We start from the raw sequence: 55,250 nt of genomic DNA, 5'->3' as shown, positions 1-55,250 counted from the left end.
CAGGGCCGGACGGCGGCCCGGCGCCTGGGGCCGGCCGCCGATGGAGGGGCTGCCGGAGCTGCGGGAGTGGTTCGCGCGCGGCATCGGCGGCGCCATCACGGCGGCCGAGGTGCTGATCACCGCGGGCGGCCAGTCCGCGCTGGCCACCGCCCTGCGCGCGCTCGCCCCGCCCGGCGCCCCCGTGCTCGTCGAGTCCCCGACCTACCCCGGCATGCTGGCCATCGCACGGGCGGCCGGGCTGCGTCCGGTGCCGGTCCCCGTGGACGCCGACGGCGTACGGCCCGCCCTGCTCGCCGACGCCTTCCGCGCGACCGGCGCCCGGGTCTTCGTCTGCCAGCCCCTGTTCCAGAACCCGACCGGCGCCGTGCTCGCCCCCGAGCGGCGCGGCGAGGTGCTGCGCATCGCGCGGGCCGCCGGTGCCTTCGTCGTGGAGGACGACTTCGTGCGCCGGCTCGTGCACGAGGACGCGGGCCCGCTGCCCGCCCCGCTCGCCGCCGGCGACCCGGACGGCGTCGTCGTCCACGTCTGCTCGCTGACCAAGGCGACCTCGCCCAGCTTCCGGGTGAGCGCCCTGGCCGCGCGCGGGCCGGTCCTCGAACGCCTGCGCGCCATTCAGATCGTCGACACCTTCTTCGTGCCCCGGCCGCTCCAGGAGGCGGCGCTGGAACTCGTCGGCTCACCCGCCTGGCCGCGCCATCTGCGCGCCGTTTCCGCCGAGTTGAAGGCCCGCCGGGACGCCATGACGTCCGCCCTGGGGCTGCGGCTCCCCGAGATCTCCCTGGCCCACGTCCCCTCCGGCGGCTACCACCTGTGGCCCCGGCTCCCCGAGGGCACGGACGAGACCGCCCTCACCTCGGCCGCCCTGCGCGCGGGCGTCGCGATCACCCCGGGCCGCCCGTACTTCAGCGCCGAACCCCCGGCCGCCCACTTCCGGCTCAGCTTCGCCGCGGTCGCGAACGTCGGGGAGATCGCGGAAGGGGTACGGCGCCTGCGCACCGCCTGCCAGGAGGTGTGGGGCGGCTGAGGCGGCCCCGGCATCCGGTCGACGCGCCGTCACCGGCCCTGCGAGCAGCCCGGCACGGCCGATGGCGCTCGCCTTCGGTCGGTGAGCCGTGGCACACCCTGGGTGACCCACAGGTAACACCCCTTGACCTGGACACCTTCCGGCTCCACCATCACCGCATGGCGCTTCGGGTCACGTTCGTCGCGGCTGCGCGCAGCTCACCGCTGCTCGCCGAGCGCTTCGACGACGAGCGGCCGCTGGACCAGGCCGGATGGGACGAGGCGCTGCGCGCCGCGGGCGACCTGCTGCCGCTTGCCGCCGCCGAGTTGCGCTACTGCTCGCCCACGCCCCGCAGCCGCGCCACCGGTGACGCCCTCGGCTGCGCGCCGCTGTCCCAACTGGCCCTGCGGGACTGCGACATGGGCCGGTGGCGCGGCCTGACGCTCGGTGAGGCCATGGCCCGTGAACCGGCGGCCGTGGACGCCTGGCTCGCCGATCCCCGGTCGGCCCCGCACGGCGGGGAGTCGCTGCTGGGCTTCATCACCCGGGTGGGCGGCTGGCTCGACACCCGCCCCGGGGAGGACGGTGACCGGATCGTCGCCGTGGCCGAGCCCTCCGTGATCCGGGCCGCGCTGGTCTACGCGCTGAAGGCGCCGCCCGGAACGTACTGGAACCTGGACGTCCGCCCGCTGTCGACGACCACCGTGACGGGCCGCGCGGGCCGCTGGAGCCTCCGCTTCGAGGGCGCGCCGGACCAGGGCGCTACGCATCCGGCGTTTCGCGAAGGTAATCCGTTGTGAGCAGCAGGTCCTTGGCCGGGCCGCCCACCCGCCACACGGTCCGCCAGCGGTCCGGGCCCCGGACGGTGAACTCGCCCCGGTAGAGGTCGGCGGCGCAGGGGTGGTCGGCCACATGGTGTCCCGAGGTCAGGTCCAGGCCGTGGAAGGGGCGGCCGTCCGCGAAACGCACGTCCACCCGGCCCGGCCCGTTCTCCGGCCCGTTTCCCGGCTCGTACAGCAGCGTGCGCTCGGCCGGCCGGGTCACGCCCTGCCAGGTGAAGGCGCCCGACTCCCGGCCGATCAGCCCGCCGCTGTCGACCGCGTCGAAGGACGTGAGCCCCTCGAAGCGGCCCTCCAGGCCACCCGCCAGGTCCCGCACCGACCGCTCGGTGCGCCAGCGCCCCGCGAGGTACGCCAGTACGTCGGGCACCGGCCACAACTCGCCCATTTCCACTCGCTTTCCCGCTCCGGCCCACTCGTTGCCGCGCGACCCATTGACGCGCCGCGACCCCCTCCCTATCTTGCCGTTCGAAGTGCTGACCAATGTCCGATATCCCGAACGACTACCTGGTGAGAGCCGCGGAGTATCCATGTCACGCACCCGCTGGAGACTCGGTCTCAGCGTCACCGCCCTCCTGACGGCATCCGCGCTGCTGCCGTCCCCGGCACATGCGGAGGCCGTCGCCGACTACACGATCACCGTCGACCCGTCCGACCGGGGCCCCGAGATCGAGGACACGATGTACGGCGTCTTCTACGAGGACATCAACCGCGCCGCCGACGGCGGCCTGTACGCCGAACTCGTGCAGAACCGGTCCTTCGAGTACTCCACCGCCGACAACGCCTCGTACACACCGCTCACCGCGTGGGCGGCCGACGGCACGGCCGAGGTGGTGAACGACGGGGGCCGCCTCAACGAGCGCAACCGCAACTACCTCTCCCTGGCCGCCGGCTCCACCGTGACCAACGCGGGCTACAACACCGGCATCCGGGTCGAGAAGGGCGAGAGGTACGACTTCTCGGTCTGGTCCCGGGCCGAGCAGGGCGCCACCCTCACCGTGGCGCTCACGGACGCCGCGGGCACCCTCGCGAAGGCGCGCCAGGTGGCGGCGAAGGGGCAGTGGCGCAAGTACACGGCCACCTTCACCGCCACCCGCACCAGCAACCGCGGCCGCCTCGCCGTCACCACCACCGCCCCCGCCGCCCTCGACATGGTGTCCCTCTTTCCCCGCGACACCTACCGGCACCAGCCGAACGGCCTGCGCAAGGACCTCGCGGAGAAGATCGAGGCCCTGCACCCCGGCTTCCTGCGCTTCCCCGGCGGCTGCCTGGTCAACACCGGGTCCATGGCGGACTACAGCGCGGACTCCGGCTGGCAGCGCAAGCGGTCCTACCAGTGGAAGGACACCATCGGCCCGGTCGAGGAGCGCGCCACCAACGCCAACTTCTGGGGATACAACCAGAGTTACGGCCTCGGCTACTACGAGTACTTCCGCTTCGCCGAGGACATCGGCGCCATGCCGCTGCCCGTGGTGCCCGCCCTGGTCACCGGCTGCGGCCAGAACAAGGCCGTCGACGACGACGCGCTGCTGAAGCGGCACATCCAGGACACCCTGGACCTCATCGAGTTCGCCAACGGCCCCCGCACCAGCGAGTGGGGCGGCAAACGGGCGGAGATGGGCCATCCCGAGCCCTTCCACCTCACCCACCTCGAAGTCGGCAACGAGGAGAACCTCCCGAAGGAGTTCTTCGCCCGCTTCGAGCAGTTCCGCGCCGCCATCGAGGCGAAGTACCCGGACATCACCGTCGTCTCCAACTCCGGCCCCGACGACTCCGGCGCCACCTTCGACACCGCCTGGCAGCTCAACCGCGACGCCGGTGTCGCGATGGTCGACGAGCACTACTACAACAGCCCGCAGTGGTTCCTCCAGAACAACGACCGCTACGACTCCTACGACAGGAAGGGCCCCAAGGTCTTCCTCGGCGAGTACGCCTCCCAGGGCAACGCCTGGAAGAACGCCCTCGCCGAGGCCGCGTTCATGACCGGCCTGGAGCGCAACGCCGACGTCGTCAAGCTGGCCTCCTACGCCCCGCTGCTGTCCAACGAGGACTACGTGCAGTGGAGCCCGGACCTGATCTGGTTCAACAACCACGCGTCCTGGGGCTCGGCGAACTACGAGGTCCAGAAGCTGTTCATGAACAACACCGGAGACCGCGTCGTCCCCTCCACGGCCACCGGCACCCCCGCCGTCAGCGGCCCCGTCACCGGCGGCGTCGGCCTGTCCACCTGGGCGACCAGTGCGGCGTACGACGACGTGAAGGTGACCTCGGCCGCCGGGCAGACCCTCCTGTCCGACGACTTCTCCGGCGACGCCTCGCAGTGGACCCACTCGGGCGCCGGCAGCTGGACGGTCCAGGACGGCCAGTACGTCCAGACGGACGCGGCGGCCGAGAACACCATGGTCACGGCGGGCGACCCGGCCTGGCACGACTACGACCTGCACGTGAGGGCCACGAAGAAGTCCGGAAAGGAGGGCTTCCTGGTCGCCTTCGGCGTCAAGGACACCGGCAACTACTACTGGTGGAACCTGGGCGGCTGGAACAACACCCAGTCCGCGGTCGAGCAGGCCTCCGACGGGGGCAAGTCCACGCTCCTGTCCAAGGCCGGGTCCATCGAGACGGGCCGCGCCTACGACATCGACGTCAAGGTCAGGGGCCGCCAGGTGACCCTCTACCTCGACGGCGAGGAGTGGGGCAGCTTCACCGACGACAAGCCGGCCGAGCCGTTCCGCCAGACCGTCACCCGCGACGACCGCACCGGCGAGCTGATCGTCAAGGTCGTCAACGCCCAGGACACCGCGGCCCGCACCGCCGTCGACCTCGGCGGCGCGAAGGTGGCGCCCAGGGCCGCGGTCACCACGCTGGCCGCCGACCAGGACGCGGTCAACACCGAGACGGACACCCCGGTGACCCCGGTGACCTCGACCTTCTCGGGAGTGGCGAGCGAGTTCACGTACACCTTCCCGGCGAACTCGGTGACGTTCCTGCGGATCAGACAGCGGTAGCCCGGCAGCCCGCGAGCCCGGACCGGCGACGAAACCGCACCACAGCGTCGTCGGTCCGGGCTAGCGTGGGGACGCATGATCGTATGGCTGAACGGCACCCACGGTGCGGGCAAGACGACGACCGCCGCGCTGGTGCAGGAGCTGCTCCCGGACTCCCGGGTGTTCGACGCCGAGAAGGTCGGCGAGACGCTCATGGACATCACGCCGGGGCTGCCCGACACGGACAACTTCCAGCACTGGGCGCCGTGGCGGCCGCTCGTCGTCGAGACCGCCCGGCGGGTACTCGACTACACCGGCGGCACCCTGGTGATGCCGATGACGGTCCTGGTCGAGGAGTACTGGAGGGAGATCGCGGGCGGCCTCGCCGCGCACGGGATCCCGGTACGGCACTTCGTCCTCCACGCCGACCGGGAGACCCTGCGGGGGCGCATCGCGGGGGACACCGTACTGGGGCCGAACTCGCCGTTCCGTCTGCGGTACCTCGAGCCGTACGCCGAGGCCGCCCGCACCTGGCTGCACGCCGAGGCCGAGGTCGTCGACACCACGCACCTCACGCCCGCCGAGGCGGCGCTGCGGATCGCGGAGGCCGTCAAGGCGTAGTGCTGCGGTAGCGCTGCCTCAGCGAACGCATCTCCTGGTTGTACTTCGAGCGCCGCCGGGCGATCCAGACGACGAGCGCCGCGCCGGCCGCAGCCACCGTGTACTGGGCCACCGCGTGGCGGAGCAGGGTCCCGCGGTCGGCGACCGCCCAGTCGCGGCCGCCGAAGAGCGCGATGTCCTCGATGAGCTCCTCCTCGGCGGTGAAGTCCAGGCCGTCGATCCTGCCCCGGCCCGGGCTTCCGTCCGCCAGCCTCCACGCGCCCTGGCACGGCCCGTCCCACTCGCAGTCGACGAACCCTTCCGTCACGGCCGGCTGCCCGTGGCGATACCGGTCGGTGTTCCCCGCGGCGAACCACAGGGGAAGTGCGAGGGCGCACAGGGACACGACGAGCGCCGCGCGCTGCCACGGCCTCAGCCCGACGACCAGCTCGACGATCCGCGAACGCACAGCCACCCCCACGGTGCTCGGAGTCCGGAAGCGGCAGGCTAGCCGATGCCTGCGGCAGGACGCCGAGGCCGTACCGCATCGCGTTGCATAAACGTGCAGCGACACGTATAGTCATGCTCTCCAGGAGGAGGGTATTTCCATGGCGGTACGTGCGGCGGTGGCCGGAGCGAGTGGGTATGCGGGCGGTGAGCTGCTCCGTCTGCTCCTGACCCATCCCGAGGTCGAGATCGGCGCCCTGACCGGCAACTCCAACGCGGGTCAGCGGCTCGGCGCGCTGCAACCGCACCTGCTGCCGCTGGCCGACCGGGTGCTGGCGGCGACGACACCGGAGGTGCTCGCCGGGCACGACGTCGTGTTCCTCGCCCTGCCGCACGGGCAGTCCGCCGCCGTCGCCGAGCAGCTCGGGCCGGACGTCCTCGTCGTCGACATGGGCGCCGACTTCCGGCTCAAGGACCCCGGCGACTGGGAGCGGTTCTACGGCTCGCCGCACGCCGGCACCTGGCCCTACGGCCTCCCCGAACTTCCGGGTGCCCGCGCCGCGCTGGAGGGGTCCAAGCGCATCGCGGTGCCCGGTTGCTACCCCACCGCCGTGTCGCTCGCGCTCTTCCCGGCGTACGCCGCGTCGCTGGCCGAGCCCGAGGCCGTGATCGTCGCCGCCTCCGGCACCTCCGGCGCGGGGAAGGCGGCCAAGCCGCACCTGCTGGGCAGCGAGGTCATGGGCTCCATGTCGCCGTACGGCGTCGGCGGCGGCCACCGGCACACCCCCGAGATGATCCAGAACCTCGGCGCGGTGGCGGGGGAGCCGGTCACCGTCTCCTTCACGCCGACCCTCGCGCCGATGCCCCGCGGCATCCTCGCGACCTGCACCGCGAAGGCGAAGCCCGGGGTCACCGCCGAGACGGTGCGGGCCGCCTACGAGAAGGCCCTGGCCGACGAACCGTTCGTGCACCTGCTGCCCGAGCGGCAGTGGCCCGCGACCGCCTCCGTGTACGGCTCCAACGCCGTCCAGGTGCAGGTCGCGTACGACGCCGCCGCCGGCCGGATCATCGCCATCAGCGCCATCGACAACCTGGCCAAGGGCACCGCGGGCGGTGCCGTCCAGAGCATGAACCTCGCCCTGGGTCTCGACGAGACCACCGGACTGACGACGATCGGAGTTGCGCCGTGAGTGTGACGGCAGCGAAGGGATTCACGGCGGCGGGCATCGCCGCCGGGATCAAGGAGAGCGGCAACCCCGACCTGGCCCTCGTGGTCAACACCGGCCCCCGCCGCTCCGCCGCGGGCGTCTTCACCTCCAACCGCGTCAAGGCCGCGCCGGTCCTGTGGTCCGAGCAGGTGCTGAAGAGCGGTGAGGTGACCGCCGTCGTGCTCAACTCCGGCGGCGCCAACGCCTGCACCGGGCCCAAGGGCTTCCAGGACACCCACGCCACGGCCGAGAAGGCAGCCGAGGTGCTCGGCACGGGGGCGGGCGAGGTCGCCGTGTGCTCCACCGGGCTCATCGGCGTACTGCTGCCCATGGACAAGCTGCTCCCGGGCGTGGAAACGGCGGCCGGTCAGCTCTCCGAGCACGGCGGCGAGAAGGCCGCCATCGCCATCAAGACCACCGACACCGTGCACAAGACCTCGGTCGTCAGCAGGGACGGCTGGACCGTCGGCGGCATGGCCAAGGGCGCGGGCATGCTCGCCCCCGGCCTCGCCACCATGCTCGTCGTGATCACCACCGACGCCGACCTGGAGACCGGGGCTCTGGACCGCGCCCTGCGCGCCGCCACCCGGGTCACCTTCGACCGGGTCGACTCCGACGGCTGCATGTCCACCAACGACACCGTGCTGCTGCTCGCCTCGGGAGCCTCGGGCGTCACCCCGGAGTACGACGCCTTCGCCGAGGCCGTCCGCACCGTCTGCGACGACCTCGGACAGCAGCTCATCCGGGACGCCGAGGGCGCCAGCAAGGACATCAAGGTCGAGGTCGTGAACGCGGCGACCGAGGACGAGGCCGTCCAGGTGGGCCGCACCATCGCCCGCAACAACCTGCTCAAGTGCGCCATCCACGGCGAGGACCCCAACTGGGGCCGCGTGCTCTCCGCCATCGGCACCACCGACGCCGCATTCGAGCCCGACCGGCTGAACGTCGCCATCAACGGCGTCTGGGTCTGCAAGAACGGCGGCGTCGGCGAGGACCGCGAGCTGGTCGACATGCGCTACCGCGAGGTCCACATCGTGGCGGACCTCGCCGCGGGCGACGCCACGGCCACCATCTGGACCAACGACCTCACCGCCGACTACGTCCACGAGAACAGCGCCTACTCCTCATGAGCAACGGAACGAGCAACGCACCCACGCGGAAGCACACCGCGCTCCCCAAGGCCCAGATCCTCATCGAGGCGCTGCCCTGGCTGACCCGGCACCACGGCAAGACCGTCGTCATCAAGTTCGGCGGCAACGCCATGATCGACGAGGACCTCAAGGCCGCCTTCGCCCAGGACGTCGTCTTCCTGCGGCACGCCGGTCTCAAGCCCGTCGTCGTGCACGGCGGCGGCCCGCAGATCAGCGCCGCCCTCGACAAGCACGGCATCGTCAGCGAGTTCAAGGCCGGCCTGCGCGTCACCACCGAGGACGCCATGGACGTCGTACGGATGGTGCTCGCCGGGCAGGTGCAGCGCGAGCTGGTCGGGCTGCTCAACCAGCACGGACCGCTCGCCGTCGGCCTCACCGGCGAGGACGCGCACACCCTCACCGCCACCAAGCACCAGCCCGAGATCGACGGCGAACTCGTCGACATCGGCCGGGTCGGCGAGATCACCGAGATCGACACCGGCGCCATCGAGGCCCTGCTCGCCGACGGCCGCATCCCGGTCGTCTCGTCCATCGCCCGCTCCCAGGACGACCACCATGTCTACAACGTCAATGCTGATACGGCGGCTGCGGCACTCGCTGCTGCGCTCGGCGCCGAGACTCTCATGGTCCTCACCGACGTCGAGGGCCTCTACGAGGACTGGCCGCACTCCGACGAGGTGATCAGCCGCCTCACCGCGTCCGAGCTGGAGAAACTGCTGCCCGACCTCTCCAGCGGCATGGTGCCGAAGATGGAGGGCTGCCTGCACGCCGTACGGGGCGGCGTCACCACCGCCCGCGTCATCGACGGCCGGGTCCAGCACTCGATCCTGCTGGAGATCTTCACCGACGAGGGGATCGGCACGATGGTCGTGCCCGACGAACAGGGGGAGTCGTGAGCAACGAAGAGCTGACCGAGCGGTGGCAGGGCACCCTCATGAACAACTACGGCACCCCGCGCCTGCCCCTGGTACGCGGCGAGGGCGCCCGGCTGTGGGACGCCGACGGCACGGAGTACCTCGACTTCGTCGGCGGCATCGCGGTCAACGCGCTCGGCCACGCCCACCCGGCGGTGGTGGACGCGGTGAGCCGTCAGATCGCCTCCCTCGGCCACGTCTCCAACCTCTTCATCGCCGAACCGCCCGTCGCGCTCGCCGAACGGCTGCTCCAGCACTTCGGCCGCGACGGCAAGGTCTACTTCTGCAACTCCGGGGCCGAGGCCAACGAGGGCGCCTTCAAGATCGGCCGGCTGACCGGCCGCCCGCACATGGTCGCCACCCACGGCGGCTTCCACGGCCGCACCATGGGCGCGCTGGCGCTGACCGGCCAGCCCGGCAAGCAGGAGCCGTTCCTGCCGCTGCCCGGCGACGTCACGCATGTGCCGTACGGCGACCCGCAGGCCCTGGCCGCGGCGGTCACCGAGGAGACGGCGCTGGTGATCATCGAGCCGATCCAGGGCGAGAACGGCGTCGTCGTCCCGCCCCCCGGCTACCTGAAGGCGGCCCGCGCCATCACCGCCGCCACCGGTGCGCTGCTCGTCCTGGACGAGGTGCAGACCGGCGTCGGACGGACCGGGCACTGGTTCGAGTACCAGGCCCACGAGGGCGTCCTGCCGGACGTCGTCACCCTTGCCAAGGGCCTCGGCGGCGGACTGCCGCTGGGCGCGACGGTTGCCTTCGGCCGCGCCGCCGACCTCCTCCAGCCCGGCCACCACGGCACCACCTTCGGCGGCAACCCGGTCGCCTGCGCCGCCGGACTCGCGGTGCTCGACACCATCGCCGACGAGGGCCTGCTGGACAACGTCAAGCGGCAGAGCGAGACGCTGCGCGGCGGGGTCGAGGGCCTGGGCCACCCGCTGGTCGCCCACGTCCGGGGCGCCGGACTCCTCCTGGGTATCGTGCTCACCGAGCCGCTCGCCGCCCAGGTGCAGCAGGCGGCTCAGGACGCCGGAATCCTGGTGAACGCGCCCGCACCCGATGTCGTACGGCTGATGCCCGCGCTGAACCTCGGCGACGACGTGGTGGAGGCGTTCCTCGGGGCGCTGCCCGGCATCCTTGACCAGGCCGCCGAGACGGCCCACGGGGACGGACGATCCGGAGAATGAGACGACGATGAGCCACGCGCAGGAGCACGAGCAGACGGCCGGGCCCGCCCTGCCGCAGACCCGCACCGCACGCCACCGCCGGATCGTGGACATCCTCAACCGGCAGGCGGTGCGCTCGCAGAGCCAGCTGGCGAAGCTGCTCGCCGACGACGGCCTCACCGTCACGCAGGCGACGCTCTCCCGGGACCTGGACGAGCTGAACGCGGTCAAGATCCGCAACACCGACGGCGACCTCATCTACGCGGTGCCCAGCGAGGGCGGCTTCCGCACCCCGCGGGCGCCGCTCGGGGAGTCGGCGAAGGAGGAGCGGATGCGGCGGCTCTCCGCGGAGCTGCTGATCTCGGCGGAGGCGTCGGCGAACCTCGTGGTCCTGCGCACCCCTCCGGGGGCGGCGCAGTTCCTCGCCTCGGCGATCGACCAGGCGGAGCTGCACGACATCCTGGGGACGATCGCGGGTGACGACACGCTGATGCTGATCAGCCGGGACCCGACGGGTGGGCAGGCGTTGGCGGACCACTTGCTGCGGCTGGCCCAGAACGGGGCCTGAAGGGAGCGGTGCGGTGATCTACCGGCTGCGGGCGCGTCGTGGCCGGTCGCGCAGTTCCCCGCGCCCCGTAGGGCGTTGCAGCGAGGCTGGCAAACATGGCCCCCCGCGGCTGCGGGCAGTCGTGCCGCTGGGGCGGCACGGGTGGGCGCAGCCGCACCCCGCCAACGCGGCGAGTGAGAACGCCGGTACCTCAGCCCAAGCGGGCCGCCAGCCCTCCCGTGCACCGCACCTCGTCGCCGGCCGTGATCAGCAGCCCCTCGACGTCGGGCAGCGACTCCAGCCACCCCAACCCCTCCCGCGACCCCATCGCGAACGCCGCCGTCGCCCAGCAGTCCGCCCACGTCAGCCGGGACGCCACCACCGTCACGGACAGCAGGTCGGTCACCGCCGAGCGCCCGGTGCGCGGATCGACGACATGCGCCCCCCGCTCGGCGGAACCGGACGTCGCCACGGCCAGCTCCGCCACCCCCGCCGCCGAGACGACCGCCGCGAGCCCGCCCGGCCGCAGCGGGTCCGACACCCCGATCCGCCACGGCCGCGCGGCACCCGGCGTCCCGAGCAACTGCACGTCCCCGCCCCCGTTGACGCTGACGCCGCTCACACCGGCCACCGCCGCCGCGATCTGCCGTGCGGCCCGCTCCACGGCCCAGCCCTTGACGATCCCGGTCGGATCGAGCCGGCCCCGGTAGCGCGTGCTGAACCAGCCGTCGCTCACCCGCTCCGCCTCGGCCGCCAGCTCCAGCACCTCGGCGACCTCCGGCGCGCACGCGGCGACGGTCAGCTCCCCGCGCGCCAGCCGGGAGATCTGGCTGCCCTCGCGGTACGTACTGAACACCTCGTCGGCCCGGTGCAGTCCGTCGACCGCCTCGTCCAGTGCCGCCCGTACGGCCGCGGGTTCCCCGCCGCGGACGTCGAAGGAGAAGACGGTCCCCATCGCCTCCTCCACATGACGCACCGCGGCGGGAGCCTCGGCGGACCCGGTCACGGTGTCAGCCACCGGCCCGGTCCAGCGCCGACTGGAGGGACTGTTTGTACCCGGCGCTGGTGTAGGTGGCGCCGGACACGGCGTCGATGTCGGCGGTGCCCGCGGTGACGGCGGCCCGGTTGAGCTTCGGTACGGCGTCGGCGGTGACCTGGTCGCTGCGGCCGCCCCTGGGTGCCTGGAGGGCCTCGGCGTCGGTGATCCTCCCGCCGCTGACGGTGACCCGGACCTGCACGGTTCCGTACTGGGTCTGCGCGGCGTCCCCGGTGAGCACCTGCGTGCCCTGCCCGGCGGGTCCGGCGGATTCGGTGGGTCCGGCGGACCCGGCGGATTCGGCGGGTCCAGCGGCCGCGGCTGCCTTGTCGAGTGCCGACTGGAGGGACTTCCGGTACCCGGCGCTGGTGTAGGTGGCGCCGGACACGGCGTCGATGTCGGCGGTGCCCGCGGTGACGGCGGCCCGGTTGAGCTTCGGTACGGCGTCGGCGGTGACCCGGTCGCTCTGCCCGCCCTTGGGCGCCTGCACGGCCTCGGCCTTGGTGATTCTGCCCTCGCTCACCGTGACCCGTACCTGCACGGGTCCGTACTGGGTCTGCGCGGCGTCACCCGTGAGCGTGCCGGCTCCGGCGCCCCGGCCGCCCTGGGGCGACTGCGCGGCCACGGGCGGTGCCGCGCCGCCCGCCGCCGAGGCGGAGCCCGGGTCGGACGCCGGTTTCAGCGACAGCAGCAGCACGATCCCGGACACGGTGGCGGCCCCGGCGAGCACGGCACGCCGAACGGGGTGGCTTTTCCTCATCTGTCCTGGACTCCCGATGTCCGTCGCTCACATCTCGAACGACTCGTGGTGGATACGGCGAGCGGGGACCCCCGCGCCGCGCAGTGCCTCGTACACCGACTGGGCGAAGCCGGGCGGCCCGCACAGGAAGACGTCGTGGCGTTCGACGTCCGGGATCTTCCTGGCCAGGGTCTCGGCCGAGATGTCCGGGCGCTCCCCGTCCGGGCTGTTGACCGCGTACATCAGCCGGGCTCCGCGCTCGTCGGCGATCCCGGCCAGCTCGTCCCACAGCGCCAGGTCCTGGGTGCTGTTGGCCCGGTAGAGCAGTGTGATGTCGCCGGACGCGCCGGGCAGCGTCTCGAACAGGGCCCGCATCGGCGTGATCCCCACCCCGCCCGCCACCAGCAGCACCTTGCCGCGGCTGCGGCGCTGCGCGGTCAGCGCGCCGTACGGGCCCTCCGCCCACACCCGGGTGCCCGGCGTCAGCTCACGGAGCCCGGTGCTGTGGTCGCCGATCGCCTTCACGGTGATCCGCAGCATGTCCGGGCGCGGCGCCGCCGACAGCGAGTACGGGTGCGAGCTGAACCGCATGCCGGGCGCCAGGAACCGCCAGCGGAAGAACTGCCCGGCCTCCGCGCCCATCCGGTGCAGCCGGCGCCCGCCGATGAGCACCGACACGATCCCGGGCGTCTCCTCGATCACCGCCTCCACCCGCATCCGGTGCCGCAGGTTGAGCCGGAGGGGGGTCAGCACCCGGTACCAGAGCACCAGCGCGGTCACCGAGCCGTACAGCACGTACCAGACGGTCTTGGCGACCGGCTCGACGGCGAAGTCGTTGCCGGTGGTCAGCTGGTGCCAGAAGGTCAGGAACACCGCCGCGTAGGTGAGCAGGTGCACGTGGTACCAGGCGTCGTACGGGATCCGGCGGCGGACGGGGCCGGCGGACAGGAGCCCGATGACGACCAGCAGGCCGGTGCCGATGGCGGCCTTGCCCATGTCCGGCAACTGGTTCACGGAGTCGACCGTCTGCGCCACGACGTCGCCGAGGCCCTTGCCGGCCTGCGCCGCGTAGCCCCACATGATCAGGAAGACGTGGGCCAGGACCAGACAGAGGGTGTAGCGGCCGGTCATGGCGTGCCAGCGGGCGACCCGGTCGGACCCGACGCGCCGCTCCAGCGCCGGGACCCGGGCCATCTGGAGCACCACCAGCGCCATCAGGTACCCGGCCAGCAGACCGGTGATCCGGCCCGCGCCGAGGATCTTGCCGGTGTCGTCGGAAATGGCGGGCGTGTTGCGCCACCACAGCCACAACACGCCCGCCGCGCCCGCCCACACGGCGAGCAGCAGGGGGACGGCGGGGGAGCGACGCGGACGGATGCGCCGCATCGTCTGACGGCGGGCGGCACGGCCGCCGGCGAGCGTGGTGGTCACGGTTCCTCCGTGGGGACTTGACCCTTGGCCCACAGATACGCGCCGTGCCGGTCGAGCGTTCAGCCCGGGACGGCAATGCCGTCGTCCGCCCTCAGTAGCGGGTTACCGCCGTCGCCCCGCCCGACGTGCCGATCGCGAGGTGCGGCCGTTCTCCCGGCTCGGCCCACCGCAGGATGCGCCGCATCGCCTCCTTCGGCACCGACACGCATCCGGCCGTCGCCCCGCGCCCGTCGACGTGCAGGAAGATGCCCGCGCCGCGGCCGCGCACCGGACGGTCGTAGTTGAAGCCGACGACCAGGGCGTGGGCGTACTGCGCCGAGTAGGTGATCAGGTGCTCGGCCTCGGTGGCCCGGCAGTCGGCGGGGCGCGGCTCGGTCCAGCGGTTGTAGGAGCGGGAGGCGTTGTCCTGGCACCACCAGGAGTCCTCACGGACCGGTCGGTACCGGTACGCCGTGCCGCGCGGTGCCGCCTCGATGCCGAAGGCGTACGGCAGGTCGTACAGGCCGGTCGGCGTGGTGTTCGTGCCCTGGACGCGCCTCGCCCCGTCGGTGAGTCCGCCGGAGCCGAAGCGGGCGGGCGCGGAACCGGCCGCGACCCAGCGTCCGTCGCCCCCGCCCCTGCGGTCCCACCAGGTGAGGGTGCCCGTGGTCGAGCCGGTGTCCGGCGCGACGGCGGTGATCAGCTGGCCGCCGCCGCCGGTGTCGGCCATCCGCGCCGGGAGCGGCGCGGGAGCGGGCCCGTCGGCGGGGGCGGCGCCGAGCAGCAGGAGGGAGGCGGACACGAGGACGGCGACGGCACCGGGGCGCATGGGTCAGACGGTAGAGGGAGGCAGCGGCAACGGCAGCCCGGGGAGGCCGTCGATGCTGGAGGCGATGTGCTCCTTCTTGGTGAAGTACGCGCTGAGCGAGGCGTCGTCCTCCCGGGCGAACCGCTTGCCGTGCAGGTCCCGGTCGTTCTCGTAGGCCATGAAGGGGACGGCGTACCCACAGGTGTCGCGGACGAGTTCGGCGTGCACGACGATGACCGCGCGCAGTCCGTGCGCGGTGGTGTCGATGTCCGGGAAGTGGGTGAGCAGGTCGGGGAAGCGGGGGTCGTCGCGGAAGACCGGCTCGCCGCGGCCGTGCACCCGCACGATGTTCGGCGGGCCCTGGAAGGCGCACCACATCAGGGTGATCCGCCCGTTCTCCCGCAGGTGGGCGATGGTCTCCGCGTTGGAACCCGCGAAGTCGAGGTAGGCGACGGTCACTTCGTCCAGCACCGCGAAGCTGCCCGTGAGGCCCTTGGGGGACAGGTTGACCGTGCCGTCGCCGGCCAGGGGAGCGGTGGCGGTGAAGAAGAGGGGCTGCGCCTCGATGAAGGTGCGGAGTCTGCCGTCTATGCGCTCATAAGTCTTTCCCATGTCTAACGATTATGGGGGTGCGGGACGCGCCGGGCGGGACCAACCAGCAAGATTGACGAATCATGCAGAGTTCTGCATACTCATGCATGACAGTGATCGTACGGTGAGGAGCGACCCAAGTGAGCAGCAACAGCGGTGACGTCCGGCTCTGGGGCGGCCGTTTCGCCGACGGTCCCGCCGAGGCCCTGGCGAAGCTGTCCGCGTCCGTCCACTTCGACTGGCGGCTCGCGCCCTACGACATCGCCGGTTCGCGTGCCCACGCGCGCGTGCTGCACAAGGCCGGGCTGCTCACCGAGGACGAGCTGACCCGGATGATCGCCGGGCTCGACCGGCTGGAGGCGGACGTCGCCGACGGCTCCTTCACCGGCACCATCGCCGACGAGGACGTCCACACGGCCCTGGAGCGCGGGCTGCTGGAGCGGCTCGGTCCGGACCTCGGCGGCAAGCTGCGCGCCGGCCGGTCCCGCAACGACCAGGTGGCGACCCTCTTCCGGATGTACCTGCGGGACCACGCCCGGACCGTCGGCGGTCTGATCGCCGACCTCCAGGACGCGCTGATCGGCCTCGCCGAGGCCCACCCGGACGTCGCCATGCCGGGCCGCACCCACCTCCAGCACGCCCAGCCGGTGCTCTTCGCCCACCACGTGCTCGCCCACGCCCAGGCGCTGGGCCGGGACGCCGAGCGGCTGCGCCAGTGGGACGAGCGCACGGCCGTCTCCCCCTACGGCTCGGGCGCGCTCGCGGGCAGCAGCCTCGGCCTGGACCCGGAGGCCGTCGCCCGCGATCTCGGCTTCGAGCACGGCAGCGCCGGGAACTCCATCGACGGGACGGCCTCGCGCGACTTCGTCGCCGAGTTCGCCTTCATCACCGCGATGATCGGCGTCAACGTCTCCCGGATCGCCGAGGAGATCATCATCTGGAACACGAAGGAGTTCTCCTTCGTCACCCTCCACGACGCCTTCTCCACCGGCTCCTCGATCATGCCGCAGAAGAAGAACCCCGACATCGCCGAGCTGGCCCGCGGCAAGTCCGGGCGGCTGATCGGCAACCTGACCGGCCTGATGGCGACCCTCAAGGCGCTCCCGCTCGCGTACAACCGCGACCTCCAGGAGGACAAGGAGCCGGTCTTCGACTCCATCGACCAGCTGGAGGTCCTGCTCCCGGCCTTCACCGGCATGATGGCCACCCTCACCGTGCACCGCGAGCGGATGGAGGAGCTGGCCCCGGCCGGGTTCTCGCTCGCCACCGACATCGCCGAGTGGCTGGTCAAGCAGGGCGTGCCGTTCCGCGTCGCGCACGAGGTGGCCGGCGAGTGCGTGAAGGTCGCCGAGGCCGACGGCAAGGAGCTGGACGAGCTGACCGACGAGCAGTTCGCCAAGATCTCCGAGCACCTCACCCCCGAGGTGCGCACCGTCCTCAACGTCCCCGGCGCCCTCGCCTCCCGCGACGGCCGCGGCGGCACGGCGCCCAGCGCGGTCGCCGTACAGCTCGCCGAGGTGAAGGCGGACGTGGCGGCCCAGCACGCCTGGGCGGACGCCAAGAAGTAGCGGCGGGCCGTAGAGGCCGACAGCGGCGGGCAGCAGCAGCCGGTGTGCCCGAGGGGCATCGCGGTTACGTTGGTCAACAGCTCAGCAGCTCAACAGCTTCAGCAGTCGACCGAACGGAGCCCGCGATGCCCTTCGCCCGCCTGGCCGCGGCGACCACCCCCACCTGTCACATCGGGCTGGGTCTCGCCGCCGTCGGCCGCCCCGGCTACATCAACCTCGGCCGCGACCGGGACCTGCCGGCCGACCGCACCGTCGAGGCGTTGCGCGAACGCACCCACGACCTCCTCGACGCCGCCTACGCGCAGGGCGTGCGCTACTTCGACGCGGCCCGCTCCTACGGCCGTTCGGAGGAGTTCCTCGCCGAGTGGCTCCGGGACCGCCCCGACGCCGACGACGTGGTGGTCGGCAGCAAGTGGGGCTACACCTACACGGCCGACTGGTCCACCGAGGCCGAGAAGCACGAAATCAAGGACCACGGCGTCGCCACCTACGACCGCCAGCGCGCCGAGACCGACGCCCTGCTCGGCGACCGGCTCGACCTGTACCAGATCCACTCGCTCACCCCGGACAGCCCCGCCCTCACCGACAAGGAGCTGCACGCCAGGCTGGCCGAGGCCGCCGCGCAGGGCAGCACCGTCGGCTTCTCCACCAGCGGCCCCGCCCAGGCCGACGCCATCCGCGCCGCGCTCGCTGTCACTGTCGACGGCGAGCCCCTCTTCCGCACCGTCCAGTCGACGTACAACGCGCTGGAGACCTCCGCCGGACCCGCGCTGGCCGAGGCGCACGAGGCCGGGCTGACCGTGCTCGTCAAGGAGGGCATGGCCAACGGCCGCCTCGCGGAGCCGCACGCCCCCGACGTCCTGAAGGCGGTCGCCGAGGAGACGGCCCTGGGCTGCGACGCGGTCGCCCTCGCCCTGGTCCTGCGGCAGCCCTGGGCCGGTGTCGTCCTGTCCGGCGCGGCGACGGTCAACCAGCTCGGCTCCAACCTGCACGCCGCGGTGGTCGACCTCGACGACGACCAGGTGGCGCGCCTGGGCGCACTCGCCGAGGACCCGCACGCGTACTGGGAGCGCCGCGGCGGGCTGCCCTGGCACTGACGCACCGACCGGACCGCCACCGGCCCGCAGAATCCGTGGCCGCCCCGTGAGGTGAGTCACGCATGCCCAGTATGAGGCAAGAATGTCTCATGTGGGTTATCGTTGTCTCATGGCCGTCGATCGTGAACAGGTACTGCGCAGCGCCGCGACCCTGCTGACCCGGAAGTCCACCGCCACCATGGACGAGGTCGCCAGGGCCGCCGGCCTCAGCCGGGCCACGCTGCACCGGCACTTCGCCGGACGCGACGCCCTCGTCCGCGCACTGGAGTCGCTCGGCATCGCCGAGTGCGAGGCCGCCCTCGCGGCGGCCCGCACCGACGAGGGCCCGGCGGCCGACGCGGTGCGCCGACTGGTCCGCGAGATGGAACCCTCCGCCGGTCTGCTCGCCTTCCTCTACACCGAGAACCAGCTGTTCGAGGGCGAGGAGCAGAACGAGGGCTGGACCCGCATCGACACCGGGCTGACCGAGCTGTTCCGCAGGGGCCAGGAGGGCGGCGAGTTCCGCATCGACCTCACGCCCGCCTGGCTCACCGAGGCGCTGTACGGCCTGCTGGCCTCCGGCGCCTGGGCGGTGGCCGAGGGCCGCGTGGCCCGCAACGACTTCACCCACATGATCGTCGAGCTGCTGCTCGGCGGCGCACTCCGGAGAGAGGAACCATGACCCGCACCCTGCGGCCGGCCCACCCGACCGAGGCGGTGAAGCGCCCCGGCCGCTGGCTGGCGCTGTCCGTCCTGGTGCTGGCCGTGCTGCTGGTGGCCGTCGACGCGACCGTCCTCGGTCTCGCGACCCCCTACATCAGCGAGGACCTCGCGCCCTCCGGCACGCAGCTGCTCTGGATCGGCGACGTCTACTCCTTCGTCATCGCCGGCCTGCTCGTCTCCATGGGCAGCCTCGGCGACCGCATCGGCCGCAAGCGGATCCTGCTCGTCGGCGCCACCGCGTTCGGCGCGATCTCCGTCCTCAACGCCTACGCGCACACCCCCGAGCTCATGATCCTCGCCCGGGCCCTGCTCGGCGTCGCGGGCGCCACCCTGATGCCCGCCACCCTCGCCCTGATCCGCAACCTCTTCCACGACCCGCGTGAACGCAGCCTCGCCGTCGGCATCTGGGGCGCGGCCGCCTCCGCCGGCGCGGCGGTCGGTCCGGTCGTCGGCGGGTTCCTGCTGGAGCACTTCTGGTGGGGCTCCGTCTTCCTGATCAACCTGCCCGTGATGGCCGTCCTGGTCGTCGTCGGCGTGAAAATGCTGCCCGAGTCCCGCAACCCGAACCCGGGCCCCTGGGACCTGGCCAGCGTCGCCCTGTCCCTGATCGGGATGGTCGGTGTCGTGTACGCCGTCAAGGAGACCGCCGCCCACGGGTTCGCCTGGACCACGCTCGCCGCGGGCCTGCTGGGCGCCGCCGCGCTCTACGGCTTCGTCCGCCGCCAGCTGACCATGCCGGTCCCGCTGCTCGACATGCGGCTGTTCCGCAACCGGGGCTTCAGCGGCGCGGTCCTGGCCGACCTGCTGACCATCCTGGGCCTGTCGGGGCTGGTGTTCTTCCTCTCCCAGTACCTGCAACTCGTCCAGGGCAGGCGGCCCTTCGAGGCGGGCCTGGCCGAACTGCCCGCCGCCGTCGGCGCGGTGGTGGCCGGTCTGATCGCGGGCCGCGCGGCCCGGCGCTTCTCGGTCCGTGCCGTGGTCTCCGGCGGGCTCGCCGCCGTCGGCCTCGCCCTCGCCGCGCTGACCGTCATCGGCCAGCACACCGGCTATCCGCTGCTCGGTGCGGCCCTGCTGGTCGTCGGCCTCGGCGCGGGCTTCGCCTTCACCGTCACCGCCGACGTGATCCTCTCCAGCGTCCCCGGGGAACAGGCGGGCGCCGCCTCGGCGGTCTCCGAGACGGCGTACGAACTCGGCGCCGCGCTCGGCATCGCGGTGCTGGGCTCCATCGTGACCGGCGTCTACCGCGACTTCACCGGACCCGCGGGCACTCCGGACGCCGCCCACGAGTCGCTGGGCGGCGCGGTGGAGGCCGCCGCCCGCCTCCCCGGCCCCGCCGGCCAGGCGCTGCTGGACTCCGCCCGGCAGGCCTTCGTCGACGGCCTGACCCTCGCGGCGGGCGTCGGTGCCGCCGTGCTCCTGGCCGCCGCCGCGGCGTCCTGGTACCTGCTGCGCGGCCAGCGCCTGGAGGACGGGGTGGAACACCCCGGCCTGGAGGACGGGGTGGAACACCCCTAGCCCGGGGCGCGGAAACGCGATACGGCGGACCGCTCACCGAGCGGTCCGCCGTATCGCGTGCGGGGGTCGGCGGTGCTACGCCGCCTTCGCCTTGCTCGCGTACATGTCCACGTACTCCTGGCCCGACAGCCGCATGACCTCCGTCATCACCGAGTCGGTCACCGCCCGCAGCACATAGCGGTCGCGGTCCATGCCCTCGTAGCGGGAGAACTCCATCGCCTCGCCGAAGCGGACCGTGACCCGGCCCGGCCGGGGCAGACCCGCGCCGCCCGGCTGGAGCTTGTCGGTGCCGATGACGGCGAACGGCACCACCGGGGCGCCCGTCATCAGGGTGAGCCGGGCGATACCGGTGCGGCCGCGGTAGAGGCGGCCGTCGGGGGAGCGCGTGCCCTCCGGGTAGATACCGAAGACGTGGCCCTCCTCCAAGATGCGGCGGCCGGTCATCAGCGCCGCCACCCCGCCCCGGCCGCCGTCCCGGTCGACCGGGACCATGCCGACCCCGGTGAAGAACCAGGCCATCAGCCGGCCCTTGAGGCCCTTGCCGGTGACGTACTCGTCCTTGCCGATGAAGAAGACCTGCCGGTCGCAGGTCAGGGGCATGATCACCGAGTCGATGAAGGTGAGGTGGTTGCCGGCCAGGATCACCGGACCGTCGCCCGGGATGTTCTCCACACCCTCCACCCGTGTGCGGAACATCAGGCGCATGATCGGACCGAGCACTGCCTTGATGAACACGAAGCGGGACAACGTGGCCCTCCGGTGTCGGGGATGCGGTATGAGTCTGTGCAGGTGAGGACATTACTCGCGGCCCGGGGGATCACGCACCTCGGGTCACCCGGGCCCGGTGCGTCCAACGGCGCGTATGGACGCGTATTGACGCGTGTTCACCGGGTACGGCCGGGATCGAAGCACACACGACACCCGGTCCGCGTGAGGCGCGCCGCCCGGGGGACGCCACCGGGCCTGTGTCCTTCGCGTACCCCGCCACGCCGCCGCCAAGCCGACGCCACGTCAGCCGTCCAGCCCCACACGACACCTCAGTGCACCCGCGTGTTCCGGCCGCGGTCTCCCGCTCGTCATGTACGCGCCCCTACGATCGGCGCGCACGGGACGGTCAACGGCAGGAGGACCCCATGGGAACGCAGGAGTCGGACGAGCGGGCGGGCGGCGGCACCGGACGGCGGGCGCTCCTCGGGGCGGCGGTGCTCGGCGCGGGCGGAGCGGTACTCGGCCTGCCCGGCACGGCCAGAGCCGCAGGCACCCGGCACGGCGGCGGGGTCGGGAGCCTGCCCGTGCCGACCGTCATCGGTCACCGCGGTGCCAGCGGCTACCGCCCCGAGCACACCTTCGGCTCCTACGAACTGGCCCTCGACATGGGCGCCGACATCGTCGAGGCCGGTGACCTGGTCCCCACGAAGGACGGCCACCTCGTCTGCCGGCACGAGCCGGAGATCGGCGGCACCACGGACGTCGCCGACCACCCGGAGTTCGCCGACCGCAAGCGCACCAAGCTGCTCGACGGGGTCTCCACCACCGGCTGGTTCACCGAGGACTTCACGCTCGCCGAGCTGAAGACGCTCCGCGCCACCGAGCGCATCCCGGCCAACCGCCCGCACAACACCCTCTACGACGGCCGCTGGGAGATCCCCACCTTCGAGGAGGTGCTGCGCTGGCAGAACGAGCAGACCCGCAGGCGCGGCAAGCAGGTCTGGATCTACCCGGAGCTCAAGCACCCCACCTACTTCCGCAAGCTCGGCCTCGGCACGGAGGAGCGCCTGGCACGGCTGCTGCGCAAGTACGGCAAGGACCGCAAGAACTCGCCCGTCATCATCCAGTCCTTCGAGCCCACCAGCATCCAGCGGATGAACAAGCTGGTCGGCAACCCCCTCGCCGTCCTGCTGTCGGGCGCGAACAGCCGTCCCTGGGACTTCGTCGAGACCGGCGACCCGCGCACCACGGCCGACCTCGTCACGCCCAAGGGCCTCAAGGAGATCGCCTCCTACGCGCAGGGCATAGGCCCCACCCTCGACCTGATCATCCCCAAGGACTCCGCCGGGCGGCTCACCGAGCCGACGACGCTCGTCCGCGACGCACACCGGGCGGGCCTGATCCTGCACCCGTACACCATGCGCAACGAGAACCCCTTCCTGCCCGCCGAGTTCCGCAAGGGCAGCGACCCCGACGGCTACGGCGACGTCTTCGGCGCGTTCCGGGCGTACTTCGCCACCGGCATCGACGGCGTCTTCACCGACAACCCGGACACCGGCGTGCTGGCCCGCGAATACTTCGTCAACGGCGTCAACGGCGTCAACGGCGTCAACGGCTGAGCGCACACCCCCGGTTGGGGTGACCTTCGGCCGTCCGGGCAACCCGCCGCCCGGGCGGCCGCGTCGATGTGCATATGACGGACGACCTGGTCACCTCCCTGCGCCCCCTGCTCACCGCCGAGGCCTCGGCCGAGGCATATGCGTCCGGAGCCGAGCCCGGCGACCTGGAACAGGCCGTCTGGCTGCGCCTGCTGGAACGCCTGGAGGCCGACGGCCCGCCCCCCGACCCGCACCGCTGGCTGCGCAGCGCCGTGCGCACCGAGGCCCGCCGCACCCGCCGCAGGGCCCGTCACGAGCGGCCGTACGGGACCGAACCCGCCGGTGTCGCCGCGTACGCGTACGCGTACGAGCCGGAGCGGATCGCGCTCACCGCGGCCCGGCACCGCGCCCTGCGCGAGGCCGTGCGCCGGCTGCCCGGGCGCTGCCCCCGGCTGATGGAGGCCCTGTTGTCACCCAGAGACCTCACATACCGGGAAATCGCGGGGGAGTTGGGTATCTCACAGGGCAGTCTTGGTCCGGAACGCTCCCGATGTCTGGGATGTCTGCGTCGATTGCTGACGCCGGAGGTTGCGGCCGGCTGAGGACGGGGATAGGAGTGGGGGACCACAGGTGATCAGGTGAGCGGGAGGCATGCGCACATGGGCATGAGCGTGACCATCTCGGCGGCGACCGAACAGGATGCCGAGCAGATCTTCCGGCTGCAGTACCTCTGCTTCCAGAGCGAGGCGGCGCTGTACGCCAACTACCGCATCGACCCGCTCGTCCAGACCCTGGACTCCGTGCGCCAGGAGGTCGCCGCCGACTGCGTCTTCGTGGCGCGGCTCGGCGACGAGGTCGTCGGCTCGGTGCGGGGGCGGGTGACCGAGGACGGGGCGGCGTCCATCGGCAAGCTCTGCGTCCACCCCCGCCTCCAGGGACACGGCATCGGTGCCCGGCTGCTGCGGGCCGCCGAGTCCACCCTGGGCGGGGAGCGCGGTGCCAAGCGGTTCCGGCTGCACACCGGGCACCGCAGCGAGAGCAACCTGCGGCTGTACCGCCGGGTCGGCTACGAGACGGTCGGGACCGCCGAGGGTGCCGACGGCGTACCCATGATCGTCCTGGAGAAGCCGGCCGGGACGTACGCGACCACGGCCTGAGGGCACCACGGCCCGAGGGCACCGCGGCCCGAGGGCGACCGCCCGGCGACCGCCGGGCCCCGCGACCGCTACGCGGTGCGGGCCCGGCGCAGCCAGTACAGGGCCGACAGCGGCAGCAGCACCGGAATGAAGAGGTACCCCATCCCGTAGTCCGACCACACGGTCGTGTCGGCGAAGGCGGACGGCTCCACCAGTGTCCAGGTGCCGACGGTCAGCACGCCCGCCAACTCGGCGGCGCAGCACACCTGCGCGGCTTTGCGGGCCGTCTCGCCGCCGCGCACCAGGGTGTACGTGATGAATCCGTAGACGACGCCCGCGAGAGCCGACAGCGAGTAGGCGAGCGGGGCCCGGTCGAAGTCCGTCGCGATCTGGTACGCGGACCGCGACACCGCGCCGACGACCATCACGCCGTACAGCCACACCAGCAGGATGCCGGGCCCGCCGATCAGCCGCTGCCCGGCCCGCTTCTCCTCCGTGGCCACCACGTCAGCCTCCCCAGATGTCGAACAGCCGCACCTCGAGGACGGCGAGGACGACACCGCCGGCCGCGACCGTCACCGAACCCCAGCGGGTGCGCTCGGCCAGCGACATGAACCCCGCCGCCGGCACACAGGCGAAGGCACCCAGCAGATACGCCACGAAGATCGTCGTGCCCTGCTCCGGTTCCTCGCCCCGCGCCAGCTGCACGATGCCGACCACCAGCTGGATCAGCGCCAGCGCCGAGACCGCGGCCATGCCGATGAAGTGCCAGTCCTTCGTCGGCTGGTCGCGATAGGCGGCCCAGCCGCACCAGGCGGCCAGCAGCAGTGCGGCGACGCCGGTCACCAGCGTCAGGACGTCAAGCATGGCAGCGAGCCTATTACGGCTGAAAAGGGCCGCGGTCCCCGGCCCCGTAGGGTCGGGGGCATGAAGCTCCACGCACAGGCCCTCCTGTTCGACAACGACGGCACCCTCGTCTCCTCCCTGGAATCCGTGCGCCGCTGCTGGACGCGCTGGGCCGTCGAGTACGGGATCACCGCCGAGCGGTTCGGGCAGGTGGAACTGCACGGCCGGCCGGCCGCCGAGATAGCCGCCGACCTGCTGCCCACCGCGAGGGTCGCCGAGGCGGTCGCGCGGATCGAACAGCTGGAGGTCGAGGACGTGCCGGGCGGGGGCGTGCGCCTGCTGCCCGGCACCCGCAACTTCCTCGACGCGCTCCCGGCAGACCGCTGGGCCGTCGTCACCTCTGCCACCCGGCGCCTCGCCGAGGCCCGCCTCGACGCCGTCGGCATCCTCCCCAAGACTCTGATCGCCGCCGACGACATCACCCGCGGCAAGCCCGACCCCGAGCCCTACCTGCTCGGCGCCCGCGCCTTGGGCGTCGACCCGGCCGACTGCGTCGTCTTCGAGGACGCCCCCGCCGGGCTCCAGGCCGGCCGCGCCGCCGGCATGCGGACCGTGGCGTTGGCCACAACCCACCGGGCCGACGAACTCGACGCCGACCTCGTCGTCACCGACCTCTCGGCCTTGTCGGCACTGGCCACCGAGGACGGAGTCGAGATCACCGTCCGGGGCTGATCCGCGCCGTCCGCGACCACCCACCGTCCACCGCTGTCCAGTATCCGGACAGCGGTCTCCGGACAGGGCCGTAGGTCTGCTTTACTGATCCGCATGAGCACCACGAGCGACCGCACCCCTGCGACCGAGGCGACCACGACGCCCGGTGCTCGTTGTATGTGCCTTCGAATGTGCGCCTTCTAGAGGGCCCCCGCACCACCTGAGCCTCGCGCCCCGAAGCGAGCGCCCGCGCCTGTCCGCCCGCGCCCGACGCGCACGCGGCCGAGCCACGCCCCCGCGCACACGTTTCTCCCCGGTCCCACCGCCATGGCGCACCGCCACCGCGAGAACCGTGCCGCGTTCCGAAGGGCCCAAGAACCCGAAGAACACCGCCCCGTGCCCGGCGCACACCACCGCGCCGCGCACTCGACAGTGACGGAAACCCACGTGATCACCACATCGGGCCTCACCAAGGTCTATCGTTCACGCGGCCGCGAGGTCACCGCCCTGGACGGCGTCGACCTGCACGTCCGCGAGGGCGAGGTGTACGGCGTCATCGGCCAGTCCGGCGCCGGCAAGTCCTCGCTCATCCGCTGCGTCAACCTCCTGGAGCGCCCCACCGCCGGCACGGTCACCGTCGCCGGGCAGGACCTCACCGCGCTGGCCGGCCGCGGCCCCCGCGCGGGCCGGGAACTGCGGCAGGCGCGCAGCCGCATCGGCATGGTCTTCCAGCACTTCAACCTGCTCTCCTCGCGGACCGTCCAGGACAACGTCGAACTGCCGCTGGAGATCCTCGGCAAGTCCGGGAAGGAACGTTCCCGCAAGGCGCTGGAGCTGCTCGACCTCGTCGGTCTCGCCGACAAGGCGGGTGCCTACCCCGCCCAGCTCTCCGGCGGCCAGAAGCAGCGCGTCGGCATCGCCCGCGCCCTGGCCGGCGACCCCAAGGTCCTCCTCTCCGACGAGGCCACCAGCGCCCTCGACCCGGAGACCACCCGCTCCATCCTCCAGCTGCTGCGCGACCTGAACCGGCAGCTCGGGCTGACCGTCCTCCTCATCACCCACGAGATGGACGTCGTCAAGAGCATCTGCGACTCGGCGGCCCTCATGGACCGGGGCCGCGTCGTCGAGTCCGGCACGGTCGGCGAACTGCTCGCCACCCCGGGCTCCGAACTGGCGGCCGCGCTCTTCCCGGTCGGCGGCGACGCCACCGGCGACGACCGCACCGTCCTCGACGTGACCTTCCACGGCGAGGCCGCCACCCAGCCCGTCATCTCCCAGCTGTCGCGCACCTACAACATCGACATATCGATCCTGGGCGCCGCCATCGACACCGTCGGCGGCCTCCAGATCGGCCGGATGCGCATCGAACTGCCCGGCCGCTACGAGGACAACGTCGTGCCCGTCGGCTTCCTGCGCGAACAGGGTCTGCAGATCGACGTGGTGAACGAGACGCCGGAGACGCCGGCGACACCGGCCCAGTCGGCTTCGCTGGTGAAGGAAGGTGCCAAGTGACCTGGTCGCAGATGCAGCCGCTGCTGGAGCAGGCCTCCTGGGAAACCCTGATCATGGTCGGCTGGTCCACCCTGATCGCCGTCGTCGCCGGTCTGCCGCTCGGCGTGCTCCTCGTCCTCACCGACCGGGGCGGCCTGCTGCAGAACGTCGTGGTCAACAAGGTCATCGGGCAGATCGTGAACATCGGCCGCTCGATGCCGTTCATCATCCTCATGGTCGCGCTGATGAGCTTCACCCGCTGGGTCACCGGCACCACCATCGGCAGCGAGGCCGCGATCGTGCCGCTCGCCATCGGCGGCATCCCGTTCTTCGCACGGCTCGTCGAGACCGCCGTGCGCGAGGTCGACGGAGGGCTCGTCGAGGCCGTCCAGTCCATGGGCGGCAACACCTGGACCATCGTCCGCAAGGTGCTGGTCCCCGAGGCGCTCCCGTCGCTGATCGCCAGCACCACCACCACCGTCATCGCCCTCATCGGCTACTCCGCCATGGCCGGCACCGTCGGCGGCGGCGGCCTCGGCGACCTCGCCGTCCGCTACGGCTACCAGCGCTTCGAACCCGACTTCATGTGGATCACCGTCGCGCTCCTGGCCGTCGCCATCTCGCTCATCCAGTTCGCCGGCGACTACGCGGCCCGCACCCTGCACCGCCGCGGCGGACGCGGCGGAACGGCCCCCAGGCTCCGGCTGCTCAGGGCCAAGGAGCCCGCCGCGGCCGACGTCGGCAAGGTCGCCTGACCGCGCCCCCACAGACTCCCCGCCGTACCGGGCGGGGCCGCACCACCTCAGGAAAGGCACTTTTCGTGCGTAACACCGCCAAGTTCACCACCGCCGTCCTCGCCGCCGGAGCCCTCACCCTGGGCCTGACCGCCTGCGGCTCCGAGGACTCCGCCTCCGACACCTCAGGACCGCTGGTCGTCGCCGCGACGCCCGTCCCGCACGCCGAGATCCTCAACTACGTCAAGGACAACCTGGCGAAGAAGGAGGGCCTCGACCTCGAGGTCAAGGAGTTCACCGACTACGTCACGCCGAACACGGCGACGGAGGACGGCTCGGTGGGCGCCAACTACTTCCAGACCGAGCCCTACCTCACGGACTTCAACAAGAAGAACGGCACCCACCTGAAGTCCGTCGCCTCGGTGCACCTGGAGCCCCTCGGCCTCTACTCCAAGAAGGCCGACAAGGTCGGTGACCTGAAGAACGGCGCGACCATAGCCCTGCCCAACGACACGGTCACGGAGGCCCGCGCCCTGCAGCTGCTGGCCTCGGAGGGGCTGCTCACCCTCAAGGACGGCGCCGGCAACTCGGCGACGACCGCCGACATCACCAAGAACCCGAAGAACCTCGAGTTCAAGGAGCTGGAGGCGGCCCAGACCCCCCGTTCCCTCAACGACGTCGACGCTGCCGTCATCAACGGCAACTACGCCCTGGAGGCGGACCTCAAGCCCGCGAAGGACGCCCTCGTACTGGAGTCCGCCGAGAACAACCCGAACGTCAACCTCCTCGTCGTCAAGGAGGGCCAGGAGGACGACCCGCGGGTGAAGAAGCTCGCCAAGCTCCTCACCTCGCCCGAGGTGAAGAAGTTCATCGAGGACAACTACGCCGGGTCCGTGCTCCCCTCCTTCTGAGCCGAACCCCGCGCCACCCACCGGGTCCGCTCCCTGCACACGGGGGCGGACCCGGTGGTGTGGTTGAGTGCTTTCATGCTGCATGCTGGGCAGTTCGAGCAGGCCCTGACGGTTACACAGGTTACGGAGCGGCGCATGACGAGCACCTTCCCCAACATCTCCATCAGCACGGAGCGGTTGGTGCTGCGCCCCCTCGACGAGGACGACGTCCCCGCGCTGGCCGCGATGATGAACGACGAGCAGGTCGCCGCCTGGACCCACGTCCCCCAGCCCTTCACCGAGGACAACGCCGCCACCTGGATCGGCGAGTACGCCCCCGCCGAGCGCACCGCCGGCCGGGGACTCGACCTCGCCGTCACCGAGTTCCTCACCCAGCGACTGGTCGGCATCGTCCAGCTGACCAAGACCAACTGGCACGTACGCTCCACCGAACTCTCCTACATAGTCGCCCCCTGGGCCCGGGGTGAGGGGTACGCGTCCGAGGCGGCGCTCGCCACCGCCCAGTGGCTCTTCGGCGACCAGAAGTTCGAACGCGTCGAGCTGCGCACCGCGGCCGACAACACCGCCTCCCAGCAGGTCGCCCAGAAGATCGGCTGCATCAGCGAGGGCGTGCTGCGCGGCGCCTGCATAGCCCGCGTACGCACCGACGACGGCGTCTGGACGGACGTACGCACCGACTTCATCGTGTGGAGTCTGCTGCCGGAGGACCTGGAGGGCGCCACCGGACAGCTGACCGACGCCGACGGTTTCACCACCTTCACCGACTGGAACTGATACACGGGGGGCGTCCGGCGCCACCACCCCGGACCCAGGCCGCACCAGGTACCCTCACGGGGCGCGCCCGCGACGGTTCCGCGACCACGACCTGCGAAAACCCTGGAGACTGACGACGATGGCCGACCGGGTCACGGTGATCGGCTGGGACGGTTCGCCGCTGACCGCCGCGGCACGCTCCGCACTGGGCGCCGCCACCCTGGTGGCCGGCGCCGCCCACCACCTGGCACTTCCCGAGGTACCGCCCGCCGCCGAACGCATCCGCCTCGGCAGCGTCGCCCTTGCCGCCCGCCGACTCGCCGCGCACCGCGGCACGACGGTCGTGCTGGCCGACGGCGACCCCGGCTTCTTCGGCGTCGTACGCACCCTGCGGGCCCCCGAGTTCGGCCTGGAGGTGGAGGTCGTCCCCGCCGTCTCCTCCGTGGCCGCCGCCTTCGCCCGCGCCGGGATGCCCTGGGACGACGCCCAGGTGGTCGTCGCCCACCCCCGCACCCTGCGACGCGCGGTGAACGTGTGCCGGGCCCACGCCAAGGTCGCGGTCCTCACCTCACCGGGCGCCGGACCGGCCGAGCTCGGCCTGCTGATGGAGGGCGTCCACCGCACCTTCGTCATCTGCGAGGAACTCGGCACCACCCGCGAACGCGTCACCGTCGTCACCTCCGACAAGGCCGCCGACCACACCTGGCGCGACCCGAACGTCGTCATCGTGGCCGGCGGCAGCACCGGCCCGGCCACCGCGGGCGACGGCACCGGCTGGATCGCCGGCCGCGACCCCGCCACGGGACCGCGCGGCTGGTCCCTGCCCGCCGCGGCGTACGGCGGTGAACTGGGCGAGGGCGAGGCCGACCTGCTCCGCACCGCCCAACTCGCCCGGCTCGGGCCCCGCCTCGGCGACCTCGTGTGGGACATCGGCTGCGGCAGCGGTGCCTTCGCCACCGAGGCCGCCCGTGCCGGCGCCGCCGTCATCGCGGTCGACCGGGACCCCGACGCCTGCGCCCGCACCGAGGCCACCGCACGGCAGTTCGGCGTCCAGCTCCAGACCGTGCACGGCAACGCCCCCCACGTCCTGGAGGACCTCCCCGAACCGGACGTCGTCCGGGTCGGCGGCGGGGGAGCGGCCGTGGTCTCCGCGGTCGCCGACCGCCGCCCGCAGCGCATCGTCGCGCACGCCGCGACCCGCGACGCGGCCGAACTCGTGGGCAGGGACCTGACGGAGCACGGGTACCGCGTCGAGTGCGCCCTGCTGCAGTCCGTCGGACTCGACACCCGGGCCTGGACGGAGACGGAGCGGAGCGTCGCGTTCCTGCTCAGCGGAGAGATCGTGCGGCGCGAAGCACCCCGCTGAGGACCGACGAGGACGGCGCCCCGTGATCGGTTGTTCATACCGCGCGGGGTAGGCTGGCGGATTGTTGTACCGCATGCGGACACCCGGCAGTTCGTCAGCCGATGTCCGTAAAAACCCGCACCTTCGGGGGCGGGTGTGGTACGGCAGAACCGGAGGACGCGCAACGTGGCGCAGTCCACAGCGGGCCGTCGCGGATCAAGCTGTCGTGGCGGGGGGACGACCGCGACAATGGCACTCAATGGCTTTGTCGTCTTTTCCCGCGGGTCGTTCGTGCCGCTGGGCACGCCCGCTCGTTCTTCACTACGGGCGGTCGGTGCGCCGTCCCGGGTGAGCTGGTCGTAGAAGCACTAACCGATGGGCGAGGGGTTACGCATGACCGACACCGGCCAGATCCCGGGCGAGGGGCTGCCGGAGAACGCAGGCATGGTGGAGCAGCCGGGCGTCCCCGCACCCGGCGCGTACACCTACCTCTCCGAGGCCACCGCCGAGGACGAGGACCTGTTGTTGCTGCCGGGAGCCCAGAGTGCCTGGGGCAACGAGGTCGCGCCGCCGGCGCCGGAGCCGGTCGTCGAGACCGTGCACCAGCCCGGACCGCACGAGATGTCCGGCCGTGACAGCGGCTCGGTCGACCTCGGCGGCGTCCGCCTGCCCGACCCGGCGCAGGACCCCGCGTCCGCCCCGGTCCCGGCGCGCAGGCCCCTCCACCTCGGTCCGCCGATCCCGGACACCTCCGCCAGCCCGGTCCGCTCCCTCGCCGACCGCGGCCCCGCCGACGCGCCGGTACGGCATCCCGGCCCGCCGACCGCGGGGCCCGAGTACCTCGACGTGCCGCAGGCCGCCGTACCGACTCCGCAGGCGGCGGCACCCTGGGGAGCACAGACGGCGCCGCAGGCCCAGGAGGTCCCGGTGAACGCCGGGGCGGGGCATGCGGAAACGGTTGTTCCGGTACCGGAGCAGCAGCCGGCCGAGCCGGTGGGCGCGGCCCAGGCACTCGTGACCCGCGTCGCCACGGAGGCCGTGGCGGCGACCGGCGGGACGCCCGCGGGCACCGGGGAGCCCGGCGAACCGCAGGAGGCGCCCGCACCGGAGGCGCCCGCACCGGAGGCGCCCGCACCGGAGGCGGCGCACACCGACGCGGAGCAACCGGTCGGTCCCGCGGCGGAAGCCGTACCGGCGCCCGAGGCGGTCCCCGCGGAGCCCGTGACCCCCGTGACCGAGCCCGTTCGTGCGGCGACTGAGGACAACGCCGGGCCCGAGGAGGCGCTCGCGGTTCCGGAGGCCCAGGAGGCCCCCGCGCAGGCGGCTCCCGACGGAGCACCGGCGGAAGTCCCCGCGGAGGTACCCGCGGAAGCACCGCAGGAACTCGACGAACCCCCCGTGGCCGACGGCGTCCCGGAGGTGCCCGCGCCGCAGGAAGCGCCGTCCCCCGAGGCACCCGGGCCCGAACACGGAGACGCCCAGGCACCCGACGCGCCCGTGGCCGCCGCGGAGCCCGAGGTGTCGGCACCCGAAGCGGCCGTGTCCGAAGCGGCCGTGTCCGAAGCGGCCGTGTCCGGGGCCGCAGAACTCGAACCCGAGCCGTCCCCGGCTCCGGCTCCGGCTCCGGAGCAGCCCGCTCCGGTCCAGGTGGAGGCCGCGCAGCCGACGCCCCCGGAGGCACAGCCCGTCCCCGAGGAAGCGCCGAACCCGCAGCAGGACGTCCAGCCGGCGCCGCAGCCCGCCCAGGGACCCCAGTCCCTCATGGACGCCAACATGCGGCAGGAGCAAGACCAGGACGAGGAACAGGAGCAGGAGCAGGAAGAGGCCGTGGTCGTGGCCGACGGCCCCGCGGAGCCCGTAGGGGCGGAAGCGTCCGCCACCGGCGCGCGGGAGCCCGCGCCCGCACCGGCCCCCGTCGCCCAGGAACCGCATCCCGCCCAGCCCGTGGGCCAGTTCCTGCCCGTCGACGGCGGGCAGGTGCCCACGACCCCGCACCTCGCGCCCACCCCGCCCGAGGCAGTCCTGGTCCCGCCGGAGGCGTCCCCCGTACCGGAGCCCGGCGCTGCGGACCCGGTGGCCGAGGAGGCCGTCGCCGCGGTACCGGCGCCGCGCGAGGCCGACCCCGAACTCGTCCAGAGCGTCGACGACCTGGACACCCGGGGCGCCGGCGAGGACGACCACGTGCTTGAAGCCGCCGAGGCGACGGAAGCGCCCGACGCGGAGCCCGCGTCCCAGGAGGCCCGCGCCCCCCAGGAAGCGCCGCACGACGGGGGTCACGACGGGGGTACGGCAGGAGCCGCGGAAGCACCGCAGCCCGTCGGCCCCGCGGCCCCCGCCTACGACGACGCCGAGCGCGCGGCCGTACTCAAGGTCATGCGCGAGCGCCGCGACATCCGCAACGGCTTCCGCAGCGACCCCATCCCGCACGAGGTACTGCTCCGGGTCCTGGAGGCCGCCCACACCGCGCCCTCCGTCGGTCACTCGCAGCCCTGGGACTTCGTCGTCATCCGCTCCGCCGACACCCGTCGCGCCATGCACGAACTGGCGACGCGTCAGCGGGAGGCCTACGCCAAGTCGCTGCCCAAGGGCCGGGCCAAGCAGTTCAAGGAACTGAAGATCGAGGCCATCCTCGACACTCCGGTCAACATCGTCGTCACCGCCGACCCGACCCGCGGCGGCCGGCACACCCTCGGCCGCCACACGCAGCCGCAGATGGCGCCGTACTCCTCCGCGCTCGCCGTCGAGAACCTCTGGCTCGCCGCCCGCGCCGAGGGCCTCGGCGTCGGCTGGGTCAGCTTCTTCGACGAGCGCGAGATGGTCCGCGCCCTCGGCCTGCCCGAACACCTCGACATCGTCGCGTACCTGTGCGTCGGGTACGTCGACGAGTTCCCGGACGAGCCCGAGCTGATGCAGGCAGGCTGGTCCAAGCGCCGCCCGCTGTCCTGGGTGGTGCACGAGGAGACGTACGGCCGGCGCGCCCTGCCCGGCGAGGCGCCGCACGACCTGCTCGCCGAGACCGTCGCGCAGATCCGCCCGCTGGACGCCAAGGCGCTCGGCGAGGCGTGGGAGCGGCAGAAGCGGATGACCAAGCCGGCCGGCGCGCTCGGCATGCTGGAGATCATCTCCGCCCAGCTGTCCGGACTGTCCCGGCAGTGCCCGCCACCCATCCCGGAGCCCGCGGCCGTCGCCGTCTTCGCCGGTGACCACGGTGTGCACGCCCAGGGTGTCACCCCCTGGCCGCAGGAGGTCACCGCCCAGATGGTGGCCAACTTCCTGGGCGGGGGAGCGGTCTGCAACGCCTTCGCCACCCAGGTCGGCGCCGAGGTGTGCGTCGTGGACGTCGGTGTCGCCACCGACCTGCCCGCCACACCGGGCCTGCTGCCCCGCAAGGTGCGCGCGGGCACCTCCGACATGACCACCGGCGCCGCGATGACCCGCGAGGAGGCCAAGCAGGCCATCGAGGTCGGCATCGAGACCGCCCGCGACCTGGTGGCGGCCGGCAACAAGGCGCTGCTCACCGGCGAGATGGGCATCGCGAACACCACCGCGTCCGCCGCGCTCATCTCCGTCTTCACGGGCGCCGACCCGGCCGAGGTCACCGGCCGCGGCACCGGCATCAACGACGAGACGCTGGCCCGCAAGACCGAGGTCGTCCGCCGCGCCCTCGAACTCCACCAGCCGGACCCGGCCGACCCGATCGGCGTGCTCGCGGCGATCGGCGGCTTCGAGCACGCGGCCATGGTCGGTCTGCTGCTCGGCGGCGCCTCGCTGCGCACCCCGGTGATCCTGGACGGCGTCAGCGCCGGTGCCGCCGCCCTGGTGGCCCGCGCGATCGCCCCCGAGGTCCTCGCGGCCTGCATCGCCGGTCACCGCAGCGCCGAGCCCGGCCACGTCGCCGCGCTCAACAAGCTTGGCCTGCGTCCGCTGGTCGACCTGGACCTCCGCCTCGGCGAGGGAACCGGCGCGCTGCTCGCGCTCCCGATGGTGCAGAGCACCGCGCGGGCCATGCACGAGGTGGCGACGTTCGACTCGGCGGGGGTGACCGAGAAGTAGCGGTCGCACGACGCGGGGCCGGCAACCACGGTGCCGGGCCCCGCGTCGGCTGCCACGTTCCAGCCCGTCCGGCGACGGAGTCCATCACTGGGCCAGTGGTCCAATCACCGGACCACGTGGGCCCCACCGGCCACCCCGCCGTAAAATCCGCACGTCAGCGCCACCGCCGCAAGAGGAGCCGTCCCCTCATGGCCGAACACCCCGCCTACCCCGTAGGCCTCCGCCTCACCGGCCGTCGCGTGGTCGTCCTCGGCGGCGGACAGGTCGCCCAGCGCCGCCTGCCCGCCCTGATCGCGGCCGGCGCCGACATCCGCCTCCTCTCCCCGGAGGCGACCCCGTCCGTCGAGGCCATGGCGGACGCGGGTGAGATCACCTGGGAGAAGCGCCCCTACGCGGAGGGGGACCTCGCGGACGCCTGGTACGCCCTGATCGCCACCAGCGACACCGCGGCCAACAACGCCGCCTCCGCCGAGGCCGAGCGGCACCGCGTGTGGTGCGTCCGCTCCGACGATGCCGACCTGGCCACGGCCTGGACCCCGGCGACCGGACACAGCGAGGGCGTCACCGTCGCCGTGCTCACCACCGACGCGCGCCACCGCGACCCCCGCCACACCGCCGCCATCCGCGACGCCGTGGTGGAGGGCCTGCGCGACGGCACCCTCGTCGCCCCGCACCGGCGCACCCGCACACCCGGCGTCGCCCTGGTCGGCGGCGGCCCCGGCGACCCCGACCTGATCACCGTCCGCGGGCGGCGCCTGCTCGCCGAGGCCGACGTCGTCATCGCCGACCGGCTCGGCCCCCGCGACCTGCTCGCCGAGCTGCCGCCGCACGTCGAGGTCATCGACGCGGCCAAGATCCCGTACGGCCGCTTCATGGCCCAGGAGGCCATCAACAACGCCCTGATCGAGCACGCCAAGCAGGGCAAGTCGGTCGTACGGCTGAAGGGCGGCGACCCGTTCGTCTTCGGCCGGGGCATGGAGGAGGCGCAGGCGCTGGCCGAGGCGGGTATCGCGTGCACCGTCGTCCCCGGCATCTCCAGCACCATCTCGGTCCCCGGCGCGGCCGGCATCCCGGTCACCCACCGGGGCGTCGCCCACGAGTTCACCGTGGTCAGCGGGCACGTCGCCCCCGACGACGCGCGTTCCCTGGTCGACTGGCCGTCCCTGGCCAAGCTGACCGGCACGCTTGTGATCCTCATGGGCGTCGACAAGATCGGCAAGATCGCCGGGACCCTGATCGCGCACGGCAAGTCCCCCGACACCCCGGTCGCCCTCGTCCAGGAGGGCACCACGGCCGCCCAGCGCCGGGTGGACGCGACCCTCGCCACCGTGGGCGAGGTGGCCGTCGCCGAGGAGGTCAGGCCGCCCGCCGTCATCGTCGTCGGCGAGGTCGTCGCCGTCGGTCCGCACGGGACGGTCTGACGTGGGCGAGCTCATCACGATCGACGATCCCGACGACCCGCGCCTGCACGACTACACGGGCCTGACCGACGTCGAGCTGCGCCGCCGTCGAGAACCCGCCGAGGGCCTGTTCATCGCCGAGGGCGAGAAGGTCGTCCGGCGGGCCGGCGAGGCGGGCTACGCGATGCGCTCGATGCTGCTGTCCGCCAAGTGGGTCGACACCATGCGCGACATCATCGACGAGGCGCCCGCCCCGGTGTACGTCGTCGACCCGGCGCTCGCCGAACGGGTCACCGGCTACCACGTGCACCGCGGCGCGCTCGCCTCGATGCAGCGCAAGCCGCTGCACACGGCCGCCGGTCTCCTGACGACCGCTCGCCGTGTCGTCGTCATGGAGTCCGTCAACGACCACACCAACATCGGGGCGATCTTCCGCTCCGCCGCCGCGCTCGGCATGGACGCGGTCCTGCTCTCCCCGGACTGCGCGGACCCCCTGTACCGGCGCAGCGTCAAGGTCTCGATGGGCGCGGTCTTCTCCGTCCCGTACGCCCGCCTCGACACCTGGCCGGCCGGTCTGGCGACGGTCGGTGAGGCGGGCTTCACGCTCCTCGCCCTCACCCCCGACGAGCGGGCCGAGCCCCTCGACGCGGTCGCCCCGCACCGCATGGACCGGGTGGCCCTCATGCTGGGCGCCGAGGGCACCGGCCTGTCCCGGCGGGCCCTGGCGGCGTCCGACACGTGGGTGCGCATCCCGATGTCCCACGGCGTCGACTCCCTCAACGTGGGCGCGGCCGCCGCGGTCGCCTTCTACGCGGTGACGGCGGGACGCCCTTCGGCGTAGGGCCTGCCCGGCCCTCAGCGCCCCGGGGTCCGCGACACCGCGGGGCCGCCCGGCGGGTCCACCCGCTCCTGCTGCGTCGCCCGCACGCCGCCGCCCCGTTCGTCGCCGAGCCCGCGCGCGGGCCCCTGGCAGCCCTGTGCGGCGGCGATACCCAGCGCGACCAGCAGCGTCACGACCACGAACACGAACAGACGCTGCCGCAGCAGCCGAGGATTGGCGGGCCGCCGCCAGCGGGTCCCCGTCGTCCTGGGCGCCGTACGGCCGGGGCCGCTGCGCGGTGCGGACCGGCCACCGTCGTTGCGGGAGGAGTTCCGGCCGGTCGTGTCGCGGGAGGAGGGCGTGGGCCGGGACCCGGACCGCGCCCCCGCACCACCACCGCGGGACGGCGTGCCACCGCGCGAGGGCGTCCCGCCACGCGAGGGCGCGCCGCCCCGCGACGGGGCGGAACCCCGGGTCCCGGACCCCCGCGACCCCGACGTGCCGCGCGGAGCGGGCGTGCCCTGCGGGCCAGGCCGGCCCTGCGGACGCCGCTGGGCACGCTCCGGGTAGGTGTCGGCGAGCCGCCCCGTGGGCACGTCCGCCTCACCACTGCGCGGCGCGGGCGGCCGGACGTCGGCCATGCCCTGGGCCTCACGGGCGGCGATCTCCTTGAGCCGCAGCGACAGTTGCAGGGTGCTGGGGCGTTCCTCGGGGTCCTTGGCCAGGCACGCCCGCACCAGCGGGGCGAGCGCGTCCGGGACCCCGTGCAGCTGGGCCTCCTCGTGCACCACGCGGTACAGCATCACCTCGGAACTGCCGTGCCCGAAGGGCGAGTCGCCCATCGACGCGTACGCCAGCGTGGCACCGAGCGAGAACACGTCCGTGGCCGGGGTGACCGCGGCCCCGCGCACCTGCTCCGGCGCGAGGAAGCCGGGGGAGCCGACCGCCGTCCCGACGTGCGTGAGTGTGGAGGCACCGGTGGCCCAGGCGATGCCGAAGTCGATGATCCGCGGCCCCTTCGGGGACAGCAGGATGTTGGACGGCTTCAGGTCCCGGTGCACCACCCCGGCCTCGTGCACCGCGACCAGCCCCTCGGAGAGCGCGGCGCCCACGGCCGCGACGTCGGCCGCGACGAGCGGACCCCCGTCGACGACCTTGTCGTGCAGGGAGGGGCCGGGCACGTACTGCGTGGCGAACCAGGGGCGGTCCGCCTCCAGGTCCGCGGCGACCAGCCGGGCGGTGCAGCCGCCCCGGATGCGCCGGGCCGCCGAGACCTCACGGGCGAACCGCGACCGGAACTCCTGGTCCTCCGCCAGGTCCGGCCGGATGACCTTCAGCGCGACCCGCTGCCCCTTCTTGTCGGAGCCCAGGTAGACCACGCCCATTCCACCCGCGCCGAGCCGCCTGTGAAGCCTGAACGAGCCGACGACGCGCGGGTCCTCGCGCCTCAGGCGCATCATCGCCATGTTCATCCCCGCTGCCCGGTCCCTGTGACGTGGCACAGCTTACGTTTCCACGGCCGCCCGCGCGCAGAGGCCGCGCCCTCTCGCGACAACGGATTGTCAGTGCCCGGCGCGAGAGTTGAGAGGCGGTCAGCACCTGCGCGGCCCGGCCGGTCCCGCTCCGCCCGTGATCCCAACCCGTCGCAGCGGCCGGGGGATTGGGGTGGGCGAGGAGGGCCGGACGGGGAGGGCCAGGGGTGGCGGGGAGCGGCCGCGCACCTGCGGTGTGACGCCGGACGGGGTGCGGCCCGGGGCGGGGGCGGAGGTGCGCGGGGAGGCGGCCGGAGTGAGGGAAGTCACCGGACAGCCCGGAGATACCGGGACACGGTGGGCACCCCGTCCGGGAAGACCCCGAGACCAGGGAGGCGGTCTCCACCCAGGGGAGTAGTCGGCCGGTGACGGCTCATCCTCCGGGAGGCCCGGCAATCGGTACGAGGGCATGACGTCCGGCGATCGCCCGACGCATAGATTTGAGGTCAAGCGGCGGGTGCAGCACTCGTCCCCCGAGGTCAGACACCCGCCGCTGCAACAAGACAACGCGAAAGACTCAACGAACGGTCAGGAGAGGGACCATGGCCCAGACGGTTCCGCGGACACTGGTCCGCACACGGGAAAACCGCCGTCAGGGCCGTCGCCACCCCGCGGTGGCGACGCTCATGGCCCTGCCCCTGGCGGTCCTGCTCCTCCTCGTCTTCGACGGGTGGGAGACAGTGGCCACACAGGCGTCGTCCGTGGGTGTGGTGCTGGGGCGCTGAGCGGCGACCCCAGGCCCGGAAGAGCGGTCCGGGCGGGGACATCCATCCATGAAACCCCGTGGGGACGGGGGTGCGGCGGACGGCAAAATGCCGGCGCAGCTGGGGAGCTGCGCCGGCATTGCTTTTCCCTCCCCGGGCGGCGCCGCGACGGGGAGCGCGGCGGCACACTCCGCCTGCGTACCCTCACCCTCGTGACCACGGACGCCCACGCCCTCCTCCCCGCCCTCCAGGCCCGCGTCAGGGAAACGGCCCACGCCCGCACCCCGGCCTGCCCCTGCGGCGCGGCCACCCTCGCCGACCGCCCCGACGCCACCGTCGTCCGGCACGCGGGCACCGTCGCCAAGGCCCACGCCGAGGACGCCGACCCCGCCGAGCTGTCCCTGCGTGTCACCGCGGCCGCCAGGCTCCCCGGCGTCCTCCTGCCCCCGCTCGCCCCGGCCCCTGTGGACCTGCACGGTCGGCTCGTCACCTACTGGCCCTACGGCACGCCCGTGGACCCCGAGGATCCGGACGCCGCCCCGTGGGAAGCCGCGGCGACCCTCCTAGCCCGTCTCCATTGCACGCCCACCCCGACCGCCCTGCCTCCCATGCGCGGCCCCGCGAAAGCGGCCCTGGCCGCGGCACGCCTGCGCGACACCGCCCCCGACCACCCCGCCACCGCGCCCGTGCTGGCGGCCTGGACCGCCCTCCCCGCCTGGGCGCGCGGCGAGGCCGCCATGCCGGGACCGGCCGCCCTCTGCCACGGCGACCTCCACCTCGGCCAGCTCATACGCCACCCCGCCCCCGACGGGCCCTGGCTGCTGATCGACGTCGACGACCTCGGCACCGGCGTCCCGGCCTGGGACCTGGCCCGCCCCGCGGCCTGGTACGCCTGCGGGCTGCTCCCGCCCGAGGAGTGGCACCGCTTCCTGACCGCCTACCGCGCCGCCGGCGGCCCGGCCGTCCCCGCCGAGGGCGACCCGTGGCCCGCCCTGGACGTCCCGGCCCGCGCCCTCACCGCGCAGACCGCCGCCCGGGCCGTCTCCAAGGCGGTCCTGGAGGGCCGGGCGCTGGACGAGGTGGAGCGTTCCCTCGTCGACGCGTGCGCGCGCATGGCCTCCGTCCGGCCCGACGACCCGCGGGGTTGAGCCGAAGTCGCGCGAAGTAGGGTGCAACCGACCCGGGGCGGGACGGAGTCTGTCCTGGCGATACGCGAAGCAGGACCGACCGGCGAGGAGTTGAGCCGAGCATGCAGTGCCCCAAGTGCCACGCACCGATGCACACCTACAACCGCAACGGCGTTCAGATCGAGCAGTGCAGCGGCTGCCGCGGCATCTTCCTCGACTACGGCGAGCTGGAGTCGCTGACCCGCCTGGAGGCCCAGTGGTCCCAGCCCGCTCCGCCGGCCCCGCCCGCCGCGCCGCAGGCGTACCCGGCGGCCCAGGCGCCGGCCTGGGGCGCCCCGCACGGCGGCGGTCACGGCCACTACGGCCACCACCGCCAGAAGAGCTTCGGCCGCATGCTCTTCTCGAGCTGACCCGCCCACGACGAAGCCCCCGGCCGCTCGAGGCGGCCGGGGGCTTCGTTTTGTGTGGACGATACTGGGATTGAACCAGTGACCTCTTCCGTGTCAGGGAAGCGCTCTCCCGCTGAGCTAATCGTCCTGGAAGCACCAGGTGCGGTACTGCGTGCGCGATACTGGGATTGAACCAGTGACCTCTTCCGTGTCAGGGAAGCGCTCTCCCGCTGAGCTAATCGCGCGGGGATCCTTGCGGACCGGTGATCCTAGCGGATCAGTGGACGATACTGGGATTGAACCAGTGACCTCTTCCGTGTCAGGGAAGCGCTCTCCCGCTGAGCTAATCGTCCTTGGAGGTGGAGACGGGATTTGAACCCGTGTAGACGGCTTTGCAGGCCGTTGCCTCGCCTCTCGGCCACTCCACCAGGAGTGCAGGAGACCCGGGAGGTCTCCTCTTCCTGCGAGCGGACGACGAGGCTCGAACTCGCGACCTCAACCTTGGCAAGGTTGCGCTCTACCAACTGAGCTACGTCCGCCTGTCGGTTCGGTCCGCTTGCGCGGCCCGGCGACGTGATGAACTCTAGCGGATTCCGGGGCCAGCACAAAAACGCGTTTGTGCAGCGTGCTGCGGTGCGTCCGGTCGCGGACCTGGTCAGGGCACCCGGAAGGACACGTTCGGGTCACCCGGGAGCCACCCGCCTAGACTCGGCAGTGTGCTCGACCTCCCTCCCCTCGCCCGCTTCGGCGACCGTCTCGCCACCGGTCTCCTCGACGTCACGAGTGATCCCGCCGCCCTCGAATCCGAGGGGTTCTGGGCCGTCTGCGCGGACTTCGAAGGCCGCCTGACCTGCGCACGCTTCGCGGAGGTGAGGACCGAGCCGGTGCCCGCGCCCAGGCCGGGAGCGTGGCGGGGCCCCGCCGTCGGCGACTGGACGTCGTCGCTCGACCGCGCCGCGTACACGAGGGGCGTACGGCGCATCCGCGACCGCATAGCCGCGGGCGAGGTCTACCAGGCCAACCTCTGCCGGGTGCTCTCCGCGCCCGTCGGCCCCGGCGCCGACGTGGACGCCCTCACCGCCCTGCTGGCCCGCGGCAACCCGGCGCCGTACGCCGGGACGATCCGGCTGCCGGAGCACGGCGTCGAGATCGCCACCGCCTCGCCCGAGCTGTTCCTGCGCCGGGACGGCCGGACGGTCGAGTCCGGGCCGATCAAGGGGACCGGGCGGACCGAGGCCGACCTGCTGGAGAAGGACTACGCCGAGAACGTCATGATCGTGGACCTCGTCCGCAACGACCTGGGGCGCGTCTGCGCCACCGGCACGGTCACGGTGCCCGACCTGTGCGCCGTCGAGAAGCACCCGGGCCTCGTCCACCTGGTCTCCTCGGTGCGCGGCGAGCTGTCCGCGGACGCCGGCTGGCCGGAGCTGCTCGACGCCGCGTTCCCGCCCGGGTCCGTCACCGGCGCGCCCAAGTCCAGCGCCCTGCGGATCATCGAGGCGCTGGAGACCGCGCCCCGGGGCCCGTACTGCGGGGGCGTCGGCTGGGTCGACGCCGACCGGGGCACGGGCGAGCTGGCCGTCGGCATCCGCACCTTCTGGATCGACCGGGCCGCCAACGGCGACGCGCGGCTGCGTTTCGGCACCGGCGCCGGCATCACCTGGGGTTCCGATCCGGAGGGCGAGTGGCGGGAGACCGAACTGAAGGCCTCGCGGCTGCTCGCGGTAGCGTCGGGTGCGTACGAGGTGAACGCGACGGGAGAGGCGCTGGCGACATGAAGATCTGGCTCGACGGCGGGTTGCAGGACATCGGCGCTGCCCGCGTCTCCGTCCTCGACCACGGGCTGACCGTGGGCGACGGCATCTTCGAGACCGTGAAGGCGGTGGACGGCAGGCCGTTCGCGCTGACCCGGCACCTGGACCGGCTGACCCGCTCGGCCCGCGGCCTCGGCCTGCCCGCCCCCGACCTCGACGAGGTCCGCCGCGCCTGTGCCGCCGTGCTGGAGGCCAACCCGATGCCGCTGGGCCGGCTGCGCATCACCTACACCGGCGGCCACGGCCCGCTCGGCTCCGACCGCGGCGAGCACGGCCCGACCCTCGTCGTCGCCCTCGGCGAGACCGGCCGCCGGCCCGACTCCACCGCCGTGATCACGGTGCCGTGGACCCGCAACGAACGCGGTGCGCTCACCGGCCTGAAGACCACCTCCTACGCCGAGAACGTCGTCGCCCTGTCCCGCGCACGCGAACGGGGCGCCTCCGAGGCACTGTTCGGCAACACGGTGGGCCGGCTGTGCGAAGGCACCGGGTCGAACGTCTTCGTCGTCCTCGACGGCGAGATCCACACCCCGCCGGTCGCCTCCGGCTGCCTCGCCGGGATCACCCGCGCACTGGCCGTCGAGTGGACCGGCGCCCGCGAGACCGACCTCCCGCTGGACGCCTTGGAGCGTGCCGACGAGGTCTTCCTGACCTCGACGCTGCGGGACGTACAGGCCGTACACCGGATCGACGACCGCGAACTGCCGGGCGCCCCGGGACCGGTGACGGCCAAGGCCATGCGGATCTTCGAGGAGCGGTCCGGGGACGACCTGGATCCGTGAGCCGGATCCATGTGCCGGATCCATGTGCCGGATCCATGAGCCGGATCCATGTGCCGGATCCGTGAGGCGGATCCATGTGCCGGATCCGTGACCTGGATCGGCGGCCCGCATCCTCGAAGCCGCCGATATTCGGCTGCCGTTCTCGTCCACGGTGGGTAGAACTGCCCTGATGACCACGACCCTGCGGCCGACCGAGCCGCTCCAGCGCGCCGCCGACGGGACCCGTTCGCGCCACTACCAGGTGTGCGTGAACAGCCGCCCCGTCGGTGTGCTGCACCTCGGCACCTCGCCCTCCCTCGGCGACTCGGTGGCCGTGATCCACAAGCTGCGCGTCGACGAACCGGACCGCCGACGCGGCCGGGGCACGGTGGCCGCGCTCGCCGCGGAGGAGGTGGCGCGCGCCTGGGGCTGCCGGCAGATCGAGGCGGGCGTCGCCGGTGACGCCGAGGCGGGCACGCGGCTCGCGCAGGCGCTCGGCTACGCCGTGCGCAACCGCGCCATGGCCAAGCCGCTCGGCGACACTCCGCCCGCACTGCCCGCGGGCAGCCGGGCGCGACCCATGACACCGGAGGACTTCGCCGCCTGGCACGCGTACGAGTCGGAGCGCTACGCCCGGACCTGGATGGAACGGGGCGTGCCCGAGGCCGACGCGCACGCGAAGGCCCGCCGCGATCACGAAGTGCTGCTGCCTCAGGGGCCGGCCACCGAGAACATGCTGTTCAGCGTGTTGGAGCACGAGGGTGAGCGGGTCGGGACCCTGTGGCTGGCGCTGCGCGAGGACGGGGCCTTCGTCTTCGACGTCGAGGCCGACGCCCCGCACCGGGGCCGGGGACACGGCCGCACCCTGATGCGGCTGGCCGAGGCCCAGGCGGTCACCGCCGGCCGCTCCCTGATCGGCCTCAACGTCTTCGCCGGGAACACCGCCGCCGAGCGGCTGTACGAGTCGCTCGGCTACGAGACCACGCGGTACAGCTACTGCAAGCCGCTGCTGTGACGACGGGCGGCGACCCGGCCCCGGGACCCGGCCCCGCCACGGCCGTCGTCGGTCAGTCCCGTTGCTCGGCGAGCAGCCGGTCGGCGATCTCCTCGATGCGCTCGCGCAGCCCTTCCTGGCTCTTGCCGCCGTCGAGGCGCTCGCCGCCGATCACGTAGGTGGGGGTGCCGGTCACGCCGATCGCCTTGCCCTCGGCCTGGTCGGCGTCGACGATCAGGATGTGCCGGCCGTCGACGAGCGCCGTGTCGAACTCCTCGGCGTCCAGTCCCAGTTCCCGGGCGACCTCGACCAGGAAGGGTTCTCCCTTACGGTCCAGCTCCGCGACCCGGTCCAGGACCGCTTCGGCGTACGGCCAGCCCCGGCCCTGGACGACGGCCTCCTCGGCGGCCTGCGCGGCGGCGAAGGCGTACTTGTGCTTCTCCAGCGGGAAGTGCCGCAGCCGCACCTCCAGGCGGTCGCCGTAGCGGGCCCGCAGGGCACGGACGTCGTCCAGGGCGGTGTGGCAGTCCGGGCACTGGAGCTCGCACCAGACGTCGAGGACGGGCGCGGCGGAACGGGCGGGGGAGGAGTCGCTCATGCCCCCATCCTCCCAGCCCCCGGCTCGCCGCCCAACCGGCGTCGTACCACGCCCACCCGCACCTGCGGAGGAGCCGACCCCGAGATCTCCCTGATCTCGGTCCCCCGGCATGGCCCCGGGGCGGGCGGACGGTGCAGGATGGAAGGGACGAAGTACTCATGCCCGACCGAGCCCAGCCCTGGAGGACCGGATGATTGCCGAGACCGTCTGCTCCGCGGTGTCCGCGGCAGGCCTGGGCATCGCGGCGGTCACCGCGTACCGCAGGCGATTCCTCACCGCTGCCCGTATCGCCGCCTACTCGCTGGTCCCGATCGGCCTGGTGATGACCGGGGTCGTCGAGTGGCTGGCCGACACGGCCTTCAGCCCGGTGGCCTGGGCCGGCTTCGGAGTGCTGGGCGTGGCCTGGGTGCTCTTCATGACCACCCGCGCGGTGGAGCGCCGTCGCGGCGGCACCCGCAAGGAGCGCAAGGAGGCGCGGGCCGCGGCACAGCGCGACGCGGTGGCTCCGGGAGCCTCCGCCCCCTCCCTCGGATCCGGCTCCCCCCGGCCGGCCGGCCGGCCCGCGTCCCGCCCGGCGAAGGCGTCCCGGGGCGGTGAGGACGACTTCAGCGACATCGAGGCCATCCTCAAGAAGCACGGGATATGAGAGAAGCACGGATATGAGGCACAGGACCTGACGGCCGACCTCCGGGGCTGAAACGACACAGCGGTCCGAGCCCGACAGCCCGCGCTCCGGAATGATCACGATCCGACCGGACATTGCGACATTCAACCAACACCCGGTCGTAACGGGCGTGTTGATCGCGTGGACCCCGCCCGCTGCGTCATCATCGCGGCGAGATGCCGGACACCACTCAGCTGGATTCCCAGCTGGACACGAGACAGAGCGAAACCGCGCGGGTGCAGGACGAACCACGCGGCTGCCTCTTCGCCCTTTCCCAGCCACCGCTCATGATCTTCCTAGCGGTGATCGGGTGTCTGCTGCTCATGGCTTCGTTGCACGATCTGCTGTTGCTGTGAGCCGTACCCGCGCTCCCCGGCGCCACCCGCCGGGGGCCGCGTCGCCGTCCCGCCGTCCGCGGCCTCACCGGGCCCCGAAGGGTGGCGTCAGCCCGCCGCCTCCTTGCGCCGGGCCCGGTAGGCGGCCACGTGCAAGCGGTTTCCACAGGTGCGGCTGTCGCAGTACCGCCGCGAGCGGTTCCGGGACAGGTCGACGAAGGCGCGCCGGCAGTCGGGGGCCTCGCACCGCCGCAACCGCTCCTGCTCCCCGGCCACCACGAAGAACGCCAGGGCCATCCCGCAGTCCGCGGTCAGGTGGTCCGCGACGGAGGCGCCGGGCGCGAAATAGTGGATGTGCCAGTCGTAGCCGTCGTGGTCGGTCAGCCGGGGCGTGGTGCCCGCGGCCGCGACGAGGTCGTTGATCAGTCCCGCGGCGGTCCGGGCGTCCGGAGCGGCGAAGACCGCCGCGAACCGCGCGCGGATGCGCCGCACCGCCGAGAGATCGAGTTCCGTGAGCACGCCGACGTCGCTGATCTCGTGCGTTCCCACGAACTCCTGGAGGGCCGCGACGTCCGGCAGTCCGTCCGGAGCCGATTCTTCCTCCGGCACGGTGTTCACCAGATCCACCACGGTGTCGAGCGCGCACCGGGTGTCGTGGGTGATCAGCACGTTTCGCTCCCTGGCCTGGGGGTCGGGCGGACGCCCGCCGATGCTGGCCGATGGTAGTGGCTCGCGCGGCGGGCGAACCGGCCACGAGCCGGTCCCGGTCGTCGGTTGCCCCTACAACGGTGGCCGGCCCGCCTTCGTTCCCCGGCCCCGCGCACGCAGCGGCGCCGCCCCCGCGGGAGATCCGCGGCGACGACGCCGGTGTGTGCCGTATGCGGTTGTCCGGGCCCGTGCCGTCACCCCGAGTCGACGGCGACGGGCGGCTTCACGCGGGGCCCCGCCCTAGCTTTCCGCCAGGATGTGCGAGAGCTCCTGATCGAGATCGAAGTGCCGGTGTTCCGTGCCGGGAGGCACGGCGGCGTCTGTGCGCTTCAGGAAGGACTCCAGGGCCCGCGCCGGGGCCTCGAGCAGTGCCTCGCCCTCCGGGGAGCTGAGAGCGATGCACACGACGCCCTGGCCGTGACTGCGGGACGGCCAGACACGGACGTCGCCGGTGCCGGTGGGACGGTGGAGACCTTCGGCGAGGAGGTCGCGGGCGAACACCCACTCGACGGTCTCCTCGGCTCCGGTGTGGAAGGTGGCGTGCACGGCGTAGGGGTCGGCCGTGTCGTACCGCAGGCCTGCGGGGACAGGCAGGGAGGACTCGCTCGACACAACGAGGCGCAGGTGCAGCTCGCAGCTGACCGTGGTGTTCATAAGCGCCAGGGCCTTTCGCTCAGTGTGCGCTCGGGGATTCGCACGTCGGCGAAATCGACATGCCACCTACGGTGCCGTTGTAAACCCCTCTGAGTATTTTGCGTGTGTTTACGTAACTCTTCCGGCCGACGGATCGTTCGAGTCGTGCGCCCATTCCGGTGACAGGTTTCGCTCCGGTAGTGTTTGGCCGTATGAACACGGGGAGTAACAAGCCCGGCGAGGCAGCCGTGGCGGAAGACCGTACGGGGACGGACGAGGCCACGGCCGAGCGGGCGCTCGGTTCGCGGGCACCGGAATTCGTCAAGGCGCGACGTGCGCTGCACCTGAGCTGGCAGGTCGGCGTCTTCGTCGTCGGCCTCGCGGTCGTGCTGGCCGGCGTCGCCATGCTGGTGCTGCCCGGACCGGGCTGGGTCGTGATCTTCGGCGGCATGGCGATCTGGGCGACCGAGTTCGTCTGGGCCCAGCTGGTGCTGCGCTGGACCAAGCGCAAGGTCACCGAGGCGGCGCAGCGTGCCCTCGATCCGAAGGTGCGGCGCCGCAACATCATCCTGACCTCGATCGGTGTGGTGATCATCGCCGTGCTGGCCGGGATCTACCTGTGGAAGTTCGGCCTCGAGCTGCCCTGGAACATCAAGGACCAGTGATCACCCACGGGGGTGCGCCCGGCCGCCCCCGCGGGTGCGTCGGTGCCGCCCCCGGTGGTCACCGGCGGCTCTGACATGGGGTAATGTTCTCCCTGCGTCCGGGCGATTAGCTCAGTGGGAGAGCGCTTCGTTCACACCGAAGAGGTCACTGGTTCGAACCCAGTATCGCCCACCGGATCATCAGGCGGCCCGGCTCACGATCGTGAGCCGGGCCGCCCTCGTGTGCGCCGCGTCCGGGTGTCCCGGCATTTCGCTTCCGCCCGCCTTCACCCAACCGTGACCTTCGGCGCCGCGGCCCGCCGTAGCCCCGCGGCTGTTCGGCCGGTCGGTCGCGCCGCGCCGACCTGTGGGTTCTTCAGGGCGCCGGACGGCGTTTGCGGAAAGGTGCGCCGGGTCGGTCTCGGCCCCCGTCCATCAATTCCTGTCCGAATCATTGACGCACCCCTGAGCCCTCCGTACCTTGTGCCAGCAAGCGCTTACTTGAAACGATTCATGAGCGGAAGCGACGTCGCGGGGAGGCTCGTATGCAGCAGGGCGGGAATGCGGAGCGGCAGGCCGGAAGGCGCACGATCCTCAAGGCGGCGGGGGCCTCGCTGGCGGTCGCCGGACTCGGGGCCACGGCCACCGCGTGCGGCGGCGGCAGCGGCTCCGGAGACGGAACGGTGACGATCCGTTACTCCTGGTGGGGTGCCGAGGACCGGGCCGAGCGCATCAACAAGACCATCGCGCTCTTCGAGAAGAAGTACCCGAAGATCAAGGTCAAGACCGACTTCCAGCCGTACACCGACTTCTGGAAGAAGTTCAACACCCAGGCCTCCGGAGGTAATCCACCGGACGTCTTCCAGAATGCCATCGGATTCCTCCGCAAATACGATGCCAAGAATGTCCTGCTCGATCTGAGCGGACAGGTCGACGCGGGAAACCTCTCCATGGACGGATTCCGCGCGGGGCTGGAGAAGTTCGGCGAGATCGACGGCAAACTCCTGGGCGTGCCCGTCGGTTCCAACTCGATGGCCCTGGTCATCGACAAGCCCGTCTACACCCGGGCCGGCGTCAAGCCCGAACAGGGCTGGACGTGGGACGACTTCGACGCGGCGATGACCAAGGTCCGTGACAAGACCGGCCGCGCCGGGGACAGCGGCATGTACGGCGTCATGTACCTCTACGACCTGTACCTGCGCCAGAACGGCAAGGCATTCTTCACCGAGGACGGACTCGGCTTCACCGAGGCCGATCTGACCACCTGGTGGACCAAGGCGGAGAAGGGCGTGAAGTCCGGCCTGTTCGCCGATGCCAAGAAGGTCGCCCAGATCAAGCCCAAGTCGGCCCTCTCCGCGGAACTGGCCGGCAGTGAGTTCACCTGGGACAACTTCACCGTCCGCTACACCTCCGAGGGCAAGAGCGAGTACGGACTCGCGCCGATCCCGACCACGGACGGCAAGCGGACCGGCCAGTACCTCGGCTCGCTGATGCTCAGCGGCTACAAGCGCACCGAGCACCCCAAGGAAGTCGCCCAGTTCATCGACTTCATGGTCCACGACCCCGAGGTCGCCAAGATCATGGGCTACGACCGCGGTGTCCCCACCACACAGGCCCAGTACGACGCCTACCAGCCGACCGACCCGGTGAACAAGGCCATCGCCGCCTACGAGGAGTCGCTCGTCGAGGCCGGTGTCCTGGAGCAGATCACCCCGCACCCGAACGGGGCCGACATCTGCGAGGCCGCGTTCCTGCGCATCGCCGAGGAGATGGCGCTCGGCTCGCGGTCCGTCGAGGAGGCCGTCGAGCAGTTCTTCACCGAGTCGAAGACGGCTCTCGCCGGCTGATGGGAAGCGCCGTGACACACGCCCCCGCGCTGAAGGGCCGGGCGGAGCCCGAGCCGCGGCACGGCCCGGTGAAGTCCCCGCGCCCCGCCGAGCTGAAGCGGCGGCGCCGCCGGGAGAACCTGGCCGGATACCTCTTCATGTCCCCCTGGATCGCCGGGTTCCTGCTGCTGACGGCCGGCCCGATGGTCGCCTCGCTCTACTTCGCGTTCACCGACTACAACCTGTTCGACGCCCCCAGGTGGATCGGCCTGGACAACTTCTCCGAGATGTTCGGCGACCCGCGCTGGCGCCACTCGGTCAGGATCACGCTCTGGTACGTCGTCGTCGGCACGCCGATCAAGCTGATCGCGGCGCTCGGTGTCGCGCTGCTGCTGGCCCAGAAGAGGCGCGGACAGGCCTTCTACCGGGCCGCCTTCTACGCCCCGTCACTGATCGGTGCGAGCGTGTCCGTCGCCATCGTGTGGAAGGCGATCTTCTCGGACGACGCGGTCGTCGACCGTACCCAGCAGCTCTTCGGCATCGACGCCGGCGGCTGGACGGGTGACCCGGAACTGATCATCTACAGCCTCGTGGCCCTCACCGTCTGGCAGTTCGGCGCTCCGATGGTCATCTTCCTGGCCGGTCTGAAGCAGGTCCCGCGCGAGCTGTACGAGGCGGCCGACGTGGACGGCGCGGGGAAGCTGCGGCAGTTCTGGAACATCACCCTGCCGATGATCTCCCCGGTCCTCTTCTTCAACGTCCTGCTGGAGACCATCCACTCCTTCCAGATCTTCAGCTCGGCCTACATCGTCGGCGGCGGCGCCGGAGGCAACGCCTGCGGCCCGGCGGACGGCACGATGGTCTACACCTGCTACCTGTACGTCCAGGGCTTCGAGAACAGCCGCATGGGCCTGGCCTCCGCCATGGCGTGGATGCTGCTGGTCGCGGTCGCCCTGGTCACCGCGGTGCTGTTCTGGTCCCAGAAGCGCTGGGTGCACTACGAGGAGGGCGGCCGATGAGCGCGCAGGCCACCGATGTCACTCCGGCCACCGAAGCCCCACCGCCCGCGTCCACCAGGGGCGCCGCCCTCCGGCGCCGGCTGCCCGGGTCGCTCGCCTGGCACCTCGGGTCGCTGGCGATCCTCGCCGTGATCCTCTACCCGGTGCTCTGGGTGATCGGCGGCTCCTTCAAGGAGAGCGGCGACATCGTCGGCAGCCTGGACCTCTTCCCGGGCGACCCGATCACCGACAACTACACGAGCCTGGCCGACGGCATCGCGGACATCTCGATCTCCACGTTCTTCGTCAACTCGCTCCTCCTCGCCGTCGGTTCCGTGATCGGCATCGTGGTGTCCTGCTCGCTGACGGCCTACGCCTTCGCGAAGATCCGGTTCGCCGGCCGCAACCTGCTCTTCACGCTGATGATCGGCACCCTGCTGCTGCCGTACCACGTGCTGCTGATCCCGCAGTACGTGCTCTTCCGCAACCTGGACATGATCAACACGTACACCCCCCTGCTGCTGGGGAAGTACCTGGCCACCGAGGCGTTCTTCGTCTTCCTGATGGTGCAGTTCATGCGCAACCTGCCCAGGGAGCTGGACGAGGCCGCCCGCCTCGACGGCTGCGGGCACTTCCGCATCTACTGGTCGATCGTGCTCCCGCTGTGCCGGCCGGCGCTGATCACGAGCGCGATCTTCACCTTCATCAACTCCTGGAACGACTTCATGGGCCCGCTGATCTACCTCAACGAGCCCGGCAAATACACGATCTCCCTCGGCCTCAAGATGTTCGTGGACCAGGAGGGCCTGGCGAACTACGGCGGCATGATCGCCATGTCGCTCGTCGCGCTGCTGCCGGTCCTCGCGTTCTTCCTGGCCTTCCAGCGCTATCTGATCGACGGCATGGCGACGTCCGGCCTGAAGGGCTGAGGTGGGATTCCGATGACCGAAGCGCGCGCCAAGGCCCGTCCGGAGCCGGGGGAGTCCCGGTTCGCCCAGGGCTTCGCCCTGTTCGCCGAGTGCCTGCTCACCGGCGTGTGGATCGCGGTGGCGGCGCTGGGGCTGGTCACCTACCCCGCCGCGTTCGCGGCCGGCGCGCGGCACCTCGGGCGCCGGATGGCCCACGAGCGCGGCGGCTGGCGGGAGTTCGTCGCCGACTTCCGGGCGGCGGTGCGCCACGGGTGGCTCGTCGGGGTCGCCGGCTGGGTCGCCCTCGCGGTGGTGTGGATCGACGTACGGGCCGTACGGGACGGTCTGCCCGGCGGTCCGCTGGTCGGCGCCGTCGGCGTCCTCGCCCTGATCGGCGCGGCCGTCGCGGGGCTGCGGGCGGCGGCGGACTGGCAGCCCGGCGCCTCCTGGCGGTCGCTGCTCGCCCGGGCGGGCCGGCGCACCGTGCTCGACCCCGCCGGTTCCTTCCTCCTCGTCGGCGGGCTGGCCGTCGTGGCCTGCTCCGGCTGGTTCAGCGCACCGCTGGCCGTCGCCGTCCTGGGCGCCGTCGCCGCGGCGGCCGTGGCGGTGGAGGAGCGCTACCGGCGCCGTTGACCCGGCGCCTTCGCCCCGGGGTGGCCCCGTGCCGCGGTGGCCACCCCTCCGTACCGAGGTCGGTGTCTCCGAGCCGCACCTCTGTCTGTCATGCCCTTGACACCCCTGCCCACCCGCACGGAAAGGAAAGGCCATGTCCCCCATTCCCCGCAGGTCCCTCCTCAAGGCGGCCGCCGTCGCCGGTGCCGCCGCCCAGTTCAGCTGGGCACTGGGCACGAAGAACGCACAGGCCGCGCCCGCCGCCGCCCCGGTCGCCGACGACGGCCCCGTCACCCTGACCTGGCTGGAGGACGGCGGCCTCGGCGCCGCCCCCGGCTCCACCGTCGGCGTCCCCTGGCCCAGGGGCACCTTCCAGGAGGACCAGCCGTTCGCCGTCACGGACGCCGACGGCAAGGCCGTACCCGTACAGTCCTGGCCGCTCGCGCACTGGCCCGACGGCTCCCTCAAGTGGACCGCCCACGCCGTCGGTTCGGGCAACGGCAAGCTCACCCTCGCCGCCGGAACCCCGGCCGCCCCCGCCAAGAAGGTCACCGTCACGCGGCACGGCGGCACCATCGACATATCGACCGGCGTCGTCACCGCGAGAATCGGCACCTCCGGATCGGCACTGATCAAGTCGCTCACCCGGGGCTCCACCGAGATCGCGAAGAACGGCCGCCTCGTCCTGCTGCGCCAGCCCGAGGTCGAGGACGGCGACCAGGGCACCGTGAAGTACGAACGCTTCGACGGCGCGATCGACGACGTGAAGGTCGAGCAGGACGGCCCGGTCCGCGCCGTCGTCCGCGTCGACGGCAAGCACCGCAAGGGCCGCCGCGGCTGGCTCCCCTTCTCCATCCGCCTCTACTTCTACGCGGGCGCCGACTCCTTCCGCATGGTGCACACCATCACGTTCGACGGGAAGCAGGAGCCCGGCAGGGCCGGCGGCGACTTCGTCCGCGGCCTCGGCGTCCGCTTCACCGTCCCGATGCGCGACGAGGCCCACGACCGCCACATCCGCATCGGCGGCGAGGGCACCGGCCTGCTCCGCGAGGCCGTCAAGGGCATCACCGGCCTGCGCCGCGACCCGGGGACGGCCGTCCAAGCGGCGCAGTTCGCCGGGGAGAAGCTGCCCGACCCCGCCACCTGGGACCAGCGCGTCACCACGCGGCTCCAGTACATCCCCGAGTGGGGCGACTACACCCTCTCCCAACTGTCCGCCGACGGCTTCACCCTGCGCAAGCGCACCAAGAAGGGCCACGGCTGGATCGGCGCGGGCGGCGGCCGGCGCGCCTCCGGCTTCGGCTACGTCGGCGGCGCGAGCGGCGGCCTCTCCTTCGGCCTGCGCGACTTCTGGGAGAAGCACCCCGCCCAGCTCGACATCCGCGACGCCCAGACCGACGAGGCCGAGGTCACCCTCTGGCTCTGGTCACCCGAGGCCCAGCCCATGGACCTGCGCTTCTACCACGACGGCATGGGACAGGACACGTTCCCCGAGCAGCTCGAAGGCCTCAACATCACCTACGAGGACTACGAACCGGAGTTCGGCACCCCCTACGGCATCGCCCGCACCTCGGAACTCCTCTTCTGGGCCAACGACGCCACCCCGAGCGCCGAGCGGCTCGCCGAACAGGTCGAGGCGGTGCGCGTACTCCCGCAACTGGCCGCCCCGCCCAAGCAGCTCATCAAGGCCGGGGTCTTCGGCCCGGGCCTCTACTCCGAGCCCGACCGCTCCACTCCCGCCAAGGCGAAGATCGAGGACCACCTCGACTTCCTCTTCACCTACTACAAGGACCAGGTGGAGCAACGCCGCTGGTACGGCTTCTGGGACTACGGCGACATCATGCACACCTACGACGCCGCCCGGCACACCTGGCGGTACGACATCGGCGGCTACGCCTGGGACAACTCCGAACTCTCCCCGGACCTCTGGCTCTGGTACGCCTACCTGCGCTCCGGCCGCGCCGACATCTTCCGCTTCGCCGAGGCCATGACCCGGCACACCGGCGAGGTCGACGTCTACCACCTGGGCGAATGGGCCGGCCTCGGCACCCGGCACGGCGTCCAGCACTATGCCGACAGCGCCAAGCAGCAGCGCATCGCCAACACCACCTACCGGCGTTTCTACTACTTCCTCACCGCCGACGAACGCGTCGGCGACCTCATGCACGCCAACGTCGACTCCGACGAGACCTTCCTCGCCCTCGACCCGCTCCGCAAGATCCGCACCGAGCCCTACACCCCCGACCGCAACGCCCTGTCGGTCGGCTTCGGCACCGACTGGAGCGGCCTGGTCTCGGCCTGGCTCACCGAGTGGGAACGCAAGGGCCCCCAGTGGGAGAAGGCCAGGGACCGCGTCCTGTCCACCATGGAGACCATCGCCGCCCAGCCCAACGGCTTCGTCCAGGGCAGCGGCCTGTACGACCTGGACACCGGGAAGTTCGCCGTCGCCGACACCCCGAAGGTCGAGGTCTCCCACCTCTCCGCCGTCTTCGGCCTGAACGAACTGTGCGCCGAACTGATCGACCTCGTCGACATGCCGGAGTTCGAGGCGGCGTACTACGACTACTGCCGCTACTTCAACGCGAGCAAGACCGAACAGGCCGAGCGCTACGGCGCCGACTTCGGCAGCCTCATCCTCTTCCAGGGCCACTCACGCCTCGACGCGTACGCCGCCGTACACACCGGCGACGGCAAGCTCGCCACGCGCGCGTGGCAGAAGTTCTACGACTCCGACGGCTACAAGGAGTCGGCACCCTGGACGACGGAGAAGCTGAGCGGCCCCATCGCCCTGGTCCCCGGCAGCGAGGCGAGCTGGGTGTCCACCAACGACACCGCGCTCTACGGCCTGGCCGCCATCGAGAACCTCGCACTCCTGGGGGACAGGATGCCGTAGCGGGCCCGTACGGGGCGCGGGCGCGGGCACACTGCACGGGTGGACTGGAACCGTTACCGCTTCCGCAGCCTGTGGCCGCTGCCCGCGCCCGCCCCGGACGTCTACCGGGCCCTGGAACGCATCGAGGACTACCCCCGCTGGTGGCCGCAGGTCCGCGAGGTCACGCGGCTCGACGACACCAGCGGCCTCATCCGGTTCCGCTCCCTGCTTCCGTACGACCTCACCGCGACCGTGCGGGAGGAGCGCCGGGACCCGGCCGAAGGGGTGCTGGAGGTCGCG

At 72.4% G+C, this 55,250-nt stretch carries 54 protein-coding genes and 6 tRNA genes (2 of these 60 running past the window's edge); 41 read left to right on the top strand and 19 right to left on the bottom strand.

Translation table 11 applies throughout. The features are described from left to right. Together ACFYZ3_RS05680 and ACFYZ3_RS05675 are read left to right on the top strand one after the other, a co-directional pair. Positions 1-1,024, top strand: partial view of a PLP-dependent aminotransferase family protein gene (locus ACFYZ3_RS05680; RefSeq protein WP_388514217.1) — the 3' portion only. 500 nt of this gene lie to the left of the window's left edge; only the last 1,024 of its 1,524 coding nucleotides appear in the window; its start codon lies beyond the left edge, outside the window; it ends in the stop codon at positions 1,022-1,024. A 158-nt stretch (positions 1,025-1,182) separates the two neighbouring features. Then, entirely contained in the window at positions 1,183-1,803 is a 621-nt protein-coding gene (locus ACFYZ3_RS05675; RefSeq protein WP_361010652.1) for a histidine phosphatase family protein, read from the top strand. Here the strand turns inward: ACFYZ3_RS05675 and ACFYZ3_RS05670 are convergent. Next, on the bottom strand, positions 1,766-2,230 hold the full coding sequence (locus ACFYZ3_RS05670; protein WP_388514215.1) for a DUF6314 family protein: 465 nt from the start codon (positions 2,228-2,230) through the stop codon (positions 1,766-1,768). The genes ACFYZ3_RS05675 and ACFYZ3_RS05670 overlap by 38 nt on opposite strands. A gap of 142 nt (positions 2,231-2,372) precedes the next feature. On the opposite strand from ACFYZ3_RS05670, the gene ACFYZ3_RS05665 reads away from it, so the two are divergent. Next, complete coding sequence (locus ACFYZ3_RS05665) at positions 2,373-4,847, top strand: alpha-L-arabinofuranosidase C-terminal domain-containing protein (RefSeq protein WP_388514213.1); 2,475 nt, start codon at positions 2,373-2,375, stop codon at positions 4,845-4,847. Between the two features lie 75 nt (positions 4,848-4,922). Next, positions 4,923-5,447 carry an AAA family ATPase gene (locus tag ACFYZ3_RS05660; protein ID WP_388514212.1) on the top strand — a complete coding sequence of 175 codons (525 nt, stop codon included), beginning with the start codon at positions 4,923-4,925 and terminating at the stop codon, positions 5,445-5,447. Here the strand turns inward: ACFYZ3_RS05660 and ACFYZ3_RS05655 are convergent. Continuing rightward, positions 5,437-5,901 carry a hypothetical protein gene (locus ACFYZ3_RS05655; protein WP_388514211.1) on the bottom strand — a complete coding sequence of 155 codons (465 nt, stop codon included), beginning with the start codon at positions 5,899-5,901 and terminating at the stop codon, positions 5,437-5,439. The genes ACFYZ3_RS05660 and ACFYZ3_RS05655 overlap by 11 nt on opposite strands. 133 nt (positions 5,902-6,034) lie before the next feature. Here ACFYZ3_RS05655 and argC point away from each other — a divergent pair, with 133 nt between their 5' ends. From argC to ACFYZ3_RS05630, 5 genes are read left to right on the top strand one after another with little or no spacing between them, the layout of a single operon-like run. Further along, positions 6,035-7,063, top strand: coding sequence for an N-acetyl-gamma-glutamyl-phosphate reductase (gene argC, locus ACFYZ3_RS05650; protein WP_388514210.1), 1,029 nt, complete (start codon positions 6,035-6,037; stop codon positions 7,061-7,063). Then, positions 7,060-8,211, top strand: a complete 1,152-nt coding sequence (gene argJ, locus ACFYZ3_RS05645) for a bifunctional glutamate N-acetyltransferase/amino-acid acetyltransferase ArgJ (protein WP_388514209.1) — start codon at positions 7,060-7,062, stop codon at positions 8,209-8,211. The genes argC and argJ overlap by 4 nt, the downstream gene beginning before the upstream one ends. Further along, complete coding sequence (gene argB, locus ACFYZ3_RS05640) at positions 8,208-9,128, top strand: acetylglutamate kinase (protein ID WP_388514207.1); 921 nt, start codon at positions 8,208-8,210, stop codon at positions 9,126-9,128. Before argJ ends, argB begins: the two co-directional genes overlap by 4 nt. Beyond that, entirely contained in the window at positions 9,125-10,333 is a 1,209-nt protein-coding gene (locus tag ACFYZ3_RS05635) for an acetylornithine transaminase (RefSeq protein ID WP_388514205.1), read from the top strand. Before argB ends, ACFYZ3_RS05635 begins: the two co-directional genes overlap by 4 nt. A 7-nt stretch (positions 10,334-10,340) precedes the next feature. Further along, positions 10,341-10,880, top strand: a complete 540-nt coding sequence (locus ACFYZ3_RS05630) for an arginine repressor (RefSeq protein WP_388514203.1) — start codon at positions 10,341-10,343, stop codon at positions 10,878-10,880. A gap of 190 nt (positions 10,881-11,070) precedes the next feature. Here the strand turns inward: ACFYZ3_RS05630 and ACFYZ3_RS05625 are convergent, their stop codons facing one another. The 5 genes from ACFYZ3_RS05625 to ACFYZ3_RS05605 all read right to left on the bottom strand — a co-directional run bounded on the left by ACFYZ3_RS05625 (position 11,071) and on the right by ACFYZ3_RS05605 (position 15,464). Then, a complete protein-coding gene (locus ACFYZ3_RS05625; protein ID WP_388514845.1) occupies positions 11,071-11,814 on the bottom strand; it encodes an FAD:protein FMN transferase in 744 nt (247 codons plus the stop codon). Between the two features lie 55 nt (positions 11,815-11,869). Next, the gene (locus tag ACFYZ3_RS05620; protein WP_388514202.1) at positions 11,870-12,655 is read right to left on the bottom strand and encodes an FMN-binding protein; all 786 of its coding nucleotides are present in this window, start codon (positions 12,653-12,655) and stop codon (positions 11,870-11,872) included. A 27-nt stretch (positions 12,656-12,682) separates the two neighbouring features. Then, complete coding sequence (locus ACFYZ3_RS05615) at positions 12,683-14,065, bottom strand: ferric reductase-like transmembrane domain-containing protein (RefSeq protein WP_388514201.1); 1,383 nt, start codon at positions 14,063-14,065, stop codon at positions 12,683-12,685. A 91-nt stretch (positions 14,066-14,156) separates the two neighbouring features. After that, a complete protein-coding gene (locus ACFYZ3_RS05610) occupies positions 14,157-14,873 on the bottom strand; it encodes a L,D-transpeptidase (protein ID WP_388514199.1) in 717 nt (238 codons plus the stop codon). Between the two features lie 3 nt (positions 14,874-14,876). Then, positions 14,877-15,464, bottom strand: a complete 588-nt coding sequence (locus ACFYZ3_RS05605; protein ID WP_388514198.1) for a pyridoxamine 5'-phosphate oxidase family protein — start codon at positions 15,462-15,464, stop codon at positions 14,877-14,879. 119 nt (positions 15,465-15,583) lie between these two features. Between ACFYZ3_RS05605 and argH the strand changes: the two genes are divergently transcribed. From argH to ACFYZ3_RS05585, 4 genes are all read left to right on the top strand, one after another. Then, positions 15,584-17,011 carry an argininosuccinate lyase gene (gene argH, locus ACFYZ3_RS05600; RefSeq protein ID WP_388514197.1) on the top strand — a complete coding sequence of 476 codons (1,428 nt, stop codon included), beginning with the start codon at positions 15,584-15,586 and terminating at the stop codon, positions 17,009-17,011. Positions 17,012-17,136: 125 nt separating this feature from the next. After that, entirely contained in the window at positions 17,137-18,108 is a 972-nt protein-coding gene (locus ACFYZ3_RS05595) for an aldo/keto reductase (protein ID WP_388514195.1), read from the top strand. A gap of 109 nt (positions 18,109-18,217) precedes the next feature. Then, on the top strand, positions 18,218-18,769 hold the full coding sequence (locus tag ACFYZ3_RS05590; RefSeq protein ID WP_388514194.1) for a TetR/AcrR family transcriptional regulator: 552 nt from the start codon (positions 18,218-18,220) through the stop codon (positions 18,767-18,769). Further along, complete coding sequence (locus ACFYZ3_RS05585) at positions 18,766-20,325, top strand: MFS transporter (protein ID WP_388514193.1); 1,560 nt, start codon at positions 18,766-18,768, stop codon at positions 20,323-20,325. Before ACFYZ3_RS05590 ends, ACFYZ3_RS05585 begins: the two co-directional genes overlap by 4 nt. 75 nt (positions 20,326-20,400) lie before the next feature. Here the strand turns inward: ACFYZ3_RS05585 and ACFYZ3_RS05580 are convergent, their stop codons facing one another. Beyond that, positions 20,401-21,072 (bottom strand): 1-acyl-sn-glycerol-3-phosphate acyltransferase, encoded by a 672-nt coding sequence (locus tag ACFYZ3_RS05580; RefSeq protein ID WP_007447704.1) that lies wholly within the window; start codon positions 21,070-21,072, stop codon positions 20,401-20,403. Positions 21,073-21,458: 386 nt separating this feature from the next. On the opposite strand from ACFYZ3_RS05580, the gene ACFYZ3_RS05575 reads away from it, so the two are divergent. From ACFYZ3_RS05575 to ACFYZ3_RS05565, 3 genes are all read left to right on the top strand, one after another. Next, positions 21,459-22,652 (top strand): glycerophosphodiester phosphodiesterase, encoded by a 1,194-nt coding sequence (locus ACFYZ3_RS05575; RefSeq protein WP_388514192.1) that lies wholly within the window; start codon positions 21,459-21,461, stop codon positions 22,650-22,652. 74 nt (positions 22,653-22,726) lie between these two features. After that, positions 22,727-23,233 carry a sigma-70 family RNA polymerase sigma factor gene (locus ACFYZ3_RS05570; RefSeq protein WP_388514191.1) on the top strand — a complete coding sequence of 169 codons (507 nt, stop codon included), beginning with the start codon at positions 22,727-22,729 and terminating at the stop codon, positions 23,231-23,233. 57 nt (positions 23,234-23,290) lie between these two features. Further along, positions 23,291-23,788 carry a GNAT family N-acetyltransferase gene (locus ACFYZ3_RS05565; protein WP_356866167.1) on the top strand — a complete coding sequence of 166 codons (498 nt, stop codon included), beginning with the start codon at positions 23,291-23,293 and terminating at the stop codon, positions 23,786-23,788. A 68-nt stretch (positions 23,789-23,856) separates the two neighbouring features. Here ACFYZ3_RS05565 and ACFYZ3_RS05560 read toward each other — a convergent pair whose 3' ends face one another. Beyond that, positions 23,857-24,273, bottom strand: a complete 417-nt coding sequence (locus ACFYZ3_RS05560) for a hypothetical protein (RefSeq protein WP_388514189.1) — start codon at positions 24,271-24,273, stop codon at positions 23,857-23,859. Between the two features lies 1 nt (position 24,274). Next, complete coding sequence (locus ACFYZ3_RS05555; RefSeq protein ID WP_361010706.1) at positions 24,275-24,634, bottom strand: hypothetical protein; 360 nt, start codon at positions 24,632-24,634, stop codon at positions 24,275-24,277. A gap of 60 nt (positions 24,635-24,694) precedes the next feature. Here ACFYZ3_RS05555 and ACFYZ3_RS05550 point away from each other — a divergent pair, with 60 nt between their 5' ends. The 9 genes from ACFYZ3_RS05550 (at position 24,695) to ACFYZ3_RS05510 (ending at position 36,852) form a co-directional block, all read left to right on the top strand. Further along, complete coding sequence (locus ACFYZ3_RS05550) at positions 24,695-25,345, top strand: HAD family hydrolase (protein WP_388514188.1); 651 nt, start codon at positions 24,695-24,697, stop codon at positions 25,343-25,345. A gap of 426 nt (positions 25,346-25,771) precedes the next feature. Next, complete coding sequence (locus ACFYZ3_RS05545) at positions 25,772-26,836, top strand: methionine ABC transporter ATP-binding protein (protein WP_388514186.1); 1,065 nt, start codon at positions 25,772-25,774, stop codon at positions 26,834-26,836. Beyond that, positions 26,833-27,570 (top strand): methionine ABC transporter permease, encoded by a 738-nt coding sequence (locus ACFYZ3_RS05540; protein WP_388514184.1) that lies wholly within the window; start codon positions 26,833-26,835, stop codon positions 27,568-27,570. The genes ACFYZ3_RS05545 and ACFYZ3_RS05540 overlap by 4 nt, the downstream gene beginning before the upstream one ends. Before the next feature lie 65 nt (positions 27,571-27,635). Beyond that, positions 27,636-28,460, top strand: coding sequence for a MetQ/NlpA family ABC transporter substrate-binding protein (locus ACFYZ3_RS05535; protein WP_388514183.1), 825 nt, complete (start codon positions 27,636-27,638; stop codon positions 28,458-28,460). A 135-nt stretch (positions 28,461-28,595) separates the two neighbouring features. Continuing rightward, positions 28,596-29,234, top strand: coding sequence for a GNAT family N-acetyltransferase (locus tag ACFYZ3_RS05530; protein ID WP_388514182.1), 639 nt, complete (start codon positions 28,596-28,598; stop codon positions 29,232-29,234). Positions 29,235-29,352: 118 nt separating this feature from the next. After that, the gene (gene cbiE, locus ACFYZ3_RS05525) at positions 29,353-30,579 is read left to right on the top strand and encodes a precorrin-6y C5,15-methyltransferase (decarboxylating) subunit CbiE (RefSeq protein WP_388514180.1); all 1,227 of its coding nucleotides are present in this window, start codon (positions 29,353-29,355) and stop codon (positions 30,577-30,579) included. A 372-nt stretch (positions 30,580-30,951) separates the two neighbouring features. Further along, a complete protein-coding gene (gene cobT / locus ACFYZ3_RS05520; protein WP_388514178.1) occupies positions 30,952-34,611 on the top strand; it encodes a nicotinate-nucleotide--dimethylbenzimidazole phosphoribosyltransferase in 3,660 nt (1,219 codons plus the stop codon). 188 nt (positions 34,612-34,799) lie between these two features. Beyond that, positions 34,800-36,032: a uroporphyrinogen-III C-methyltransferase gene (gene cobA, locus ACFYZ3_RS05515; RefSeq protein WP_388514176.1), complete on the top strand. Its 1,233-nt coding sequence runs from the start codon at positions 34,800-34,802 to the stop codon at positions 36,030-36,032. A 1-nt stretch (position 36,033) separates the two neighbouring features. Beyond that, positions 36,034-36,852 carry a TrmH family RNA methyltransferase gene (locus tag ACFYZ3_RS05510; RefSeq protein WP_388514174.1) on the top strand — a complete coding sequence of 273 codons (819 nt, stop codon included), beginning with the start codon at positions 36,034-36,036 and terminating at the stop codon, positions 36,850-36,852. 14 nt (positions 36,853-36,866) lie between these two features. Here the strand turns inward: ACFYZ3_RS05510 and ACFYZ3_RS05505 are convergent, their stop codons facing one another. After that, complete coding sequence (locus ACFYZ3_RS05505; protein ID WP_388514172.1) at positions 36,867-38,303, bottom strand: protein kinase; 1,437 nt, start codon at positions 38,301-38,303, stop codon at positions 36,867-36,869. A gap of 602 nt (positions 38,304-38,905) precedes the next feature. Here ACFYZ3_RS05505 and ACFYZ3_RS05500 point away from each other — a divergent pair. The 3 genes from ACFYZ3_RS05500 (at position 38,906) to ACFYZ3_RS05490 (ending at position 40,604) form a co-directional block, all read left to right on the top strand. Further along, positions 38,906-39,088 (top strand): membrane protein, encoded by a 183-nt coding sequence (locus ACFYZ3_RS05500; RefSeq protein WP_003977275.1) that lies wholly within the window; start codon positions 38,906-38,908, stop codon positions 39,086-39,088. A gap of 191 nt (positions 39,089-39,279) precedes the next feature. Then, positions 39,280-40,215 (top strand): phosphotransferase, encoded by a 936-nt coding sequence (locus ACFYZ3_RS05495; RefSeq protein ID WP_388514170.1) that lies wholly within the window; start codon positions 39,280-39,282, stop codon positions 40,213-40,215. 101 nt (positions 40,216-40,316) lie between these two features. After that, the gene (locus ACFYZ3_RS05490) at positions 40,317-40,604 is read left to right on the top strand and encodes a zf-TFIIB domain-containing protein (protein WP_109033875.1); all 288 of its coding nucleotides are present in this window, start codon (positions 40,317-40,319) and stop codon (positions 40,602-40,604) included. Positions 40,605-40,659: 55 nt separating this feature from the next. Here the strand turns inward: ACFYZ3_RS05490 and ACFYZ3_RS05485 are convergent. The 5 genes from ACFYZ3_RS05485 to ACFYZ3_RS05465 all read right to left on the bottom strand — a co-directional run bounded on the left by ACFYZ3_RS05485 (position 40,660) and on the right by ACFYZ3_RS05465 (position 41,122). Then, positions 40,660-40,731 (bottom strand) — tRNA-Val (locus ACFYZ3_RS05485). A gap of 25 nt (positions 40,732-40,756) precedes the next feature. Next, positions 40,757-40,828, bottom strand: a tRNA-Val gene (locus ACFYZ3_RS05480). A 36-nt stretch (positions 40,829-40,864) separates the two neighbouring features. Beyond that, positions 40,865-40,936, bottom strand: a tRNA-Val gene (locus tag ACFYZ3_RS05475). Position 40,937: 1 nt separating this feature from the next. After that, positions 40,938-41,011: transfer RNA gene (locus ACFYZ3_RS05470), tRNA-Cys, on the bottom strand. Positions 41,012-41,049: 38 nt separating this feature from the next. Further along, positions 41,050-41,122: transfer RNA gene (locus ACFYZ3_RS05465), tRNA-Gly, on the bottom strand. 177 nt (positions 41,123-41,299) lie between these two features. Here ACFYZ3_RS05465 and ACFYZ3_RS05460 point away from each other — a divergent pair. From ACFYZ3_RS05460 to ACFYZ3_RS05450, 3 genes are all read left to right on the top strand, one after another. Continuing rightward, positions 41,300-42,361: a chorismate-binding protein gene (locus ACFYZ3_RS05460; RefSeq protein ID WP_388514168.1), complete on the top strand. Its 1,062-nt coding sequence runs from the start codon at positions 41,300-41,302 to the stop codon at positions 42,359-42,361. Beyond that, positions 42,358-43,179: an aminotransferase class IV gene (locus ACFYZ3_RS05455; RefSeq protein ID WP_388514166.1), complete on the top strand. Its 822-nt coding sequence runs from the start codon at positions 42,358-42,360 to the stop codon at positions 43,177-43,179. The genes ACFYZ3_RS05460 and ACFYZ3_RS05455 overlap by 4 nt, the downstream gene beginning before the upstream one ends. 169 nt (positions 43,180-43,348) lie before the next feature. Continuing rightward, positions 43,349-44,173, top strand: a complete 825-nt coding sequence (locus ACFYZ3_RS05450; protein WP_388514164.1) for a GNAT family N-acetyltransferase — start codon at positions 43,349-43,351, stop codon at positions 44,171-44,173. Positions 44,174-44,225: 52 nt separating this feature from the next. Here ACFYZ3_RS05450 and ACFYZ3_RS05445 read toward each other — a convergent pair whose 3' ends face one another. Beyond that, a complete protein-coding gene (locus ACFYZ3_RS05445; RefSeq protein ID WP_388514162.1) occupies positions 44,226-44,750 on the bottom strand; it encodes a DsbA family protein in 525 nt (174 codons plus the stop codon). 190 nt (positions 44,751-44,940) lie between these two features. Between ACFYZ3_RS05445 and ACFYZ3_RS05440 the strand changes: the two genes are divergently transcribed. Then, on the top strand, positions 44,941-45,396 hold the full coding sequence (locus ACFYZ3_RS05440) for a hypothetical protein (protein WP_388514160.1): 456 nt from the start codon (positions 44,941-44,943) through the stop codon (positions 45,394-45,396). A gap of 194 nt (positions 45,397-45,590) precedes the next feature. Next, the gene (locus ACFYZ3_RS05435) at positions 45,591-45,770 is read left to right on the top strand and encodes a hypothetical protein (protein ID WP_003977283.1); all 180 of its coding nucleotides are present in this window, start codon (positions 45,591-45,593) and stop codon (positions 45,768-45,770) included. A gap of 87 nt (positions 45,771-45,857) precedes the next feature. Here ACFYZ3_RS05435 and ACFYZ3_RS05430 read toward each other — a convergent pair whose 3' ends face one another. Beyond that, positions 45,858-46,418, bottom strand: a complete 561-nt coding sequence (locus ACFYZ3_RS05430) for a CGNR zinc finger domain-containing protein (protein WP_385354526.1) — start codon at positions 46,416-46,418, stop codon at positions 45,858-45,860. 279 nt (positions 46,419-46,697) lie between these two features. After that, positions 46,698-47,111 (bottom strand): SsgA family sporulation/cell division regulator, encoded by a 414-nt coding sequence (locus ACFYZ3_RS05425; RefSeq protein WP_004002642.1) that lies wholly within the window; start codon positions 47,109-47,111, stop codon positions 46,698-46,700. Positions 47,112-47,302: 191 nt separating this feature from the next. Here ACFYZ3_RS05425 and ACFYZ3_RS05420 point away from each other — a divergent pair, with 191 nt between their 5' ends. From ACFYZ3_RS05420 to ACFYZ3_RS05385, 8 genes are all read left to right on the top strand, one after another. Continuing rightward, positions 47,303-47,755, top strand: coding sequence for a TIGR02611 family protein (locus tag ACFYZ3_RS05420; protein WP_388514158.1), 453 nt, complete (start codon positions 47,303-47,305; stop codon positions 47,753-47,755). A 100-nt stretch (positions 47,756-47,855) separates the two neighbouring features. Then, positions 47,856-47,927, top strand: a tRNA-Val gene (locus ACFYZ3_RS05415). Between the two features lie 352 nt (positions 47,928-48,279). Beyond that, entirely contained in the window at positions 48,280-49,581 is a 1,302-nt protein-coding gene (locus tag ACFYZ3_RS05410; RefSeq protein ID WP_388514157.1) for an ABC transporter substrate-binding protein, read from the top strand. Then, the gene (locus ACFYZ3_RS05405) at positions 49,581-50,579 is read left to right on the top strand and encodes a sugar ABC transporter permease (RefSeq protein ID WP_361010765.1); all 999 of its coding nucleotides are present in this window, start codon (positions 49,581-49,583) and stop codon (positions 50,577-50,579) included. The genes ACFYZ3_RS05410 and ACFYZ3_RS05405 overlap by 1 nt, the downstream gene beginning before the upstream one ends. After that, entirely contained in the window at positions 50,576-51,487 is a 912-nt protein-coding gene (locus ACFYZ3_RS05400) for a carbohydrate ABC transporter permease (protein WP_388514155.1), read from the top strand. The genes ACFYZ3_RS05405 and ACFYZ3_RS05400 overlap by 4 nt, the downstream gene beginning before the upstream one ends. A gap of 12 nt (positions 51,488-51,499) precedes the next feature. Next, a complete protein-coding gene (locus ACFYZ3_RS05395; protein WP_388514154.1) occupies positions 51,500-52,099 on the top strand; it encodes a hypothetical protein in 600 nt (199 codons plus the stop codon). Between the two features lie 133 nt (positions 52,100-52,232). Next, entirely contained in the window at positions 52,233-54,971 is a 2,739-nt protein-coding gene (locus ACFYZ3_RS05390) for a Tat pathway signal sequence domain protein (RefSeq protein WP_388514153.1), read from the top strand. Between the two features lie 39 nt (positions 54,972-55,010). Beyond that, a protein-coding gene (locus ACFYZ3_RS05385) for an SRPBCC family protein (RefSeq protein ID WP_388514151.1) crosses the window boundary here: on the top strand, positions 55,011-55,250 show its 5' portion. 219 nt of this gene lie beyond the right edge of the window; 240 of the gene's 459 nt are visible here — the first part of the coding sequence; it begins with the start codon at positions 55,011-55,013; the stop codon falls past the right edge of the window.

Source organism: Streptomyces sp. NPDC001599, from assembly GCF_042893535.1.
Classification (GTDB): domain Bacteria; phylum Actinomycetota; class Actinomycetes; order Streptomycetales; family Streptomycetaceae; genus Streptomyces.
This window is presented reverse-complemented; position numbering and strand designations above follow the sequence as displayed.

Excerpts from the sequence above, each read along its gene's own strand:
- ACFYZ3_RS05435 (WP_003977283.1), top strand. The coding sequence starts at position 45,591 with ATGCCGGACACCACTCAGCTGGATTCCCAGCTGGACACGAGACAGAGC.
- ACFYZ3_RS05455 (WP_388514166.1), top strand. The coding sequence starts at position 42,358 with ATGAAGATCTGGCTCGACGGCGGGTTGCAGGACATCGGCGCTGCCCGC.
- ACFYZ3_RS05425 (WP_004002642.1), bottom strand. The coding sequence starts at position 47,111 with ATGAACACCACGGTCAGCTGCGAGCTGCACCTGCGCCTCGTTGTGTCG.
- ACFYZ3_RS05395 (WP_388514154.1), top strand. The coding sequence starts at position 51,500 with ATGACCGAAGCGCGCGCCAAGGCCCGTCCGGAGCCGGGGGAGTCCCGG.
- ACFYZ3_RS05595 (WP_388514195.1), top strand. The coding sequence starts at position 17,137 with ATGCCCTTCGCCCGCCTGGCCGCGGCGACCACCCCCACCTGTCACATC.
- cbiE (WP_388514180.1), top strand. The coding sequence starts at position 29,353 with ATGGCCGACCGGGTCACGGTGATCGGCTGGGACGGTTCGCCGCTGACC.
- ACFYZ3_RS05445 (WP_388514162.1), bottom strand. The coding sequence starts at position 44,750 with ATGAGCGACTCCTCCCCCGCCCGTTCCGCCGCGCCCGTCCTCGACGTC.
- ACFYZ3_RS05555 (WP_361010706.1), bottom strand. The coding sequence starts at position 24,634 with ATGCTTGACGTCCTGACGCTGGTGACCGGCGTCGCCGCACTGCTGCTG.
- ACFYZ3_RS05400 (WP_388514155.1), top strand. The coding sequence starts at position 50,576 with ATGAGCGCGCAGGCCACCGATGTCACTCCGGCCACCGAAGCCCCACCG.
- ACFYZ3_RS05605 (WP_388514198.1), bottom strand. The coding sequence starts at position 15,464 with ATGGGAAAGACTTATGAGCGCATAGACGGCAGACTCCGCACCTTCATC.
- ACFYZ3_RS05420 (WP_388514158.1), top strand. The coding sequence starts at position 47,303 with ATGAACACGGGGAGTAACAAGCCCGGCGAGGCAGCCGTGGCGGAAGAC.
- ACFYZ3_RS05450 (WP_388514164.1), top strand. The coding sequence starts at position 43,349 with ATGACCACGACCCTGCGGCCGACCGAGCCGCTCCAGCGCGCCGCCGAC.
- ACFYZ3_RS05440 (WP_388514160.1), top strand. The coding sequence starts at position 44,941 with ATGATTGCCGAGACCGTCTGCTCCGCGGTGTCCGCGGCAGGCCTGGGC.
- ACFYZ3_RS05410 (WP_388514157.1), top strand. The coding sequence starts at position 48,280 with ATGCAGCAGGGCGGGAATGCGGAGCGGCAGGCCGGAAGGCGCACGATC.
- ACFYZ3_RS05565 (WP_356866167.1), top strand. The coding sequence starts at position 23,291 with ATGGGCATGAGCGTGACCATCTCGGCGGCGACCGAACAGGATGCCGAG.
- ACFYZ3_RS05390 (WP_388514153.1), top strand. The coding sequence starts at position 52,233 with ATGTCCCCCATTCCCCGCAGGTCCCTCCTCAAGGCGGCCGCCGTCGCC.
- ACFYZ3_RS05625 (WP_388514845.1), bottom strand. The coding sequence starts at position 11,814 with ATGGGGACCGTCTTCTCCTTCGACGTCCGCGGCGGGGAACCCGCGGCC.
- argB (WP_388514207.1), top strand. The coding sequence starts at position 8,208 with ATGAGCAACGGAACGAGCAACGCACCCACGCGGAAGCACACCGCGCTC.
- ACFYZ3_RS05405 (WP_361010765.1), top strand. The coding sequence starts at position 49,581 with ATGGGAAGCGCCGTGACACACGCCCCCGCGCTGAAGGGCCGGGCGGAG.
- cobT (WP_388514178.1), top strand. The coding sequence starts at position 30,952 with ATGACCGACACCGGCCAGATCCCGGGCGAGGGGCTGCCGGAGAACGCA.
- ACFYZ3_RS05610 (WP_388514199.1), bottom strand. The coding sequence starts at position 14,873 with ATGCGCCCCGGTGCCGTCGCCGTCCTCGTGTCCGCCTCCCTCCTGCTG.
- ACFYZ3_RS05490 (WP_109033875.1), top strand. The coding sequence starts at position 40,317 with ATGCAGTGCCCCAAGTGCCACGCACCGATGCACACCTACAACCGCAAC.
- ACFYZ3_RS05660 (WP_388514212.1), top strand. The coding sequence starts at position 4,923 with ATGATCGTATGGCTGAACGGCACCCACGGTGCGGGCAAGACGACGACC.
- ACFYZ3_RS05530 (WP_388514182.1), top strand. The coding sequence starts at position 28,596 with ATGACGAGCACCTTCCCCAACATCTCCATCAGCACGGAGCGGTTGGTG.
- ACFYZ3_RS05570 (WP_388514191.1), top strand. The coding sequence starts at position 22,727 with ATGACGGACGACCTGGTCACCTCCCTGCGCCCCCTGCTCACCGCCGAG.
- cobA (WP_388514176.1), top strand. The coding sequence starts at position 34,800 with ATGGCCGAACACCCCGCCTACCCCGTAGGCCTCCGCCTCACCGGCCGT.
- ACFYZ3_RS05550 (WP_388514188.1), top strand. The coding sequence starts at position 24,695 with ATGAAGCTCCACGCACAGGCCCTCCTGTTCGACAACGACGGCACCCTC.
- ACFYZ3_RS05575 (WP_388514192.1), top strand. The coding sequence starts at position 21,459 with ATGGGAACGCAGGAGTCGGACGAGCGGGCGGGCGGCGGCACCGGACGG.
- ACFYZ3_RS05665 (WP_388514213.1), top strand. The coding sequence starts at position 2,373 with ATGTCACGCACCCGCTGGAGACTCGGTCTCAGCGTCACCGCCCTCCTG.
- ACFYZ3_RS05670 (WP_388514215.1), bottom strand. The coding sequence starts at position 2,230 with ATGGGCGAGTTGTGGCCGGTGCCCGACGTACTGGCGTACCTCGCGGGG.
- ACFYZ3_RS05630 (WP_388514203.1), top strand. The coding sequence starts at position 10,341 with ATGAGCCACGCGCAGGAGCACGAGCAGACGGCCGGGCCCGCCCTGCCG.
- ACFYZ3_RS05585 (WP_388514193.1), top strand. The coding sequence starts at position 18,766 with ATGACCCGCACCCTGCGGCCGGCCCACCCGACCGAGGCGGTGAAGCGC.
- argC (WP_388514210.1), top strand. The coding sequence starts at position 6,035 with ATGGCGGTACGTGCGGCGGTGGCCGGAGCGAGTGGGTATGCGGGCGGT.
- ACFYZ3_RS05505 (WP_388514172.1), bottom strand. The coding sequence starts at position 38,303 with ATGAACATGGCGATGATGCGCCTGAGGCGCGAGGACCCGCGCGTCGTC.
- ACFYZ3_RS05500 (WP_003977275.1), top strand. The coding sequence starts at position 38,906 with ATGGCCCAGACGGTTCCGCGGACACTGGTCCGCACACGGGAAAACCGC.
- ACFYZ3_RS05590 (WP_388514194.1), top strand. The coding sequence starts at position 18,218 with ATGGCCGTCGATCGTGAACAGGTACTGCGCAGCGCCGCGACCCTGCTG.
- ACFYZ3_RS05620 (WP_388514202.1), bottom strand. The coding sequence starts at position 12,655 with ATGAGGAAAAGCCACCCCGTTCGGCGTGCCGTGCTCGCCGGGGCCGCC.
- ACFYZ3_RS05675 (WP_361010652.1), top strand. The coding sequence starts at position 1,183 with ATGGCGCTTCGGGTCACGTTCGTCGCGGCTGCGCGCAGCTCACCGCTG.